This window comes from Streptomyces sp. CMB-StM0423 (assembly GCF_002847285.1).
In the GTDB taxonomy this organism is placed as follows: Bacteria; Actinomycetota; Actinomycetes; order Streptomycetales; family Streptomycetaceae; genus Streptomyces.
In genome coordinates this window covers 2839352-2897022 of record NZ_CP025407.1, presented here as the reverse complement: position 1 = coordinate 2897022, position 57671 = coordinate 2839352, and the positions used below count along the sequence as shown (strand labels likewise).

Sequence of the window (57671 nt, the reverse complement as noted above, 5' to 3'; positions counted from 1 at the left end):
GCAGGCGGTCCACCGCACCGCCCGCCCGGGAGGGCCCTTTGCACCACGTGCCGCATCACGAGGTCCGTGCGCAGCGCACCATCGCACGTACGGACGGAGCGGAGGGCCGGGGCCCGGTCCTGCGCGCCCGCGTGGCCGCACGGGTCCGGACGCCCGGCCCGATCCCCGCGACTCCGTCGCGTGCCGACCTCATCCGAGGGGGTTCGTCCATCCGTGGTGAACAGCAAGAAGCCTGACCGGCGCACCTACGTCCTCGACACGAGCGTCCTGCTGGCCGACCCCATGGCCATGGCGCGCTTCGACGAACACGAGGTGGTGCTGCCCGTCGTGGTGGTCACCGAGCTCGAGGCCAAGCGGCACCATCCGGAGCTGGGCTACTTCGCCCGCCAGGCGCTCCGCCAGCTCGACGAGTTCCGGGTCAAACACGGCCGGCTCGACGCCCCGATCCCGCTCGGCGACCTCGGCGGCACCCTCCGCGTGGAGCTGAACCATACCGACATCGGGGTGCTCCCCGCCGGTTTCCGCCTGGGGGACAACGACTCCCGCATCCTGGCCGTCGCGCGCAACCTCCAGGCCGAGGGGCAGGACGTCACCGTCGTCTCCAAGGACCTGCCGCTGCGCATCAAGGCGTCGTCCGTGGGGCTGGCCGCCGAGGAGTACCGCGCGGAGCTGGCCATCACGGACTCCGGCTGGACCGGGATGGCCGAGCTGATGCTCAGCGGCGAGCAGGTCGACGAACTCTTCGCCGCCGAGGTCGTCTCGGTGTCCGAGGCGGACGACCTGCCGGTGCACACCGGGCTCGTGCTCCAGTCCGAGCGCGGCCGGGCCCTCGGCCGGGTCACCCCCGACGGGCGGGTCCGGCTGGTGCGCGGCGACCGGGAGGTCTTCGGGATCCACGGGCGCAGCGCCGAGCAGCGGATCGCGCTGGACCTGCTGGTGGACGAGGCCGTCGGCATCGTCTCGATGGGCGGCCGGGCCGGCACGGGCAAGTCCGCGCTGGCGCTGTGCGCGGGCCTGGAGTCGGTGCTGGAGCGCCGGCAGCACCAGAAGGTGATGGTCTTCCGCCCGCTCTACGCGGTCGGCGGCCAGGAACTGGGCTATCTGCCGGGCACCGAGGCCGAGAAGATGAGCCCGTGGGCGCAGGCGGTCTTCGACACCCTGTCCGCGGTCACCTCGCGGGAGGTGATCGAGGAGGTCATCGCGCGCGGGATGCTCGAAGTGCTGCCGCTGACCCACATCCGGGGCCGCTCGCTGCACGACTCGTTCGTGATCGTGGACGAGGCGCAGTCGCTGGAGCGGAACGTTCTGCTCACGGTGCTCTCGCGGATCGGGACGAACTCCCGGGTCGTACTCACCCATGACGTGGCGCAGCGGGACAATCTGCGCGTCGGCCGGTACGACGGTGTGGTGGCCGTCGTCGAAAAGCTGAAGGGGCACCCGCTCTTCGCCCATGTGACGCTCAACCGCTCCGAACGGTCGCCGATCGCCGCGCTGGTGACCGAAATGCTGGAAGACGGCCGGGTATAACGGGATACTGCTCCCCGTGCTACTTCCCGAACGTGTGAACTGGGCGCAGCAGCTTAGCTGTTGCGCCCAGTGCTACGCACGGGTTTCCGTCAACAGCGAGGGGCAAACGCGGTGTGAGCTTTCCCACTGGACGGGGAATTGCGTCCGGGTGTCCGTCTCCGGCAGAGTCTGGGATTCGTCAGGCCCTGCGTACGGCCCCGCACCGACCCCGGTGCAGCACGACTCAACTGAACAGAGCCGCCGTACGCCGCCCGAGCGCAGTACCGGTCCCCGCGGACGCGGGGGCTGCCGGGCCCGCGCCTCCCGTGACCAGTCGGACCGCCACAGTCGGCGGCCCGGAACAAGGGGAGGCCAGTGTCAGGGGCAGGGACGCGTCCGCGAGGTCACCGAAGCGGGCAACGCTGGAAGGACTTTGTGTGAGCCGGATTTCGGTCCGGGGTTTCGCCGTGGCTTCCGCCACCGCGGTCACCTCTGTCGGCGCTGTCGTCGGCGTGGCCACGGGCGCGGAGAAGGGCGACGACTCGACGGCCAACGTCGAGGCGACCGCCGCCGACGCGACGCTCCTCGCCGACGTACCCGCTGGCGCCTCCGCCCAGGTGCAGACCGCCTCCCTCACGGAGCAGGCGGACGCGCAGGCGGACGCCGCACACACGGACGCCCGCAAGGCGGCCGAGGAGGCGGCGCGCAAGTCCGCCGCCCAGGCCGCGGAGGAGAAGAAGGAGGCCGCAGAGCGCAAGGCGGCCGAGGAAGCAGCCGAGAAGGAGCGGGAGGCCGCCGAGGCCGCCAGCCGCTCGGCCGCGGCCGAGTCCGAGTCGGCCTCCGCCGACGCGGGCGACTTCGCTCCGCAGTCGTCCTACTCCGTCGCCGATGTGCAGGCCATGGCCCGCCAGATGGTGCCGGCCGACCAGTACCAGTGCTTCAGCAACATCGTCGACCACGAGTCGGGCTGGGACTACACCGCCAGCAACCCGAGCTCCGGTGCGTACGGGCTGATGCAGGCGCTGCCGGGCGAGAAGATGGCCTCGGCGGGCGCCGACTGGCAGACCAACCCCGCCACCCAGATCGAGTGGGGCCTGAGCTACATGAACGACCGCTACGGCAGCCCCTGCGGCGGCTGGGAGTTCTGGCAGGCCAACGGCTGGTACTGAACCCCGGCGCGCATCCCGCGCCGCGCGTACGCGCAACGCCCCCGGCTCCGCCGCCGGGGGCGTTTCGCGTGCGTACGGAACCGCCGCTCCCGTCCGGCACGTCCTAGGGTCTGTCTTCAATCTCGCGTCGTTCGCCCGCAGGGCGGGCGGCGCGGCGTCTGGTGCGTGCGATCGCAAGGCGGAGGGTCGACCGCACAGTGGGCCTGTTAGGTCGATCCCGACAACGCCGCGAGCGTGCGTGCCAGGGGTCGCGCCGCAGACGGGAGATTGCGGACAGACCCCAGATGACCGGAGCAGACCCCTCCCGTACAGATGGGCCGTGTACGGTCGTGCGGGTGACGGACGGGACTGCGGCGGGACCGTAGGCGGCGTGAGGACTTTTATGTCGAAGATGACGGACTGGCTCGGCGGGGTGGGCGAGCGGGCCAGCCGGATGGCGGAGCGGCGCCGGGCCGCGGCCGCCGACGGGGCGGAGAAGTCCGCGTCCGGGCAACCCGCCGTCGAGGACGCCCCCCGGGACGTGGTCGCCGAGCCGGCCGCCGCCGCCCGGCCCCCCGGGCCGCCGCCGCGGCCCGCGCCGGCCAGCGTGGTGCCGTGGGGGGTGCGGGTCGCGGCCGAGGTGGGCTGGCGGCTGCTGGTCCTCGCCGGCCTGATCTACGTGCTGATGCAGGTCATCAGCGTCGTCAGCCTCGTCGTCATCGCCTTCGCGGTCGGCCTGCTGGTCACCGCGCTGCTCCAGCCGACGGTCGCGCGGCTGCGCCGCTGGGGCTTCAGCCAGGGGCTCGCCACCGCCACCACGTTCATCGGCGGCTTCGTCGCGATCGGCCTCATCGGCTGGTTCGTGGTCTGGCAGATCATGGAGAACATCAACGATCTGACCGACCGCATCCAGCAGGGCATCGACGACGCGCAGGAATGGCTCATCGACGGGCCGTTCCACGTGCAGGAAAAGCAGATCAACAACATCGGCAACGAGATAAGCGACTGGCTGGGCGAGAACTCCAGCGAGGTCACCTCCGCCGGTCTCGAAGGCGTCTCGTACGTGCTGGAGTTCTTCTCCGGCGCCGCCATCGCCGCGTTCGTCACTCTCTTCCTGCTCTACGACGGCGAGCGCATCTGGCGCTGGTGCCTGAACTTCGTGCCCACCGACGCCCGCGACGCCGTGGCCGGCGCCGGGCCGAAGGTGTGGGCCACGCTCACCGGTTACGTGCGCGGCACGGTGCTGGTGGCGCTCATCGACGCCGTGTTCATCGGCATCGGCATCTTCATCCTGGACGTGCCCATGGCCGTCCCGCTGGCCGTGCTGATCTTCCTCTTCGCGTTCGTGCCGCTCGTCGGTGCGCTGGTCTCCGGCGCGCTCGCGGTGGTGGTGGCGTTCGTGACGAACGGGCTCGTCACCGCGCTGCTGGTGCTCGGCGTGGTGCTGCTGGTGCAGCAGATCGAAGGGCACGTACTCCAGCCGTTCATCCTCGGCCGCATGGTGCGGGTGCATCCGCTCGCGGTGGTGCTCTCGGTGGCCATCGGCACGCTCGTCGCGGGCATCCCGGGCGCGGTGGTGGCGGTGCCGCTGATCGCGGTGCTCAACACGGCGGTCGGATACCTCAAGGCGTACCACCGGGAACACGCGGCGGATCCGGGACCGCCGCCGCACGGGTCGACGGTCCTCGAAATCTCACCGGCCACGCCGACCGACACCCCCGCGCCCGGCTCGGACGCGGAGACGGAGGAGGCCGCGGCGGCGACGCGGGAGGGCCCGGAGGCCAGGGGCGGCGACCCGAAGAGCTGACGGACGGGCGCGTACGGGGCGCTCGGCGCCGGCGGCCGAACCGCGGCCGGCGGTCAGCCGGCGCCGAGCGCCTCCTGCGCGTCGAGGACCGTGCCGGCGGCGTGCACGAGCGCGGCGACCTTCAGCGCCTCCTGCACCGTCTCCCGGTCCGCGCCGGTCCGCCGCAGCGCGGCCTCGTGCTCGTCCAGGCAGGCCCCGCAGCCGCCCACGGCGGACACGGCGACGCACCACAGCTCGTAGTCCGCCTTCGGTACGCCCCGGGCGCCCAGCACGTTCGTCCGCAGCCCGGTGCGCAGATGGCCGTAGCCGGGGTCGGAGAGCAGGTGCCGGGCGCGGAAGAAGACGTTGTTCGCCGCCATCGCCGCGGCGGCCGCGCCTGCGGCCTCGTACGCCTCGGGCGTCAGCCGCCGCCGCGCCTCCGGCGCCACCGCGCGCAGCACGGCGGCGGAGCGTACGGCGATGGCGCAGGCCAGCAGGGCGCCCCACAACTGCCGTTCCGGCAGCCGCCCGTCGTCGACGACCGAGGTGAGGTTGCGGCGCAGATCCCCGGCATAGCCGGGGAGGGCCGACTTGAGCGCATCGAGTGCCACGCGCCCGACCCTACAGAACGTACGGACCGCGCCCGGCGGTCCGTACGGGACCGGCCCGGCGCGCCCCCCTATGACGCGCGCCCCGGCCGGTCCCGGTCTCTATTCGGTGCGCAGCCCGTCCGGGCGCATCAGCCGGATCAGCAGCGGCATGCTCAGCCCCGTGACCGCGGCGACGACACCGGCGCCCGCGCCCGCCATCAGCAGCACCGACGCCCAGTCGACCGCGACGGGCGTGTCCGCCATGCGCAGCAGCACCGTGCCCAGCACGAGCCCGAAGCCCATCGACAGGGTCATGCCCAGCGCCACCGGGATCGCCGTCTGCCAGAGCACGGACAGGCTGAGCGTCGAGCGCCGGGTGCCGAAGGCGACCAGGGACGACAACAGCTTGCGCCGCTCCCGCAGTTGTTCGAGCTGGCCGACGAGCAGGCTGCTGCCGATCAGCACCAGCACGCACGCGGCGCCCACCGCCAGCCCGGTGCGGATGCCCGCGAACTCCTCCGCGACGAGGTAGTCGTCCAGCGTGTGGACGGAGAGCAGCGGGTCGGTGCCGTCGACCACGTTGCGTACGCGCTCGGCCGCGTCCGGCACGGCCGGGTCGAGCCGCACGTCGATCCAGCCGTTGAAGACGCCGGAGTCGTGGACGTCGGGGACGGCGCCGGGGGTGGCGACGATGCCGTCGTACAGGTTGCCGTCGTCGTCGCGGAGGGCCTTGGCGGTGCGGGTGCCGGCGGGCGGGGTCCAGGGGATCGCCTTGCCCGGCATGCCCTCGTACGACGGGTTCAGGTACAGCGGGCCGCCGGCGCCGATCATGCGCCCGGTGCCGGCGGCGCCGTACGTGTCGGTGAGGCGGAAGACGTCGCCGTCGCGGCAGTCGGGGAGCTTCGCCAGCGTGCGCAGCTTCGCGCAGGTACCGACGGTCAGCGTGGCGAAGTTCTCCGGATCGCGCGCGCGGTCGGCCACCTCGACGCTGATCCGGCTGACGGTCTCCTCGACCCCCTCGGCCGCCGCGACCTTCTCGCCCACGCGGAGGTCCTGCCCCGCGTCGACGTAGATGCCGAGCTGGAACCGGGCGGTGTCGTGCCCGGTCGCCTCGCTGTAGTCGTCCTCGACGCCGGTGAAGACCATCTGCAGCGCGATGGCCCCGGCGACGGCGACGGCGATGCCGTTGACCAGCCGGGCGGCGGTGCCGCTGCTGAGCTGGAGCCGGCGGACGGCCAGTTGCCAGGACGTCGGCCCGCGGCCGAGGCGGGCGACGACGGCCTCGACGAGCCAGGGCAGCAGCGCGGTGATGCCCGTCAGCAGCAGGACGGTGCCGCCGATGACCTGCCACTCGGGGAACGAGCCGGCGTCGTCGCCGCGGCCCATCATCGGCGCGAGCAGGGCGAGTCCGACGGCGGGCAGCAGCAGCCGCCACCAGATGCGGCGGCGGGCGGGCCGCGCCGACCGTACGACGCCCAGCGGTTCGATGACGACGCCGCGCAGCGCGAGCAGCGTGACCCCGACGGCCGCGGCGGGCACCGCCAGGGCGACCAGCAGGGCGAGCATCGGTGAGGGGTTCAGATCGGCGGCGAAGATACTCATGTCGTAGACCGTGACGCCGCCCGCGAGTTCCCGCCCGGCGAGGAACAGGAGCGTGCCGACCGCGAGTCCGAGCAGCGCGCCCGCCAGCGCCTCGCCGGCGGCGATCCGGCGCACCGCGCGGCCGTCGGCGCCGACGAGCCGGAGCGCGGCGAGCCGGCGGTCCCGGCGGTCGCCGCCGAAGCGTACGGCCGCGATGAGGAAGACCGCGACGGGCATCAGCAGCGCCACGAACACGATCATCGCGAGCAGCAGCAGCACCGGATCCATGGCCCGGTCCGCGGACTCCTCGCCGAAGTCCACGACGCGGCTGACGTTGACGTCGGCGGCTTCGATGTCGTCGCTGCCGGCGTAGTACGTCAGATCGCCCGGGTCGACCAGCCCCGCGTCGGAGACGGTGCCGGCGATGCCGTAGTCCAGGCGCTCGCGCAGCAGGCCCGCGCCGGGGTCGTCGAGCAGGTCGGCGAGCGCGGGGGAGACCACCATCTCGCCGGGCTTCGGGAACTCCGCGACGCCCGGGGGCAGCGGCGCGCCGGCTCCTTCGGGGCGCAGCAGCCGGCCGCGGATCGCGGTGTCGTGGTATTCGGTGTCGGCGGTGCCCACCAGGACGGTGTCGCCCGTGTACTCGGCGTCGGACGCGAGGACTTCGACGCGGTCGTTGTCGCGCTGGTCGCGGTCGGCCAGCGCGCCCGGGATGGCGGTGGTGAGCAGCAGCAGCGCCACCCCCAGCCCGACGCCGATCGCGGTGAGCACGGTGCGCATCCAGCCCTCGCGCCCGCCGCGCAGCGCGAACGCCAGGCCCATGCGCAGGTCGTCGGCCCAGACGCGCAGTGTGCCGCGCGGGTCGGGGGGCGGTCCCCCGGGCAGCGCGGGTCCGGTGCCGGTGGCCTTCTCGGCATACGTCACGTCGCTCATCGGCCGGCCGGCTCCAGACTGCGGGTGCGCCCGTCGCGTACGACGATCTCGCGGTCCGCGTACGCCGCGACGCGCGCCTCGTGGGTGACCAGGACGACGGCCGCGCCGCTGTCCTGCGCGGCATCGGTGAGCAGTTCCATGACGCGCTCGCCGTTGAGGGAGTCGAGCGCCCCGGTCGGCTCGTCGGCGAAGACCACCCGCGGCGTGGTCGCCAGCGCGCGGGCGACCGCGACGCGCTGGCCCTGGCCGCCGGAGACCTCGCCGGGCCGCTTGTGCGCGATGTCGTCGACCTCCAGCCGCTCCAGCCACGGCCGGGCCGCGCGTTCTGCGTCCCGGCGGCCGAGGCCCGTCAGGCGCAGCGGAAGGGCGACGTTCTCCACGCACGTCAGCTCGGGTACGAGCTGGCCGAACTGGAAGACGAAGCCGAACTCCCTGCGGCGCAGGGCGCTGCGCTCGGCGTCGGAGAGCGCGGCGAGGTCGCGGCCCGCGTACGTCACGGTGCCGTCGTCGGCCGGGACGATGCCGGCGAGACAGTGCAGCAGCGTCGACTTGCCGGAGCCGGAGGGGCCCATGACGGCGACGGTCTCGCCGGCCGCGATGGCGAAGTCGGCGCCGTCGAGCGCGGGGGTGCCGGCGTAGACCTTGCGCAGGGCGGTGGCGGTGAGGATCGGCGCCGGCCCGGCGAGCGGGCCGGGGGCGGGTGTGGTGCTCATGCGCGTACCTCCGCGGCGAGTTTGCCGAGGCGCGCGGCGGTGAGCTCCAGCCACCGCAGGTCGGCTTCGAGGTGGAACAGGGCGTGGTCGCAGATGAGCTGGTCGGCGAGGTCGCCGCCCTTCTTGCGACGGGTCAGCTCGCGCATCAGGCGCAGATGCTCCGCGCGCTGTACGTCGAGGAGTTCGGCCGCGTCGCGGCCGGTGAGCAGCGCGAGGACGACCTTGGTGTACAGGGTCGACTGCAAGTACGGCTCGGGCTTCTCCGGGGTGGTGAGCCAGCCGGCGACGTCGGTGATGCCGGCGTCGGTGATGGCGTAGCGCTTGCGCTCGGGACCGCCGCCGGGCTCTATGCCGTCGACCTCGACGAGGCCGTTCTTCAGCAGCCGGGACATCGTGGAGTAGACCTGCCCGTAGTGCAGCGGGCGGTCGTGGCCGAAGCGCTCGTCGAAGGCGCGTTTCAGGTCGTAACCGTGGCGGGGGCCGGACTCCAGGAGCCCGAGGAGGGTGTGGCCGATCGTCATGCGGAGGACTCTACACGGTGTGTATACGTCCTGTGTATAGACGGGGTGTTTAGTGCTTCACGGCTGGTGGGCGCGGTGCCGGTCGGCTGCCGCGGTGGTGCCGGGTTCGGGGCGGCTACTCCTCCGGCTCGCGGGGCGGGCGGCCGCGACGGGGGTGCGGGCAAGCGTTCTTGGGGAGCCGGCCGGCCTCCGCGAGGGCCCGGCGGAGCAGGTAGTCGATCTGCGCGTTGGTGCTGCGCAGTTCGTCCGCCGCCCACCGGGCCAGCGCGTCGTGCACGGCCGGGTCGAGCCGCAGCAGCACCTGCTTGCGCCGGGCCCGGGGGGCGCGGTCGGGGGCGTCGTCCGTCACTGGTAGAGGGACCCGGTGTTGAGGACGGGCTGCGGGGCGCGGTCGCCGCAGAGTACGACCATGAGGTTGCCGACCATCGCCGCCTTGCGCTCCTCGTCCAGCTCGACGATGTCCTGCCGGATGAGCCGGGCGAGCGCGTCCTCGACCATGCCCACCGCACCGTCCACGATCTCCCGCCGCGCGGCGACCACCGCGCCGGCCTGCTGGCGCTGGAGCATCGCGGAGGCGATCTCCGGGGCGTACGCGAGGTGGGTGAAGCGCGACTCGATGATCCGCACTCCGGCCGCCTGCACGCGGGCGGTCAGCTCCTCGGCCAGCTTCTCGGTGATTTCCTCGGCGTCGGCGCGCAGCGACAACTCGTCGTCCTCGTAGGCGTCGTACGGGTACTCGATGGCGATGTGCCGTACCGCGGTCTCGGTCTGGGTGGCGACGAACTCGGTGAAGTCGTCGACGGCGAAGACCGCCTGCGCGGTGTCCTCGACCTGCCAGACGACGACGGCGGCCAGCTCGATGGGGTTGCCGCGGGCGTCGTTGACCTTGAGGACGGCGGTCTCGTGGTTGCGCACCCGGGTGGAGATCTTGCGGCGGGTGGTGAGGGGGTTGACCCAGCGCAGGCCGTCGTCGCGGATGGTGCCGGTGTAGCGGCCGAAGAGCTGCACGACCCGGGCCTCGCCGGGCTCGACCATGTTCAGCCCGGCCATCGCGACGAGCGCGGCGAGGAAGAGCAGGGCGCCGAAGACGAGGACGGGGACGCCCGCGGCGGGGGTGCCGCTGCCCGCCAGGGCGATGCCCAGGGCGAGCAGGCCGGCGCCGGCGAGGGCGCCGGCGAGGCCGAGGACCAGGGCGAGGGCGCCGCCGATGCTGTTGGCCTGCCGCTCGGCGACGGGTGGGGCGGGCATGTCGGGCGGGGTGCCCGGGGCGTCCGGGGTTTCCGGGGCGGGGGTGTGCTGGCCGCGTGGCTGGTCGCTCATGTGAGATCCCCGTTCTCGATCCTGGATGGTGGCTCGGAGGTTAGCAAAGTGCTAGCACTTTTTGAAGGTGGATTGTCATGCCCCCTTCCGGTGGGTGGTCTACACCGGTCAGAATGGAGCCGCCTGCGGGAGCAGACGCCGGCATCACCGTCCCCGTGTCACCCCCACGAACGACAGGAGACAGCGATGTCCTCTATCCGAGCCGTGTCCGCAGCCGGAGCGGGCGGCGTTCTCGTCGCCGCCCTGGTGCTCACCGGCGGGCCCGCGCAGGCGGCCGAGCCGGGCCCCGCCGCGGGCGCCGGAGCCGCGGCTGCCGGCGCGTACAAGGAGCGCACCGACACCCTGCCCGCCGAGCGGCTGACGGCGGAGCAGCGGCGGCTGCTGGCCGAGAAGTCGGCGGCGGCGAAGGGCGCGGCGCAGCAGTCCGCCGCGCGCGGCGACGTCGGAGCGGCGGCGATCGTCTCCTCAGGCGCCGTACAGCAGTCCCAGATCAACTCCTACTACTGCGGCCCCGCCACCCTCGTGATCACGCAGTCCGCGCGCGACGAGGTCGGCAACCGGTCCCAGACGCAGGCCGGCAGCGAGCTGCGTACGAACTCCTCCGGCACGGCCTGGTACGGCATCAACGCGAACGTGCCCAACCCGACCGGCTATCCCATCCCCGACGTGCTCAACTACCGCCTGCCGGGTGCGGGATACGTGCCGAAGGCGCTGCCGTACACGCCGAGCGCGACGGACAAGGCCAACTTCCGCGACCACATCGTCCACAACACCTCGGGCGACTACGCGATCGCGGGCAACGCCTGGGAGGTCGTCGGCGGCCCGCACCTCGTCGGGCACCCGAACCGGGAGATATTCCACTGGGTGTCGATAGACGGCCACAGCGACGACGGGGCGCGCACCGTGCAGTACCGCGACCCGGTGGGCGGGGTGCCGACGAGCGTCATCTCGTGGGCCGGCAGCGTGCCGCGTACCGCGACCATCTCGTCGGACACCATCACGACCATCATGGGCGGTCGTGGGTACGTCTGGTGAGGCCCGGCCCGGCGCACTCCGCGCGCGCGGCCTAGCCGCCGCGGCGCTGGGCGCGGTCGTCCTCCTGGCGGGCACGCCCGCGTGCTCGCCGGGGGGCGGCGACGGGTCGCGTGAAAGGTCACGCGAGGGCTCGCCCACGGCGGCACCGCCGACCGGCGCGCCCGTACGGGACCGCGCCTGCGAGGTGGAACTGCCGGGCGGCTGGTCGGACGCACTGGCGGACGGGCGGGTCCCGGTGCCGGAGGGGGAGCGGGCGGTACTCACGGAGGTCGGGCCCGGGGCCGGGTGGTCGGTGCTGCAGTCGTCCGGAGCGGACCGGTCGATCGTGCTGCGGGAGGGGGACGAGGAGCGGCGGGTGATGCGGCTCGCGGACCCGGTCGAGCATCAGGTGGGCAGCGCGGACTTCGACGGGCGATGGCTTGTTTTCGACGTTGTAAAGGGGCGGCAGTTGGAGAGCCCCTGGACCCTCTACGCCTGGGACGCGACGAGCGGGCGCCGGAAGGCGGTCGCGGAGGCGGAGTCGGCGGCGGACGGGCAGAGCGCGGTGCCGGGGCCGTTCGTGCAGGCGGTGGTGCGGTCGGGGCGGCTGTTCTGGGCGCAGGGGACGGGCGGCGGCCGTTCTGCGGTGTACGCGCGGGACCTGGGCGGCGGCGAGCGGCGGACGGTGTACGAGGGCGTCGTCGACACGCCGTTCGCGGCGGGCGGCCTGCTGGTGTGGCTGCGCCAGTCCGAGTCGCCGTCGGGCGACCCGGAGACCCGTCTCTCCGCGGTCTCGACGGACACGCTGCGGCGGGCGGAACTCCCGGCCCCGATCGCGGCCCTGCGCAACGTCCGGTACCTGGCGTCGGACGGCCGCACGTGGGCGTGGGCGGGCGGCGAGCCGGACCGTCCGCGGCTGTACGTATGGCGGGAGGGCTGGCCGAAGCCGCTGCCGCTGGTGCGTGGCGGGTCGGCGGGGGCGGTGGCGGAGCCGGAGCTGGGGGGCATCGACCAGGTGCAGGTGAGCGGCGAGGTGGTGACGTGGCGCACGACGGAGGCGGCCTGGGCCCTGGACCTGCGGTCGCGCGCGTACACGCGGATCACCCCGGGATACGGGTACGCGCTGGCGCGGGACGGGGGACTGGGGGTGGCGTACCCGGAGGGCGAGGCGAAGGCGGCGAACGCAAAGGACGCCATCCAACTCACCGAAACCGCGACGCTACCCCCGCTACCGGCCTGCGGCTGAGGGGGTCGGGGAACAATCCTCCGGCCGGAACCGAGGGCGCACTCCCCTCCCGAGGACCGCTCAGATCTCGAACCACACCACCTTGCCCACACTGAGCCGCTCCGCGCCCCAGTGCCGGGCCAGCTTGTTCACCAGGAACATCCCGCGCCCACCCTCATCCGCCGGTCCCGCCCGCCGCATCCGCGGCAACTGCGGGACGTCGTCCACCACCTCGCACCGCAGCCTGTCCGTGTGCACAAGGCGCAGCGTGACCGGGCGCTGCGCGTAGCGCACCGCGTTCGTCACCACCTCGCTCACCAGCAGCTCCACGATGTCCGTCAGCTCCTCCAGGCCCCACCCCGCCAGCGCCCCCCGCGCCAGCGACCGAGCCTCGCGCGGCGCCTGCGCGCGCGGGTCAAGGGACCACTGCGCCGCCGCACTGGGCGCTATGCCGTCCAGCCGCGCCGCCAGCAGGGCGATGTCGTCGTCCCGGTCGCCCGGGCCCAGGACGTCCAGCACCTCGTCGCACAGCGGCTCCAGCGGCGGCGGGTTGCCAGGACCCGTGAGGGCCGCCGTGCGGGTCAGCCGCGCGCAGAGCTGGTCGATGCCCGTGGAGACGTCCATCAGCCGGGACTCGACCAGGCCGTCCGTGTACAGCAGCAGCGTCGAGCCCTGCGGCGCCTGCAGCTCCACCGCCTCGAAGCCCACGCCGCCCACCCCGATCGGCGCTCCCGGCGGCACGTCCAGCACCTCGCTGAAGCCGTCGCGGCGGAGCAGGACCGGTGGCGGGTGGCCGGCGTTGGAGGCGGTGAGGGTGTGGGCGATGGGGTCGTAGACCGCGTACAGGCACGTGGCCATGCGGTCGTCGCCGAGGCGCTGCGCCTGCTCGTCGAGGTGGTGCAGCACCTCCTGCGGCGGCAGGTCGAGCTGGGCCAGCGTCTGCGCCGCGGTACGCAACTGGCCCATGATCGCCGCGGAGGTCACCGAGTGGCCCATGACGTCGCCGACGACCAGCGCGACCCGGCTGCCGGGCAGCGGGATCGCGTCGTACCAGTCGCCGCCGACCCGCGCGGTCTCGGCCGCGGGGCGGTAGCGGCTGGCGAGGCGGACGCCGGTGGGCTCCGGCAGGTATTCGGGCAGCATCGTGCGCTGCAGTTGGTCGGCGATGTACGCCTCGCGGTCGTAGATGACCGCTTTGTCGACACCGAGGGCCGTGTGCGTGGCCAGTTGGGCGGCGATCAGCAGGTCGTCCTGCCCGTACGCGGGCCGCGCAGGACCCCGTACGAGCACCGCCACCCCGATCACCCGGCGGCGGCCGCGCAGCGGGGCGACGATCGTGCGCTTGTCGGCCGGTGCGTTGGCGAGCGGGCTTTCGCGGCCCAGCAGTTCGATGAGCGCCGCGCGGGCGGCCAGCGTCTCGCCGAACACCGGGCGGACGCCGCGCAGCACTTCGAGCAGCGCCCCGGCCCGTACGACGTCGACCTGCTCGGCCGCGCCGAGGCCCGGGGTGTCCGGCTCCGCCGCCGCGGGCAGCAGCCGGCTGCCGCCCATGCTGTCGACGTCCTCGACGCCGTCGGTGATCCGGTCCGTACGCCGCAGCCGCAGCCGGAACGGTTCCGTCGGCTGCTCGTCGCCGACCGGCAGCGGGTCGCGGAGGTAGACGAGGATCGCGTCCGCGAAGGACGGGACGACGGAGCGGCACAGGCCGAGCACGATCTCGTCCAGGTCGATGCCGCGGGCGATCCTGCGGGTGGCCGCGCCGAGGAACCGCAGCCGCGCGGACGCGGCTTCCTCCTCGGGCCGGCCCATCCCCCGGGCCGGGTCGGCGTCCCCGCCCGCGCCCGGCTGGGGGCGTGGCCGGCCGCCGCTGGGGGTGTCGTCGGCGCCCTGGTGCGCCGGTACGCCGCCGGTGGCGGCCCCCGGGGCCGTCGCGGGCTGCGCCGGTTTCGCACGGTGCAGGGCGTCACGCGGGTCGGGGATGGCCTCGCCCGCGTTCGCGGTGGGTGCGGTCGGCGACACCGCCTCGTCCGTGCCGGAGGCGGCAAGGGTGTTGCCGGACTCCGTCCGCTCGGCGGCTGCCCGCCGCCTGTCGCGCTCCGTCACGTGTCGGTACCGTCCATCCGGCCGTTCCACCCAAGTCTCCACAGGGCGGGTTGAGTTGTGGGTACTGCGTGCTGTGGACGTCGATCCTACGTTTGACCTACCGGGGCGCAGCAAGGGTCTCATGAAGACAAGCGCGCGGGTGTGCGGTCCCAATCCGCCGGAAGAAGCGGAACTGTCCACTTCGGGTCGGGGCGCCAGCGTTCCCAGCCTTCGGAGAACGGCGGCCCCCACGCCCCGATGGCGTCGACCGCCCGCCGTCCCGCGTCCCGTACGGCCGCGGCCCGGGCGGCGGACATCAGCCCCGCCCGCTGCGCGGCGGCGAACTCGTCCTCGTCCCGCCACTCCCAGGAGCGGTCGGGGTGGACGACGAGATCCAGGTAGTGGTCCTCGGAGTCGACGCCCCCGGCCCAGCGCACCCGGGGCGCTTCGAGGTTGACGTAGAAGGACTTGAAGGTCCAGTCGTTTTCCCAGAACAGCCAGACCGACCAGGGCTCGTCCGGCCGGGCGAGTTTGAGCACGCCGGCGCCGAACCAGCGGGTGCGGAACGGGCGGTGCGGCTTGGTGTAGCGGGTGGCCAGCGGCTCGCGGTGCAACTCGGTGCCGTCGGCGAGCACGGGGCGTACGCACTCGGTGTCCGGCGCCACCCAGACGGCGAGCGTCCCGGCGTCGTCGCGGACGACGGTGACCGGGCGGCAGACCGCGACGGTACGGCCCAGCCGCCCGGCGTCGCCGGCGCTGCCCGTGCCGTCGGCGGCGGCTGTGCCGGCCGCCCCGGGCGCGTCGGCGCGGTAGCGCCAGAGGATGTGGTCCCCGGGCGTCCACCGGCCGCCTGAGACGTTCCTGTCGCTGTCAAGCGTCGCGTCTGGCCCGTGCATCAGACGATGGTAACCAGGGGCGCGTCACGGCCGGGTCATCCTCAGCACGTCCAGCGCACCGTCCAACTGCTCCTCCGTGAGCAGCCCGCGCTCGACGTACCCGCCCTCCAGGACCACCTCGCGGATCGTCTTGCGCTCGGCCAGCGACTTCTTCGCCACCTTGGCCGCCTCCTCGTAGCCGAGGTACCGGTTGAGCGGCGTGACGACGGACGGCGACGACTCCGCGTACTCCCGGGCGCGCCCGGCGTGCGCCGTGATGCCGTCGACCGTGCGATCGGCGAGCAGGCGTGCGGCGTTGGCCAGCAGCCGGACGGACTCCAGCACGTTGCGGGCGAGGACGGGCAGCATCACGTTCAGCTCGAAGTTGCCCGAGGCGCCGGCGGTGGTGACCGTCACGTCGTTCCCGACGACCTGGGCGCAGACCATCAGCACGGCCTCGGGGATCACCGGGTTCACCTTGCCCGGCATGATCGACGAGCCGGGCTGGAGGTCGGGCAGCGCGATCTCGGCGAGGCCGGTGCGCGGGCCGGAGCCCATCCAGCGCAGGTCATTGCAGATCTTTGTCAGTCCGACCGCGATCGTGCGCAACTGGCCCGAGGTCTCCACCAGGCCGTCGCGCGCGCCCTGGGCCTCGAAGTGGTCGCGGGCCTCGGTCAGCGGCAGCCCGGTGGCCCGCGCCACCTCGGCGATGACGGCGGCGGCGAAGCCGGGCGGGGTGTTGATGCCCGTACCGACCGCGGTGCCGCCGAGGGGCAGCTCGGCCAGCCGCGGCAGTGAGGCGTGCAGCCGCTCGACGCCGAAGGCGACCTGCGCGGCGTAGCCCGCGAACTCCTGGCCGAGGGTGACGGGCGTGGCGTCCATCAGGTGCGTCCGCCCCGACTTCACCACCTCCGCGAACTCCTCCGCCTTGCCCGCGAGCGCCGCCTGCAGATGCGTCAGCGCGGGGATCAGGTCCTGCACGACCGCGCCCGTCGCGGCGATGTGGATGGAGGAGGGGAACGTGTCGTTCGACGACTGGCTGGCGTTGACGTGGTCGTTGGGGTGGACCACCGGCCCGCCGGCGCCCAGCTTCTCCTGCGCGAGGGTCGCCAGCACCTCGTTCATGTTCATGTTCGACGACGTGCCGGAGCCGGTCTGGAAGACGTCGACCGGGAACTGATCGTCCCAGCGGCCGGCCGCGACCTCCTCCGCCGCCGCCTGCACGGCCGCGGCGATGTCCGCGTCGAGCACGCCCAGCTCGGCGTTGACCTTCGCCGCGGCGGCCTTGATCCGGGCCAGCGCGGCGATGTGGGCCGACTCCAGGCGCAGCCCGGAGACGGGGAAGTTCTCCACGGCGCGCTGCGTCTGGGCGCGCCACTTGGCGGCGGCGGGGACGCGGACCTCGCCCATCGAGTCGTGCTCGATGCGGAAGCCGTCGGATGCGGGGCGTTCTGCGGGGGACCGGTCAGCGGGCTGGCTCATGCTGCCGAGGATACGACCGCCCGCCGACACCCGCGCCGCCGTCCGTGCCGGTGCGCCGAACGGTGGATTCGGCGGGTACGGCCGCGGACTTGCCGCGGCGGCTGCCGGGGGCGCGGGCAGGTGCGCGGTGGAATCGACGGACCGAGGAAATCAGAAGAATCCGAAGAAACCTGAAGAAACCTGAAGAGAACAGAAGAGAACAGAAGAGATCGGTAGACAACCGCCAGGTTCGGCCCGAGGAGTGACGTGACGACCAGCCTTCGCACCCGCCGTTTCCGCAGCGGAGCACGCGCCGCCGCGCTCGCCTGCGCCCTGCTCGCCGCCGCCGCGCAGCCGGCGGGCGCCGCCCCGTACGACGACGGGGACGACAAGGGGAAGGACGTCCGGGGGGTGACGGGACCGGCGATGAAGATCGCCATCGACAACGCGCGCAAGACCTCGGGCCCGGGGCAGGAGGCCACCTACACGATCCGCGTCTCCAGCCTCCAGGACGGGCCGATCGAGGGCCTCGTGGTCCGGCAGACGCTGCCGGACGGCATGGACCTGGTCGAGCCGGGCCCGGGCGGCAAGGTGCGGGGCGGTCGCGAGGTGACCTGGACGGCGGACCTGAAGGGGCACAAGTACGCGGAGTTCACCGCGCGCACGCGGATCGCCGAGGGCGCGCCGACGGCGGGGGACCTGGCGGCGACGGCGTGCGCGTACGAGACGGGCGCGGAGGCCGCGGTGGTGTGCGCGCCGGACATCGACAAGCTGACCGACGCGCCGGCGCCCACCGGCGACGACGGCCGCGGCGGCGACCGCGACGCCGAGCCGCAGGCCGCCGCCGAGTCCGACAGCGCCGTGGCGTACGGGCTGGGCGCCGGCGCGCTGCTGCTGGCCGGCGGGGGTGTGGTGTTCGCGCTACGGCGCCGGGCGGCGGCCGCGCGGCGCGGCTGACGGCGCCGGCGTACCGCCCGGCTCGTACGCCCGCGAGGGGCGCCCGGCGCGCCCCGGCCACCCCTCCGGCCCGTACGCGCCCGCTACGGCTGCGCCGCGCCCCGCACCGGGATGCTCGTCACGAACGGCTTGACCGGGCCCGGGTCGGTGAAGAAGTCGTTCCCCTTGTCGTCCACCACGATGAACGCCGGGAAGTCCTCCACCTCGATCTTCCAGACCGCCTCCATGCCCAGCTCCTCGTACTCCAGGACCTCGACCTTCTTGATGCAGTCCTGCGCCAGCCGCGCCGCGGGACCGCCGATCGAGCCCAGGTAGAAGCCGCCGTGCGCTGAGCAGGCGTCGGTGACCTGCTGGGAGCGGTTGCCCTTGGCCAGCATCACCATCGACCCGCCCGCCGCCTGGAACTGCTCGACGTACGCGTCCATCCGCCCCGCCGTCGTCGGCCCGAAGGACCCGGAGGCGTAGCCCTCGGGGGTCTTGGCCGGGCCGGCGTAGTACACGGGGTGGTCCTTCAGGTACTGCGGCATCTCCTCGCCCGCGTCCAGCAGCTCCTTGATCTTCGCGTGCGCGATGTCGCGCGCCACGACCAGCGGGCCGGTCAGCGACAGCCGCGTCTTCACCGGGTACTTCGTCAGTTCCGCCCGCACCTCGGCCATCGGCCGGGCGAGGTCGATCCGTACCGCCTCGTCCATGGCTCCCGCGGACCCCGCGGTCAGCTCCGCCGCCGTGGTGTCCGGCAGGAAGCGCGCCGGGTCGTGCTCCAACTGCTCCAGGAAGACGCCCTCCGCCGTGATCTTCGCCAGCGCCTGCCGGTCGGCGGAGCAGGAGACCGCGATGGCCACCGGGCAGGACGCGCCGTGCCGCGGCAGCCGGACGACGCGCACGTCGTGGCAGAAGTACTTGCCGCCGAACTGGGCGCCGATGCCGAGGGTCTGGGTCAGCTCGAAGACCTTGGCCTCCAGCTCGGTGTCCCGGAAGCCGTGGCCCGCGGGGGAGCCCTCGGTGGGCAGCGAGTCGAGATAGTGCGCGGAGGCGTACTTCGCGGTCTTCAGCGCGTACTCGGCGGAGGTGCCGCCGACGACGATCGCGAGGTGGTACGGCGGGCAGGCGGCCGTGCCCAGCGAGCGGATCTTCTCCTCCAGGAAGCGCAGCATCGACGCCTCGTTGAGTACCGCCTTCGTCTCCTGGTAGAGGAACGACTTGTTGGCGCTGCCGCCGCCCTTGGCCATGAAGAGGAACTTGTACGCGTCCCCGTCGGCGGCGTAGAGCTCCACCTGCGCCGGCAGGTTGTTGCCGGTGTTCTTCTCGTCCCACATGGTCAGCGGCGCCATCTGGGAGTACCGCAGGTTGAGCTTGGTGTACGCGTCGTACACCCCGAGCGACAGCGCCTCCTCGTCCCGGCCCGCGGTCAGCACCTGCTGCCCGCGCTTGCCCATGACGATCGCCGTGCCCGTGTCCTGGCACATGGGGAGCACGCCCGCCGCCGAGATGTTGGCGTTCTTCAGCAGGTCGAGCGCGACGAACTTGTCGTTGGCCGACGCCTCCGGGTCGTCGCAGATGGCGCGCAGTTGGGCGAGGTGGGCGGGGCGCAGGTAGTGTGAGATGTCGTGCATCGCCTCCGCGGCGAGCAGCCGCAGCGCCTCCGGCTCGACCTCCAGGAACGTACGCCCGCCGGCCTCGACCGTGCGTACGCCCTCCTTGGTCAGCAGGCGGTACGTCGTGGTGTCCGCGCCCAGCGGGAGGAGGTCCGTGTACTGGAACGCGGGGCTGGCGGGGCGGGCGGTGGCTGTCATCGCGTTCCTTGTCGTCGGCGGGCGGCGGCTGTGCGTCCCCCAGGTTAGGACGGCCGCGCGGGCGCGGCGTGGCGAGGTGCCCCTCCGCCCGCCGCCGGGGCCCTAGTCACGATGTATCGCGTTTGGTTACGCTGGTCCCGTGGACGAGACCCCGCGCGACAACGCCCCCGTGCCCGCCGCCCAGCCGTCGCTGTCGAAGAAGCCGGTCGCGGAGGGAGAGCTGCGCGCCTCCGACGCGGACCGCGACCGGGTGGCCGACATCCTCCGCGAGGCGCTCGCCGAAGGGCGGCTGGACCCGGAGGAGCACGCCGAGCGGATCGACGGCGTCTACAACGCCAAGACCGTGGGTGAACTGGAGCCGCTCGTCCGCGACCTGCCGGTCGGCCGGCGCGCGCCCGGCCCCGCGGCGCCGCTGCCCCCGTCCGCGTACCCGCAGCCCCAGCCGCAGACCCTCGTCGCGATCTTCAGCGGCTCCACGCGCAAGGGGCGCTGGAGCGTGGGGCGCAGGACCTCGGCGTTCGCGCTCTTCGGGGGCGTCGACATCGACCTGACCGAGGCCGTCTTCCACCAGCAGGAGATTGTCATCAACGCGACCGCCATCTTCGGCGGCGTCGACATCAAGGTCCCGGCCAACGTGTCGCTGCGCGGCTCCGGCACGGCCATCTTCGGCGGCTTCGACGTGCACGCGCAGGAGGCGGACGACCCGCGCGCGCCGGTGGTGGTCGTCACCGGTTTCGCGCTCTTCGGCGGGGTGGACGCAAAGGGCAAAAAGGGCAAGTTCCTGAGGAATCTGACGGACCGGATGCGCAAGCACGGCCTCGGTCACTGACCCCGTTCCACCGCGTTCCCGCCGCCCTCAACTCCCCCCGCAGACACGCGGGGAGCACCGCCATCCCGGGTGGCCACTCGGCGCATAAGCGCGCGCACAGCGGGTAGAGCACGTGCATCGTCTCCTCCGTACGGCTGCAGGTGCGAACGGTCGTACGCCCTTCGAGACAGCTTTGTCCCTGATCCGTCAACGCCGTCGTCAGGAGTGGACCGTGCTGCAGTCCCACCAGCAGTCCCTGCAGGAAGCCCGGGTGCCGATCCAGCGCTCCGGACGGCGGGAAGAGGGGGATCCCTGGCACACGGAGGCGGTGTGCCGGCGGGACGAGGCCGCGCTGTTCTTTGCTCCGTCGAAGGAGCCGACCGCCGACCGGCTGTCGCGCGAGGCCGCCGCGAAGCGGGTCTGCGCGCGCTGTCCCGTGATGGTCGAGTGCCGGGAGCACGCGCTGCTGCTGCCCGAGCCGTACGGCGTGTGGGGCGGCCTCACGGCGGCGGAGCGGCGGGTCGTACAGGCGCGGCGCAGGCGGCGGGAGACGACCGAGAAGCTGACCGCACCGCGAGGGATAGCCCAGGCGGGCTGAGGCGGCCCCCGGGTCTGGACAAACGGTTCTGCCGGGGGTGTCGCCCGTACGCGCCCGCCGCCCCGCCCGCGCCTGTTACTGGGCCCGGTCGAAGTCGACCGAGCTGTACGCGCGCAGCTTCGACAGCCGGTGCTCCGACTCGATCTGCCGGATCGTGCCGCTCTTCGACCGCATCACCAGCGACTGCGTGAACGCCCGGTCCGCGCGGTAGCGCACGCCGCGCAGCAGCTCCCCGTCCGTGATCCCGGTGGCCACGAAGAACACGTTCTCGCCCCTGACCAGGTCGTCGATCAGCAGCGTACGGTCCAGGTCGTGCCCGGCGTCGAGCGCCCGCTGCCGCTCCGCGTCGTCCCGCGGCCACAGCCGGCCCTGGAACGTACCGCCGAGGCACTTCATCGCGCAGGCTGCGATGACGGCCTCCGGGGTGCCGCCGACGCCCAGCAGCAGGTCGACGCCGGTGCCGTCGCGGGCGGTCATGATGGCGCCGGCGACATCGCCGTCGGAGATGAACTTGATCCGCGCCCCGGCCTCGCGGACCTCCTGGACCAGCCCGTCGTGGCGGGGCCGGTCCAGCACGCAGACGGTGACGTCCCCGGTGTTGCCGCCCTTGGCCTTGGCTACGCGGCGGATGTTGACGGCGACGGGGGCGTTGATGTCGACGTACTCGGCGGCCTCCGGTCCGGTGGCGAGCTTGTCCATGTAGAAGACCGCGGACGGGTCGAACATGCAGCCCCGCTCGGCGACGGCCAGCACGGAGACGGCGTTGCCCATGCCCTTGGCGGTGAGCGTGGTGCCGTCGACCGGGTCGACGGCCACGTCGCACTCGGGTCCGGTGCCGTCGCCGACGCGCTCTCCGTTGAAGAGCATCGGGGCGTGGTCCTTCTCACCCTCGCCGATCACGACGACGCCGTTCATCGAGACGGTGCTGACGAGGGTGCGCATGGCGCGTACGGCCGCGCCGTCGGCGCCGTTCTTGTCGCCGCGGCCGACCCAGCGGCCGGAGGCCATCGCGCCGGCCTCGGTGACCCGGACGAGCTCCAGGGCGAGGTTGCGGTCGGGGGCCTCGGGGGCCACCTCCAGTTGCTCGGGGAGGTGGTGGGGCGTCTCATGGGACTGCGACATCCGTGAGGACCTTTCGGCTCGGTCGACGGCCGGAGGGGCGCGAGGGGGTGCTCTGACCCTATCCGTTTATCGCCATTATGAGCACACCGCCCCTCGGATGAGCGGTTCGGCTTCTCCGTTGTCCGCCGCCCGCCCGCACCCCGGGGAAGGGGGTGCTCCGCAGATGAGGGACGATGGAGGGGTGGCAGACAGGAACAGCATGCGGACGGTGCGCAATCTGGTGGGCGCGCTGACGGTCACCTGCGGGGTGTCGTTGGTCGTCTACTGGGGCGTCCTCCCGCGCGAGGGCGACGGCAACGAGATGGAGGCCGTCTCCTACAGCCAGGAGCTGGGCCAGGCCCGCCGCGCCGCGCCGTTCCCGGTCGTCGCGCCGGTGGGGCTGCCGGACGACTGGCGGGCCAACTCCGTGACGTACCGCGGGACCGGCGACCACGGCACGACGTGGCACATCGGCTTCGTCACGCCCGACGACGAGTACGTGGCGGTGGAGCAGGGGAGCAAGAATGCCGACCGCTTCATCCGCAAGGTCACCCACGACGCGCGGCCGACGGGCGAGAGCCGGCAGGTGGCGGGCGCGGAGTGGGCGCACTACCAGGGCAGGACGTACGACGCGCTGGTGCACAAGGGCGACGGGGTGACGACCGTGGTCACGGGCACGGGGAGCGTGAAGCAGATGGAGCGGATGGCGGCGGCGCTGCAGGAGAAGTGAGCGCGCTGCGGGCCCGCGGAGAGCCCTGACGCGGTCCGTACGACGGGCGTACGGAGGGCCGCGCGCGGGACGGTTCGAAACCCGGCCCGGCCGCATCCGGATCGAAGCCGCCGGCGGGCACCTCAGCCCGTACGGTCGGCGGCGGCCTCCTCCTCGTCCTCTTCTTCGTCCCCCTCGTCCTCCGACTCCGCCAGCGCCGCGTCGAGCCGCTCGCGGGCGCCGTCCAGCCACTGCCCGCAGATCCGCGCCAGCTCCTCCCCGCGCTCCCACAGCGCCAGGGACTCCTCCAGGGTCGAACCGCCTGACTCCAGCCGGCGCACGACCTCCATCAGCTCGTCCCGCGCCTGCTCGTAGCCGAGAGTCCCCCGGTCCTTCGTCTCTGCCATGGCCCCCACCTTAGGACCCGCCTACGACACCGGGCCGACCGTGACACCGAACTCCCCGTCGGCGACCCGGGCGCGCAACTCCTCGCCCTCGCTCACCTCGTCCGCCGCGCGCACCGCCGCGCCGTCCTGCCGCTGGAGCACCGCATAGCCGCGCTTCAGCGTGGAGGCGGGGGAGAGGGCGACGACCCGGGCGCGGGTGTGCGCCAGCTCGGAGTCGGCGCGGTCCAGCAGATGCGCCAGCGTGCGCCGCCCGCGCGCGAGCACCGCGTCCACGACCTCCGCGCGCTCGTCCACGATCGCGTACGGCTCGGCCATCGCGGGCCGGCTCAGCCACGCCGCCAGCCCGCGTTCCTCGCGGTCCAGCACCCCCGTCAGCACGCGCAGCGCGCGCAGCCGGAGCTGCTCTATCCGCACGCGCTCCTCGCCGACGTCCGGCACGGCGTCCTTGGCGGCGTGCGTGGGCGTACGGGAGCGGAGATCCGCCACGAAGTCCAGCAGGGGGTTGTCCGGCTCGTGGCCGATGGCGGAGACCACCGGCGTACGGCACGCGGCCACGGCCCGTACGAGCTGCTCGTCCGAGAACGGCAGCAGGTCCTCCACGCTGCCGCCGCCCCGCGCGACGATGATGACGTCCACCTCCGGCAGGCCGTCCAACTCCTGCACCGCCTTGACGATCTGCGGCACCGCGTGCACCCCCTGCACCGCCACCGGCCGCACCTCGAACCGCACCGCCGGCCACCGGTGCCGCGCCGTCTCCAGCACGTCCCGCTCCGCCGCCGACGCCCGGCCCGTCACCAGCCCGATGCGGCGCGGCAGGAACGGCAGCGGCTTCTTGCGTTCGGGCGCGAACAGCCCCTCGGCGGCGAGCGCCTTCTTCAACCGCTCCAGCCGCACGAGCAGTTCGCCGACGCCCACCGGGCGGATCTCGGCGGCGCGCAGCGAGAGCTGGCCGCTCGGCGCGTACCAGACCGGCTTGGCGAAGACGACGACCCGCGCGCCTTCCTGTATGACATCCGCCACTTTGTCGAACACGTCGCGGAAGCACGTCACCGTCAGGGAGACCTCCTGCGCCGGGTCGCGCAGCGTCATGAAGACCACGCCCGCGCCCGGCCGCCGCGACAACTGGGTGATCTGCCCCTCCACCCACAGCGCGCCGAGCCGGTCGATCCAGCCGCCGATCTTCCGCGAGACGACCCCGACGGGCATGGGTGTCTCGGCCGTGTTCACCGCCATGGGCCCGAGCCTAACGGCGGGGTACGACACCCGGGCGCCTCCGGCGGACGGGATCGCAGGTGGCGCACCCTCGAATCGGGGAGGTGGTGTTCCGTACGATGGCGGCATGACTGCTTCGAGCACGCCGCAGCCCGACCGCCGCGTCCTTCTCGCCGCTCCCCGGGGCTACTGCGCCGGTGTGGACCGGGCGGTGATCGCCGTGGAGCAGGCCCTTGAGCAGTACGGCGCACCGGTGTACGTGCGGCACGAGATCGTGCACAACAAATACGTCGTCAAGACGCTGGAGCGCAAGGGTGCGATCTTCGTCGAGGAGACGGCCGAGGTGCCGCCCGGCAACATCGTGATCTTCTCCGCGCACGGCGTCGCCCCCACCGTCCACGACGAGGCGAAGGAGGGCCGGCTCGCCACGATCGACGCGACCTGCCCGCTGGTCACCAAGGTGCACAAGGAGGCCGTCCGGTTCGCCAAGGACGACTTCGACATCCTGCTCATCGGCCACGAGGGCCACGAGGAGGTCGTCGGCACCTCGGGCGAGGCGCCGGAGCACATCCAGCTCGTCGACGGTCCCGAGGGCGCCGACCAGATCGAGGTGCGCGACCCAGACAAGGTCGTCTGGCTGTCGCAGACCACGCTGTCGGTGGACGAGACGATGGAGACGGTCGACCGGCTCAAGGGCCACTTCCCGAACCTGCTGGACCCGCCGAGCGACGACATCTGCTACGCCACGCAGAACCGGCAGGTCGCGGTGAAGCAGGTGGGCGCGGAGTCGGACCTCGTGATCGTCGTCGGCTCGCAGAACTCCTCGAACTCGCTGCGGCTCGTCGAGGTCGCCGTCGACGCGGGCGCCGACGCGTCGTATCTGGTCGACGGGGCCGAGGAGATCGACGAGGCGTGGCTCGACGGCGTGACGACGGTGGGCGTGACGTCGGGGGCGTCGGTGCCGGAGGTCCTGGTCGACGGCGTGCTGGAGTGGCTCGCGGAGCGGGGCTACGTGGACGTGGACCTCGTACAGCCCGTGGACGAGCGGATCACCTTCTCCCTGCCGAAGGAGCTCCGCCGCGACCTGCGCGCCGAGGCGGCTGCGCTGGGCGGCGGCGCGGCGGACTGACCGCCGCGGCCTGATCCGGGGCCCGCCGCGGCTTCGCCCGCCGGCGCGCCCCGGAGGACGGCCCGCCCTGGGGCTCCCCGCCCCCGCCGGGGCTGCGCCGTACGGCGAGCATGGCGAAGTGCCGCAGCAGCGCGACGGCGGCGGCGAGCAGCGTGCCCCCGTAGAGCCACGGCGCCTCCAGGGCCAGGGTGGTACCCGCGGCCATCAGGTGCGCGGAGATCCCGCCCGAGCCCTCGCCGACGGCGAGCGTCCCGGCGGCGAAGGCGATCGGCATGGCGATCGGCGCGGCGATGACGTCCGCGGGCCGGATCCACAGCGCGCAGCACACGGACAGCACCAGGAACACCACCCCGAAGAACACCGGCGCCGTCCCCATCACCACCTGCACGAACGCCCCCGTACCCAGCATCACCGCCGCCGCCAGCAGCCCTCCGCCGGCCGCGGTCAGCCGCGGCCCGGCGGGCCGCAGCAGCGTCCGCAGCACCGGCGGCACGGGCCGCCGCGCCGCGGCCCGGTACACCACGGCGCTCTCGTCCGGCCCGGGAACCCCGGGAGCACCGGCAGCCACGGCGGGGTCGGGCTCGCGGGCCGGTCGCGGGACGTGAGCCTGCCGTCGCTCTCCGTCAGGATCCGTATTCGTACGGTGATGCTGCATCGCTCCACGTTAGGCCCCGAAGCAGGTGAAACCCCGGGAGGGGCACAGAATGCGCTCATTCGGAGTGCCGGAGTCCCACAGGACGCACACACGGGGCGCGCGGGACCACCCGTAGAATCACACCGGGCCCTGCCGCGCCCCCGTCCCCGTACCTCGTAGGAAGTCGTTCACGTGTCGCTCACGATCGGAATCGTCGGACTGCCGAACGTCGGCAAGTCGACCCTCTTCAACGCCCTGACCAAGAACGAGGTGCTGGCGGCCAACTACCCGTTCGCCACCATCGAGCCCAACGTCGGCGTTGTCGGCGTCCCCGACCCCCGCCTCACCACCCTGGCGGGCATCTTCAACTCCCAGCGCATCCTCCCGGCGACGGTCGACTTCGTCGACATCGCCGGCATCGTGCGCGGCGCGAGCGAGGGCGAGGGCCTGGGCAACAAGTTCCTGGCCAACATCCGCGAGTCCGACGCGATCTGCCAGGTCATCCGCGCCTTCCGGGACGAGAACGTGGTCCACGTCGACGGCAAGGTCTCGCCGAAGAACGACATCGAGACCATCAACACCGAGCTGATCCTCGCCGACCTCCAGACCATCGAGAAGGTCCTCCCGCGGCTCCAGAAGGAATCCCGCATCAAGAAGGACCTGGCCCCCAAGCTCACCGCCATCGAGGAGGCCAAGGCCATCCTCGACACGGGCCAGACCCTCTTCGCCGCGGGCATCGCGCAGGGCACGGAGCGCGCCGAACTCCTGCACGACCTGCACCTGCTGACGGCGAAGCCGTTCCTCTACGTCTTCAACGTCGACGAGGACGAACTGGCCGACGAACCCTTCAAGGACGAACGGCGCGCCCTGGTCGCCCCGGCAGAGGCCATCTTCCTCAACGCCAAACTCGAATCCGAACTCGCCGAACTCGACGAGGCCGACGCCCTGGAACTCCTCCAGTCCGTAGGCCAGGAAGAACCGGGCCTGGTCACCCTGGCCCGCGTCGGCTTCGCCACCCTCGGCCTCCAGACCTACCTGACCGCAGGCCCGAAGGAGGCCCGCGCCTGGACCATCAAGAAGGGCGCCACGGCCCCGGAGGCGGCGGGCGTGATCCACACGGACTTCCAGAAGGGCTTCATCAAGGCGGAGGTCATCTCCTTCGACGACCTGGTCACCACAGGCTCGGTCCCGGAAGCCCGCGCGGCAGGCAAGGCCCGCATGGAGGGCAAGGACTACGTGATGCGGGACGGCGACGTGGTGGAATTCCGCTTCAATGTATGAATGATTCCGTCCCTAGCCCCGCGCGATGAATCCGCAGGTCAGGGGGTGTTTTGTGGGTTGTGCGGATGGTGTGTTGTCGCGGTCCCGCGGAATGTTTGAGTAGCTGGGTGGTAGCTGCGGGTTTCACGTGTTCGCAGGTCGGAGGCGTGGGAGGGCTGCCGGGAGCGGTGTGTGACGGTGCGGTCACCGTCACGGTGGCTGGATTGTGGCTGGATGATCTGACGTGCCGTCATGTGCATCGTGTTGAGTGCGCGTACGGGAGGGGGCGTCCCAGTCGTGGTGTAGCGGATCCGGCATCACGACTCGGCAGGCCATGGCCCCGAATGAGGCCCTCGCTCTCCCGCAGCCGTGTGCGAGGTACTTCTGGGCACGGGTGACGGCAACGTAGAGGGGGCGTCGCTCGTCTGCCTCGGCGCCGAGGTAGTGGGCCGCGCCCGGGATGGGGTCTTCTTCGACACGTGGATGACGCCGAGTCCGTCCCCGGCCGGAGGCGGGGAAGGTGTTCTTGCACAAGGCGGGCAGGAAGAGCGCGGGCCACAACATGCCCTTGACCTGGTGGACGGTGGCGATGACGACGGCGTTAGGCTAGGCGTAGCCGTTGTCCCGTTGGGCTCCTCGTAGCAGTCGGGTGCCTGGGGCTCGACCCATCGGGCGAACCCGTCGAACGCTGCTCGGGTTCGCTGGTGAGGCGGAGGCGCTCGAAGTCTCCGGTCGCGGTGGAGAAGCGGCCGAAGTTGTAGTAGACGAGTTCGCCCCGCTCGTTCGGAACGCGCTCCTCGCGCAGCTCCACGGCTTCGAGGAAGACGCCTTGGAGCGTGGTCGAGTCTTCAGGGCTTTGAGGCATCCCACTGCATGGCGGCGGTGAGTATGGGAAGCCAGGCGCGGACGTCGCCCTCCGCAAGCCCGTGTGAAGGTGCAGGCGGAGGGCGGACCCGCGGAAGTTCGTGGCGACGATCCAGCCGAAGGAGGTTGCCCACAGCCCCCAGGCAAGCAGGAACGGTCCACCATCCGCCGTGTGCTTCCCCTTCCTATTGCGCGGCGGGTTGGCGGTTGTGGCGGGGGAGGTTTGCGCTGCAGGTGGCGCGGCCGTGGGGGCCGGTGGCGGTGGCGCGTTGGGCGAGGTTGCCGCGGATGGCCAGGGTGCAGGTGGCCTGGCCGCCGTCGTCGGGGAGGATGAGGGAGATCGTGGGGGTTTGACCGAGGGGAACGCGTACGGATTTCCGCCAGGGCAGGGCTGCTTCCTGGATCATGGTGCCGGCACCGGTGGTGCTTCGTGCGATGTAGGTGATCTGGGCGGTTCCTTGGCCGTCGACGGTGTACGTGACCGGGGCGGTGGGCACGGGGCGTTGTTCGGGTGGGGCGTCGTTGTCGCGAGTGAGGGTGTAGCCGAGGAGGGCAGCTGCCGCCAGCGCGGTGGCGGTAAGGGCGGCGGTGAGGGTTCGGCGGTGCCGCGAGAGGAATCCGGGTGGCGGGTGCGGATTATCCTTTTCGGCTTCCGCGGTCGTCGCGGTAGGCATGGGTGAGGATCCCTTCGCCTTCGGGCGCTGAATTCCTGGCAGGCCGAGAGTGTCACATGCCCGCTCGCCGGGGAAGAGTGGCTATCCCTTCTCTCGTTCTGGCGAGAATTCACCGTGCACGGGTGAGTCCCAGTTTCCGGCGGCAACGCGGTTGCGGAGCGCCCCCGCTGTGGTGCGTTGACCAGGGAAGCTGCGGGACTCACTGTGTGTAAGCGGCGCCACGCTGCGTCGCTCATTGAGGCGAGTTTATCCAGATTTCCTTGCATATCACCGATCGCTTGACAGGTACACCACCGTCCGTTGAAGATCGGGCGACTACCCCCCATGCACTGCGTGCTTTGTGCTGGCCGGGCACCTGCCCGTCCGGTTATTCGGCGTGCCGTTTTCCCGTGTGTATTCACGCGCGGGGAAATGGCGTGAAGGGGTGCTGGATGAGGGCTCGGCTGGGGCGGTTCGTTTCGTCGGCGGTGGCGGCGGCTTTTTTGGTGACGCTGTTGCCGCAGCCGGCTTTTGCGGCGGGTTCCACGCCCGGGGCCGGCGGGGTCGTCGACACGGTCAGGGACTGGTTCAGCGACGACGATCCGGATGATGACGAGCCGCCGTCGAGCGACAGCATGAACCCTGCGAGCCGGGAGAAGCTGCCTGCGGGCAAGGCGGAGCCGGCGGCGAAGCGGGTGAGGGAGCTGACCGGGCGTCGTACGCCGGAGGCGCGGTTCTGGCGGATGTCGGACGGCGGGGTCGAGGCGGAGCTGGCCGCCGCACCCACGTCGTACGAGACCCGTGGCGGCGCCTGGAAGGCGATCGACACCGCGGTGACGGAGTCCGACGCCAAGGGTTACGCGTACGCCAATACCACCAACCTGGCCCGTAGTTACTTCGGTGACTCGGCCGAGCGGCTGCTGAAGGTCGAGGCCCAGCTGGGTCAGTCCGTGACGTTCGGGCTGAAGGGCGCGAGCGGTGGGCTGAAGCCGCGGGCCGAGGGCGGCACGGTCACCTACCCCGACGCGGTGAACGGTGCGGACATCTCGTACCGGGTGGGTGCGGGGGAGGTAAAGGAGGACATCGTCCTGGGCGAACGGCCCGGTGGGCCGGTGTCGTTCACCTTCACCATGGACGTCACCGAGGGTCTGACGCCCGAGTCCCGCAAAGACGGTTCGGTTGCCTTCTTCCACGAGACCAGCCCGGATCCGGTGCTGGTGATCCCGGCGCCGTTCATGACGGATGCGGCCAAGGACGCCTCCTCCCCGTATGGGAAGGCGTGGAGTCCTAAGGTCACGCAGAAGCTGAGCCGGGACGGGAAGCGGTGGCTGCTGACGCTGACGCCGGATGCGGGGTGGCTGGCTGCGAAGGAGCGGCAGTACCCGGTGAAGGTCGACCCGACGATCACGATCGCGCCGTCGTCGGCCCAGTCGCAGGACGTGATGGTGCTCTCCGATGAGCCCGGGGTGAACTTCGCCCCGGCGTGGAATCTGTCGGTGGGTACCACGCCGACCGGTGTGGCGCGCTCGCTGATCAAGTTCCCGTTGAACGAGATTCCGGCGGGTGTGACGGTGGATTCGGCCCGGCTGAGTCTGTATTACGACCAGACGCACACCACCGGCGGCAAGAGCGTGAAGATCGAGGCGCACGAGGCCACCGGACCGTGGGACGAGACGACGGCCACCTGGGACAGCACCAAGGACCTGCTGGGCGATCTGTCGGGTACGAAGGTGCAACTCGACGACGGCCGCGCCGGCACCGCCGCGGTCGGCGACTGGATCCGGGTCGCGGGGGCGGGGATCGAGTCGGACTACCGCTACAACCAGAACTCGGCGACGGGCGAGTCGTACACCTGGCAGCCCGAGGTGCCCGAGACCGCCAGCTACCTCGCGGACGTGTACATCCCCGGGGTCGCCGATGCGGCGTCGGCAGCGCCGTACGAGATCAAGCACCGCGGCGGCACAGCGAACTTCACCGTGGACCAGCGCGGGACGTCCGGCCGGTGGGTGGACCTGGGCACGGAGGAACTGAGCTACGCCAAGGGCACCGCGAACACGATCAAGCTGGGTGACACCGGGGACGCGTCGGGCAAGAACGTCGCGGACGCGGTGCGGCTGGTCAACCGGGCGGAGCTGTGGAAGGACGCCGGGGAGTACAACGCGTGGCACAACTTCCCGGTGAAGAACTCGGTGCAGGAGTGGGTGAACGGCACCCTGCCCAACAACGGCTTCGTACTCAAAGCGTACGACGAGGCCCCCAGGGATGAGGACGCGCGGGGCGGGCCGCGGTACGAGGCCGGCGACGGCTCCTACGGCGGGGAGACGTCCACCATCCCCAGGCTCACGGTCTCCTACGGCCGCATCGGCACCGCACTGGATTCACCGACTGTGGTGCACGGCACTGGCCCCGAGCTGCACTGGAAGCCCTACACCAACACCACCGCCGATGCCGGGGCGGACTTCGTCGAGTACCAGATCCACCGCTCCACCCAGCAGGCATTCACCCCCTCCGCGGCCACACTCATCGCCCCGATCGACGATCAGCAGAGCGACGATTTCACCGATACGACCGCGGTCCCGACTCCGGACTCGTCGGTGGACGAGATCGGGAAGTCGTACTACTACCAGATCGCGGTCAAGACAGCGGACGGTGACCTGCTGGGCTCACCCACGCGGATCGTGGGCATCCCCAAAGCAGGCCGGACCATGAAACTCATCCAGGGCTCCGCCAACGCGGCGGTGACCGACACGACGCTGTCCTCGGCTCAGCCGAACACCAACCAAGACACCATCGAATCCTGGGGTGTGGGCCAGAACTGGCTGTCGGTAGGCAACAACTCCGACACCCACGGGACCACCCGCGCCGCACTGGACTTCGACACCTCCACCATCCCCACCACCGCGACCGTCCTCGAAGCCCAACTGCAGATGTGGGGCACCGAAACCACCCGGGACACAGGGTCGACCGGCGCGGGCTACGAACTGCGCGCCCTCGACCGCGGTTTCGATGAGACCACCGCGACGTGGAACAACGCCACCGCCACCACCGCCTGGACCAAGCCCGGCGGGGACCACAGCGCCACCGTCTCGTGGACCGTGCCGCAGTGGAGCAGGGAGGTGGGCCGCCAGACGTGGAATGCCACGTCCATGGTCCAGGGCTGGACCCGTACGCCCGAGTCCAACAAGGGCGCGATGGTCAAGCTGGCCGACGAGTCCGCGAGCGGGCCGCGGGAGCGGTCACTGTGGTTGTCGAGCGAGGGCCAGGATCAGCAGCTCGGTCCGCTGATGCGCGTCATCTACGTCGACGCGACCGCCGAGTCGACGTACTACGCACCCGGCACGCCGCAGCGGATGACGCCGAACAGCACGTACAACGTCGAGGTCACGTTCACCAACACCACCAGCTTCACCATGAACGAGGCCAATCCTGATGGCTGGGGGCTGTCGTACCGGTGGACACTGCCCGACGGCAGCACCCCGCCCGGCCTCGGGCAGCCCGTCGTCACCGGGTTGCCGGAGAAGATCCGACCGGGTGAAGAACGCACGGTGATCGCGCAGGTCAAGACCCCCATCAACTCCGATTCGGGCAACAAACGCACCGAGTACAACCTGACCTGGGACGCCTACGCCCCCTCGCTGGACGCCTGGCTGTCCGACCGCCACCGCATCCCCGCCCTCACCCAGCGCGTCGCGGTCGAGGACCCTACGTCCGACGAGCTCGGTCTGGAGAAGTTCTACTCCTACACCGGCACGTCCACCGGCGCCGGGTCGGCGGTGATGAACAACACCGCGGCCGGTAACGCGGTGTGGTCCTACGACGCCTTCACCAACCCCGGCCGCGGCCTGAACACCTTCTTCCGCGTCGCCTATAACTCCCTCGACACGTCCGACACCATCACCGGCCACGGCTGGTCCGCCCAGGCCGCCGGCCCACTGCGCCTGGGCGCCCCGCTGGACTTCCACCCCAACCCGCGCCCCACAGAGGTCCGCTGGCCGGACGGCGACGGCACCACCCACATCTTCCGCAAGCAGGAAGACGGCACCTTCAAAGCCCCCGCGGGCGTCCACTACAAGCTCGCACCCAAACAGGACGTGGACTGTACCCCGGCGAAGGACCCGATACCGGACGCCTGGACGGGGACCCGCCCGGACGGCACCCGGTTCCTCTTCGGCTGCGACGGCTACCTGACCTCGGTTGTCGACCCCAACGGGAACACGCAGACGTACACGTACACCGAGCGCAAGTCCAACAACAAGCCGGTGAAGTTCCTCGACTACATCACCGACCCCGCCGGCCGGAAGTCCCTCGAGATCGACTACTACCAAAAGGGCGACACCTCGTGGGACTTCATCGACGACACGGGTAAGCAGGTCGCTGGCACGGGGAAGCTGACGGAATCCAAGATCTACGACCACATCAAGTCGGTCACCGACATCTCCGGCCGAAAGCTCGCCTTCTTCTACACCACCAAGGGCCTGCTGGGCCGCATGACCGACGGGGCGGGCAGCGCACAGCCCAAGGAATTCGACTTCACCTACGACGCCGGCCAGGGCAACAAGAACGTCAAACTCACCGGCATCCAGGACCCGCGCCAGAACACCACCGCACTGGACTACAACACTCCCAGCGCCGGGGACGACCCCAAGTACCACTGGTGGACCAAGACCATCACCGACCGCCTGCAGAACCCCACAGGCTTCGTCTACGCACCGAACACCGGCAACGCCAAGTTCACCGACACCACGGTCACCGACGCCCAAAACAAGGCGACCACCTATGTGACGGACGACTTCGGCCGACCGGTCAAGACCACCAACGCCAAGAACGAAACCACCGAACTGTCGTGGGACGCGGACAACAACGTCACCCTCCTCCGCGAGGCCAACGGCGCCGAAACCGCCTACTGCTACGACCCCGCCACCGGCTACCCCCGCTGGCAACGCGACGCCGAACAGAACAAGGCCGCCGGCGGCGTCCCCGACCCGGCCGTCTGCACCGACGGCGCCACCCCCGACAACGCCACCGTGTACGAGTACTCCCCTCGCGTCGGGGACGCGTACGTGAAGGACCTGTGGCACAAGACCTCGCCTGAAGGCCGCACCTGGACCTTCACCTACGACGCGTACGGCAACCTGCTCACCGTCACCGACCCCAAGGGCACCGCCACCGAGGAAGCGGGCGACTACACCACCCGGTACACCTACGACGCCCACGGCCAGCTCCAGACGGCCACCGACCCACGCAACAACACCACCATCAACGCCGCCTTCACCCCCACCGGCTACCCCCAGCTGATCACCGACGCCAAACAGCACCAGACCGGCTTTGTCTACGACGAACGCGGCCAGGTCCTCAAAGTCACCGATGCCCTGGACAAGACCACCACCCAGACCTACGACACCTACGGCCGCCCCGGCGAGAACGTCGTCCCCAAAACCGCGAGTGAGTTCATCACCACCCCCGCCCCGGTCTACGACGCCAACGACAACATCACCCGCGCCACGGCGCCCAACGGCGCAGTGTCCACGGCGGTGTACGACGAGGCCGACCAGGTCACCTCGGCGACCGCTCCGGACAACAACACCACCGGCCGGGAGACCCGCTACACCTACGACCGCGTCGGCAACCTCCTCACCACCACCGAACCCAAGGGCGTCGCCACAACAGACAACCCGGACGACTTCGTCACCACCAACACCTACGACGCGATCTACCAGCTCACCGACGTCGTCAACGCCGACGGCGACAAGCTCTCCTACCGCTACGACGACGTCGGCAACGTCACCCACGTCATCGACCCCAAGAAGAACACCACCCCCGACACCACCGACTTCACCACCCACACCACCTACGACCTCAACCACCGCCCGGAAACGGTCACCGACGCCGCAGGCGAAAACACCAAGACCACCTACGACAAGGACTCCCTGGTCGTCGCCACGACCGACCAGGCAGATAAGACCACCGAGGTCGACTACGACGAACGCGGCCTGCCCATCGCCCAACGCGTCCCCTACGACACCGACGCAGGCACGGTACGCACCACGAAGTTCACCTACGACCAGGCCGGCAACCCCACCGAGGTCGAAACCCCCCGCGGCGTCAACACCGCAACCGCCGGCGACTTCACCCACCGCACCACCTACGACGAACTGAACCGCCCGGAGCGGCAGTACCAGCCCTACGAACCGGCCGACGCCCGCTACAACAACCCGGACGTCTACACCGAGACGCTGTACGACGAGGTCGGACGGGTCAAGACGGTCTCGGCACCCCCCTCGGAGGGCCAGACGGTCCGAAACGAGACCACCTACGAGTACTTCGACAACGGCTGGATCAAGACCGCCACCGACCCGTGGGACATCGTCACCCGCTACGACTACAACGACCTCGGCCAGCAGAAGAGCCGAGTGATCTCCGCAGGCGGCTCCTCCGAACGCCCGATGGACTGGGCCTACTACCCCGACGGGTCCCTGCAGACCAAGAAGGACTCCGGCGTCCCCGACGGCTCCGCCGTGGTCCTGGTCGACAACTCCGACACCCAGCACACCTCCACCTCCGGGTCCTGGAAGGCATCGAAGTCCATCGCACTCTCGGGCGATCCGACGGACACCGGGTTCAACCACCGCAGCCAGGCATCAGGAACCGGGACGTTCACCTGGCAGACGGTCATCCCCCGCGACGGCGAGTACACCGCCTACGCCAAGTACCCGGCCAAGTCGGACGCCGGCACCGCCACCTACCGCATCGACCACGCGGGCGGCCCGGCGACCAAGAAGATCGACCAGGCCGAGAACGCCAACCGCTGGGTGAAGCTCGGCACCTACCGCTACAAGCAGGGCACCAAGTCGATCACGGTCTCCGGAACCGGCCAGGGCACCGTCAGCGCAGACGCCGTCAAGCTCGTCCGCTCGTACGATGCGGCAGCTGACGCTGAGGAGAAGGTCTTCGGCTACCGCTACGACCTCAACGGCAACCTGACCGACGTCGACGACACCTCGTCCGGCACGCGGATCGACGCCTACACGATGGCCTACACCGGGCTGAACCAGCTTGCGAAGGTCACCGAGAACCTGGCCGGCGAGGAGAAGAAGTCCACCGCCTTCACCTACGACGCCAACGGCCAACCGGAGACCTCCACCCACCCCGACCAATGGGCCGGCTACACCTACAACGCACGCAACCTGATCGAGACCGTCAAGATCGCCGACACCACCTCGGAGACCGACCCGACCCGCAAGACCACCAGCTACACCTACACCCCCCGCGGCATGGTCGATGTAGAGACCAAAGCCAACGGCAACCTGCTCGACCACGACTACTACGCCAACGGCGCGCTCAAGAGCAGCCGGGAAACCAACGACGGAGCCCCGGTTGCCTCCCACGCCTACGACTGGGACCCCAACGGCAACAAGGCCAAAGACGTCTTCAGCCGCATGAACGCCGACACCGGCGCACTGGCGGACACCACCAGCACCTACACCTACGACCCGGCGGACCGCATCGCCAAGCTCGACAAGGCCGGCCTGGGCGCCGGGATCGAGACCTACGTTCACGATGCGAACGCCAACGTCGTCGAGCAGACCGTCGACGGTGTGAACACCCGCTTCGACTACAACCTCAACCGGCTACAGCAGGCCACCGCCACCGGCGACGGCTCCGGCGGAGTCACCTCGGCATACACCTACGACCCCTACGGCCGCCTGGAGGCGGTCACGGCCGACGGCAAGATCCTGGAGCAGAACACCTACGACGGCTTCGACCACGTCGCCGAACACACCAAGCTCCAGGAAAACGGCACCACGGCGACTACGAAGTACACCTACGACCCCCTGGACCGAACTACCTCCAAGACCACTGGCGCCGGCACCTCAAGCCCGAAGACGACGGACTTCACCTACCTCGGCGTGTCGAAGGAAGTCCTCGACGAACGAGTCGGATCCGAGATCACCAAGTCTTACCAGTACGGGCCGTGGGGACAACGCCTTTCGCAGATCACCCACAAACCTGACGGCACCCAGCAACTCGGCGTCTACGGCTACAACAGCCACTCCGACGTCGAGACCGTCACCGGCGAGGACGGCGACACCGACGCCACCTACGGCTACACCGCCTACGGCTCCAACAACGACGCCGAGTTCACCGGCATCGACAAGCCGGACCCCGCGAATCCCGACGAGGACGCCTACAACCCCTACCGGTTCAACGCCAAACGCTGGGACGCCGCCACCAGCACCTACGACATGGGCTTCCGCAACTACAGCCCCGGCCTCAACCGCTTCCTCACCCGCGACACCTACAACGGCGCCCTCGCGGACATGCAACTCGGCACCGACCCCACCACCGGCAACCGCTACGCCTTCACCGGCGGCAACCCCACCACCAACATCGAACTCGACGGCCACCGCCTCGCCTGCGGCGGAGGCGAAGGATCAGGCGCGCTGGACGTCAGCTGCGGCACCGGCAACGAGACCCGCGCCGACGGAACCCTCTCCTTCGACGGGGAACCCACAGGCGGGGTCCGTGCCGCCTTCACCTTCGAGGGGGAACTCTACGAGGGGATCGCGAACGCCGACACGGGAGAACTCGACCTCTTCGGCAAGATCAAATACCTGAAGAACCCGGACAAGGCCGTCGGTTACATGTGGCTGGGCGACCAGACCCCTCCCGCCGACGAGTACTCATGGTTCGACAAGGCGGGGATCTTTGCCACATCGTTCCTGCTCCCAGACCCCGCCACTTGGAAAGAATGCTTGACCGACCCGAGCCTGGGGTGCCTGGCAGAAGCCCCCGAACTGATCCCAGGCATAGGAAAGGCCGGGAGTCTTCTCCTCAAGGGTGGGGCAAAGCTCCTGAAGAAGACCTTCGGGAAGTGCCACAGCTTCACCCCCGGCACCCGCGTCCTCCTCGCCGACGGCAGAACCAAACGGATCGAAGACATCGAGATCGGTGACCGCGTAGTCGTCACCGACCCCGACACCGGCGAAACCACCACCCGCACCGTCAAACGACCCATCACCACCCACAGCGACAAGAAATTCGTCCGCCTCACCCTCACCACAGAAGACGGGCAAACGGGTCAGCTCACCGCCACCACCACCCACCCCTTCTGGGCCGAGTATGCAGGCGAATGGATCGACGCCGGCGACCTCCTCCCAGGCACAACCATCCGCACCACCACCGGCGACACCGCCACCGTCCAGGCCGCCGACCACTACACCAAGCGCCAGACCACCCACGACCTGACCATCCGCGACATCCACACGTACTATGTGCTGGCGGGGGTCGCACCGATCTTGGTGCACAATGCCGACTGTGATGACCTGGTGTCCAAGCCGAACGCACTCGCGCGTTCGACCGGGTATTCTGCCAAGCAAATCAAGGAAGCCATCCACAAGGTAAAGGGCCAAGGCGGTTGGCGTGGGATAGGCGGCAATAAGAACCCTGATATGCTAATCGATCCTACGACTGGTGAAGTGTACCCCCAGATGCCAGACGGAAGTCCTGGTGACAGCATTGGGAATATTTTCGACTATCTCCCGGAGGAGCCGTGACGGAGGAGTTGGGTGATCGCTGGATCCTTGGGCTGCGAGGTTCCCCAGTTGTATCCGTGTCGGTATCTCAGGCTTCGGATTATCAAGAGTTGGCACTGATGCTGGACTGCGGAGCCGGGCTAACAATCAGAGGTCCGGTGTCCCTGACCCATGGTGCAGTCTCGGCCCCAGGTGCGGTTCCGCTTCTCGGTGAAGAGTGGCAGAAACTGGTCGGTGCGACCATTGTATCGGCGGTCGCATTCAAGTCTGGGGCTCTGCGAGTCGTGTTCAGTACGGGGCATCATTTGAATGTTCGAGCGGGGAGACCTGAGACGATGGTTCGTATTCAGAGGCCAGATAAATTCGATTGGTCGTATCACGGGGGATCGGGTGTCATGAGGACTTTCGGCGACGCTGCTTTGTAGCGGGGAACCGGTAGGGCGCCCAGGAGCAGCGACCCACACGTTGGGATGAGAAACGTAGATGGGCAGCTGATCGACTCGTTCGGGAATACGGCCACTCGGAAGAGTCCCGGTAATCACACGCCCATTGAATGGGACTTGCGATGAAAGACTATAGGGAAGTCGACCAGCTCGCCGTGTACCACCTGGAAGAGAGCTATGTGCTCGACATGGCTTCCCGATTCGGTAATCTGACGTACGAGATAGATCTTGCCCTGCGCTCCGAACACCCCGAGCATGCCTCACCCGCACCTGGAGAAAGGCACTGCTACAGGTGTGGGTGGTTGAGGTTTTCTCAGGTGTCTGAATCGCATTGGATTGATCAGGGGTTGCGGGGCGGGTGGGAAGGATGTCGCCGGGTGAGTGCGCCCCCAGGGATGTCCGTAATGGCTGCCCACGACCCATACGTGCGTTCGTTCGAATTCCGCGGTCCACCGTGTTACGTTGCCGCCCCTCGAGGGCTGTGCCGCGTCGTTCCTTGTGGATTCTCGCCGGACAGCCGCCTTTCCGACGCCTTTTGGAGGTGCTGCGTGGCCGCACGCCGCAAGCCGAACCGAAGACGATCGATCGTGCGAGCCGGACTCGCCACCGCGGTGGCCCTGGCGGCCACCAGTGGAGCTCTGCCGTCGCTCATGACCACCGCCCACGCCGGACCCATTCCGGTGACGATCCCCGCGCCCGACCGCTTCAAGCCGGTCGCCAATCCGCTGTACGGGGCCGGGCCCGGCGGCGTCGTGGAGCGCACGGAGGTCGCGGACGCGAGCGCGCTCAGCTACTACCGGTGGTTCCCGGACGACGGTACGCCGGTCAACCTGCCCGCCTCACGCCCGAGCGATGACTCCAACCCGATCAACGGAAGAGACCACGTCTCCGTCACCAGCGGGGACACCGTCGCGATCTACATCTCCCCGAGCAAGGTGCTGGTGAAGGACATGGAGTCCGGCCCCACCACGACGTACACGCTGCCGGCAGGCCACTTCTACCGGGGCGTCTTCGGCTCCACCGTGCTCACCGCCACCAAGGACGCGAACGGCAAGCGCAACGTCCTGCACGTCCTGCGGATGGCGGACGGGCAGCTCATCGACACCCTGGTCACTGGCCTCAACGGCTGGGTCGCGGAAGACGGCATGACGCTCGGCGGCGACGACCGCTCGGTCGCGATCTGGTATGCCCACCCCGACGGCACCCGCGGCGTCGGCCTGCTGGACCTGGCGACCGCCGAGGTCACCCCGGTGCTGCCGGGCGCGACCGGCGCGAACGCCGAGGTCGTGTTCTCGGACACGCACATAGCCTGGTACTCGCCCGAAGGCGGCAACACCACGGCCCGCGTACTTCCCCGCGCCACCCCGCAAGCGGCCGCCACCGAGATCGAACTCGGCTCGGACGACGAGGGCACCCCGCACCTCGGGCTCGTCGGCGACTGGCTGCTGACCACGCGTGAGTTCAAGCAGGACACGGACGACCTCCGCGGCCGCGAGGGCGCACCCCTCACGGCCCGGCCGATCGGCGGCGGCGAGCCGGAGACCCTGCTGGAGCACGCCCGCTGGCGGATGGCGCAGGTCCCGGGCGGCGGCGTGGCCGTCACAGGCGGCACCTCGTCCCGGGACTGGGCCGTACACCGCGTCCACATCGGCGACGACAGGGCGCCCGCGCTGCGGAAGGTGCGCGCGGTGGCGCCCAAGCAGGCCGATCTAACCAACCTGTCGCTCACGGCCGGACAGCTCGTCACAGCCGAGAACGACGCCACGTACCTGCCTGCTCTCTACCAGCGGGACATCGGCGCGATCCCGTCGGTGGGCGAGCGATCGCTGCTCGCGCGCCCGGACGCGCAGGCCACCGGCTACACGGAGCAGCGCGTCTACCAGAACCGGCGTCCAGTCGGCACCGGAGACGGCCGCACCGTCGTCGCCACCCTCGACGCGAATGGCGACCAGGTACTGGTCGTACTGGCGCCGGACGGTACACGGACGGTTGTACCGGCCGTGGACCCGGAGACCGGCGAGAAGATGCCGACGGGCCCCGATCACAACTCGTTCGTCCGCTCGGCCTCCGGCCGCTACGTGGTGTTCGGCGGGAGCGGGAGCGGGACGGACGACCGGCAGTACGTCGTCGACCTGGACGCCTTCGGCGGACCTAAGGTGATCCGCGTTCACCGGGGCCTGGGCGGGCTCGCGGTGTGGGGAACCAAGCTGTGGATGCCCGGGGTCACGGAGGGCACGCTCCAGGCGGTCGACCTGAAGACCGGCGAGGTGGCGGAGACGGAGCCGTTCACCTTCAACGGCTGTGCGCCCAAGGAGATGCAGGCCGTGGGGCACTGGGTGTACTGGGACTGCGATCCCCGGGGGATCACCGACTCCGGCCACGGCGTCTACAACACGCAGACCCGGCGGACGTCGTACACCCCGCGCGGTGTTCTCGGCGACGGCTACGTGCTTGCGTACCAACGCGAACGCCTCCGGCTCCTCCTCACCCCGATCGGGGGTAACCCGTACGTCGTCGAGAGCTTCGCGTCCCGGTACCAAGGCCCCCTCGTGGAGACCGATCGCTTCGGCGGCACCCTCGCCTACTCCAAGGAGGACGACGCCCAGATCACCGTCGTCGACTCGGGCGTCGCTACCGCCCCGGTGGCGGAAATCGAGGCACGCGTCGAGCAGTCGGTTAACCTGGCATCGCCAGCCGACCCCAGGTGGGACGCCGACTGGCAACTCTCCAAGCCGGCCACCGGCACCCAGGTGATGATCCGGGATAAAACCGGCCGCACGGTACTCACCGCCCCGGCCGACGAACACGCCGCCGCCGTCGCCTTCTCCTGGGATGGCCGAACCGACAACGGCCTCTACGCCAACGAGGGCACCTACACCTGGGAACTCACCGCCGCCCCGGCGGACGGCAGCGGTGCACTGCTGAAGACCACGGGCACGATAGAACTCACCAACGCCCAACCCACGAATAAGAAAACTCGGTAACCGCCCCAACACCCCCAATAAACAAAAGCCCCCAAGCAGACACCGCCACGTAGCCCCTCCGGCCTCCGGAGGGGCTACGCACCCCCGGCAAAAATAATCCTCGGGGTGCTTACCTGGGGAAGTTATTCTTGCCTCAGGTCGTGCTTGTCGTGTCTGTCAGGCTAAAGGGGATCCGAATCCAATCAATCATATGCTTATGCGAAACGTTAGGTATTCTGGGTCGTCAGTCTGGACACCAAGAAGATGGAGCTGATCGGCGACTATGAGAACGCCGGGCCAGGTCCTCCCCTGCCAGGCCAGGAAGGCGATCCCGTGCGACGCCGGCCCGTAGATTCAGGGTAGACATGGGTCATAGCGCCTCGTTTCGGGTGGCTGGATTCTGGCTGGATCCGTCCCGGCCCTCCGGTGTTTCCGCAGGTTAAAACTGTGCATCCGGTGTTCCGCTTCAACGTCTAGGCTCCGCGGTAGCGCGAACTTGGCGAATCAGCAAACCGCCAGGTCAGCCGGGTGCGACCCGAATTCGGGTCACACCCGCACACGTACGGTGGCTGGATCTTGGCTGGATGACCTGACGGCTCGTCACCTGTCGTCATCTGTCGTTCTCCGCACGCTGGCTGGATTTTGGCTGGAGAGCACCGAACGGCGGGTCAGCGCAGGGGGCATGCGCCGACGGCGTGTACGCCGGCATCGGCCGAGCGTTTCGGTGAGCGCACCCGGGGATCCGGTGTGCACGAACGGCCGTGCCGCAGCCCGCGTGGCCGCCGGGCGGGGCCGCCCGGCCGTCCCGTGCGCTCGTTTGGTCGCAGGTTCGAGCCCCGGGCGGGGGTCCCAGAACATGGGAACAGGCAGGGAACCCGGAGATCGGGGGTCAACTAGTGATCACTACCACCATCCGGGTCAAGCGATAGACCTCCGGTCGCTGGTTTGTGTCCAGGGCAGGGCACCACACAGATGGGAACGGTCATAGGCCATGGTCACCGGGCGCACGGATCACCATCGAGTCCACTTTGCCCCTCTGAGGCCCCAGCGCTTGCCGAGGGGTCGAGTCCTGGGTGGGGCGGTAGCGGGCACAGAACATGAGCTGACTCACCTGCCCACCGGCCAGCCACGACATGGACTGGCCCCACTGGATCAGCGACGCTGCGCTCCCTGAGCGGCTACCGGCCGTTCATATATATGACCATGGCAAGGAAAATCCCTCCGATAGTTACTGCGAGCAGCCGCAGCCTCCAGGTTACGGGATGGGTGATCACTCGCTGAGCCACAGCCGAATGTCGGTGGAGGAGGCAGCCGGCTAGATCGAGGCAGGCCGCTGCAACCCCCGCCATCACGATGAAAGGCGTGATGGTGTGGACGAGTTCCCTAAGCCCGGGCAGAAGCTTCCCACCAGATACGGACTGCGTCCCCCATGCCACCCCCGGGCAGAGTGTCCACGTCAGCGTGACAGCCGTCCAGACTTGCGAGGGAATCGATGGCTTTACGGAGCACGGCTCGGCAGTGGCCATGGCAAGATTCTGAGTGCCCCCAATTACGGTAGGACCGCTGAAGACGTTGTGGTGAATCTCTGGGCCATGGTCAGAGTTCCGGCTCATGGTCCGCCTCCGGCATGTGGACGATTTGAACGCCGCCGATCTGCGTCGGACCGCGGAACTGATTGTCATGGATGTTCAGTTGGATGTCGGGCTCTGACGTGCTCAGGGTGTCCCGTAGCTGCCGCAGAAGCTGATCGTCGACAGACGCAAGTCGACGGATGGATTCGTGCACAGCACTTCGCAGCGTCGCAGGATCCGCTCCACGTATACGATCAAGGTCCTCGATCTGAGGGCCTTCCGCGCTTCGTGAACGCCTCAAGATCGCGCTCAGTCTTGGACGCACCGCCGTGTAGGCGTCGCTGACCAGCAGCCCTGCTAGCGCTGTTGTGACACTCTCAGTAATGGATCCAAGATCCGACATGGCATCACCAGTCATCTCGAAATCACCAAGCGATTGGATGAACGGTCTGTGTGCTGCCGAACAGCACCTGATCGCCTCAATTACGCAGTTCTTCGCCGTATGGAACCCGGTGTCCAATCTCGGGATCAACCTCAAAGCGCCAGCAACTTGATGGAGGCGTCCCCCCGGGTCCGGAGGATTTCAGGGTGCGCTCCTGTATTGCGAGGAGGGCGTTCTGGCGCGCCCCCGCTCCGAAACGCGCGGTAGTCAGTGGCTGGGGGTCGTCAACTGCTTTCTTGTACCTTGGCGAGCACTCCGTGCTCGTTTGGCTCGTAGGTGCGCGCCTGGTTCTTGGAGATCTTTTTCTCTACCTCTGTCTGCAGGTCAATGCTGTTCATCTCGGCCAAGGCGGTGAGGTGTCTCGAACTCGAGGTCATCAAGCTCGTGGAGAGGTACAAGTAGTGAGGCGTTTCTGGGACTGGTTTGGCGAGCGAATCGACAGCTACCTGCAGTTCCCGGTGCCGCTTAGGTGGGTTGTTGCAGTAGTTGCCTTCGTTTCCATGTTTATCGCTCTCTCGGGAACCTCCCCTCGTCTGCAATGGCCTGTTTCGGTTGTGGTTGGCGGAATACTCTTCGTGTTGGCATTTGGTAGGCCTCCTGATGCGCAGGACTGACGCAAAGTCCGGGTCTGTGCAGGAGTTGGTGGAATTCCCGGGAGCTTCCTCGGTGCCCTTGTTCCCTTGTCGTGATTGGAGTCTCTTTACTTGCATCAAGGGGCTCGACCCAGCCCGCTCGATGGGTCGGGGTCGGGCGAGGGGGTGCGGACGGATCATGCAGAACATCCGGCGGCCAGATAACCCCGCGGCCGAGCACAGGGGTGCACGCGTGGAGCCTCGAGCGGCCCGTGGATCCATCGAAAACGGGGGGCATGGACCGGCCGTTTCCGGTGGCTGGATCGTGGCTGGATCCCGCTCGGCTCTCCGGTGTTTCTGCAGGTCGAAACGGGGGTTCGCGCTGGTCGACGCGGTCGATGGCCGAAGCAACCGGCATGTCGCAGTCGGCGGTCTCCCGGATCTGGCGGGCCTTCGGTCTCAAGCCCCACGCCGTGGAGACCTGGAAGCTGTCGACGGATCCGGAGTTCGTGACCAAGGTCCGCGACGTCGTGGGGATCTACATGGCTCCGCCAAAGAACGCCCTGGTCCTCGCGGTGGACGAGAAGTCGCAGATCCAGGCCCTGGACCGCACCCAACCAGTGCTGCCCATGGCGCCGGCGACGCCGGCGAAGATGACCCACGACTACGTCCGGCACGGCACGACCAGCCTGTTCGCCGCCCTGGACATCGCCTCCGGGTCGGTCCTAGCACAGCACTACCGCCGCCACCGCCACCAGGAATTCCTCCGCTTCGGAAAGGCCGGGACGGGCATTCCGGCAGGACCGTTCGGGTGCCGGGAGGCACGGAGCATGGGCCGCCGACCGGGCCGGTGCCGGCAAGCGGGTGGTCGGCGCAGCGGACACCGTCCTCCAGCTCCGGGAAACCCCTGGAAGATATGTGACCGCCGTCACTGCTCCGACACACTTCCGTCCGGTCGTCCCCGCTGGTGCAATGCCTGGAATGCCGGAGACGGGATCCCGGCTACGACGGGGGGAGTCGGCTGCTCGGCCCGCGGCGGCGCGAACCGCGCCGGGGCCCGAGGCGCCACGGCCATCTCAGCCCGCCGCCCCCACGCTCCCGCCTGCACACGCCCCACCGCGCGCGACACCGCGGGCCGGTGCTGCGCGCGTACGTCCGAGGCCACGTACGGAGAGGAAGCGAGAGGCGCATGAGATCACGCATCAGACCAGGTTTACGGCGGCTGGCCGCCGTTGTGGCGGCAGCCGTCGCCGTACCGGTCGTCCTGGCCGTCGGCGCGAGCGGGACCGGCGGATCCGCCGACGCGCCGCCGGCCGCCCCCGCCGCCTTGGGGGAACCGGCGTACGCCGTCGAGGACTTCGCCTATCCGGGGGCGGACGAGATCCTCGCGGAGCGGGGAATCCTGCTCAAGCGGGGCAACGGGCACATCACGCTCACCGACTGCGGCCCCGCCGGGCTGCTGGAGGTCTGGGCGCGCAGCAGCGAGAAGATCTGCTTCCAGGTCACCGGGGTCGAGGGGTACCTGAGCCTGGAACTGCCGTCGGTGTACGCGATCAAGGGCAACGACTACGCGGCAACGGCCAACATGACCGTCGACGGTGAGGAGACCTCCTTCGACATCGCCGAGAACTCCTGGACGCCGGTGGGGGAGAGCGCGGACCCCGAGGGGCGTGAGCACATGCTCGTCGAGCTGATCACCGCCCGCTGAGGACCCGCCGCTACCACCCGAGGAGTTGACCATGCACCCGTCCGGAAGAAGACGGCCGCTCAGACCGGCCGCGGCCGCCGCGGTGGCCGCGGTGTCGGCCGTCGCCCTGGTCACCACCGCGACACCCGCGCAGGCGGTCGCCGGCACCCCCGAGACCTCGTACGCATTCACCGCGCGCATCACCGTCGGCGACGTCCACCGCGGCTGCTCCGGCGCCCTCGTGGACCGCGAGTGGCTGCTGACCGCGGCCAGTTGCTTCGCCGAGAACCCGGCGGCGGACCTGACCGTGCCGGCCGGCAGACCGGCCCGCGGCGCGGTCGCCAGGATCGGCGGCACCGACCTGCCCGACCAGCGGGGCGAGGTGCGCACGATCGTCGAACTCGTGCCGCGCAACGACCGCGACGTGGTGCTCGCCCGGCTGTCCCGGCCGGTCACGGGCATCGCGACGGTGGACATCGGCACCACGGCGCCCGCGGTGGGGGAGGAACTGCGGATTGCCGGGCACGGCCGTACCGCGCAGGAGTGGTCGCCGGAGACGCTCCATGCCGGCACCTTCGGCGTCGACGCGGTCACAGGCTACGACGTCGGCGTCTCCGGCCGCGACGGGGCGGCGGTGTGCGCGGGCGACGCCGGTGGCCCGGCGCTCCGGCAGTCCGCCGCGGGCCCCGAACTCGTCGCCCTGAGCAGCCGTTCGTACCAGGTCGGCTGCTACGGCGTGGAAACACCGGCCGACACCCCGGACACCGCCGTCGGCACCCGCGTCGACGACCTGCGCGCCTGGATCGACGGCCAGGTTGGCGCCCCCCGCATCACCGACTTCGACTGCGACGGCACAGAGGACGTCGCCATCGCCGACCCCGAGGCGGCGGTGGGCGGCGACGCCAAGGCCGGCCTCGTCCGCGTCGCCTACGGCGGCGGGAGGGCGGCCGCCGAGATCACCCAGGACATGGCGGCCGTGCCGGACAGCTCCGAGCCGAACGACCGGTTCGGCCACGCGCTCGCCACCTACGACCAGAACGAGGACGGCTGCACCGATCTGGTCGTCGGCACTCCGTACGAGGACGTCGGCACCGTCGCGGACGCCGGGACGGTCAGCGTCCTGTACGGCGCCCCGGGCGGCCTGACGACGGGGAAGGCGTCGTTCGACTACGTGCAGGGCGCCGGCTCCGGCGACTTCGCCGTGACCGTGTCGGAGGCCGGCGACCGGATGGGGTCCGCGCTGGCGGCCGGGCACACCACGGCCGGCGAGCCGTACCTGGTGATCGGCGTCCCCGGCGAGGACATCGAGTCCGGCGGCACCACGGCCGTCGACGCCGGCGCCGCGTACTACGTGCGGGGCGCCGTCAGCAAGGCGGTCAACCAGAACCAGCCCGGCGTCGCCGGCGGCGCGGAGGCGGGCGACGACTTCGGCGCCTCGCTCGCGGCGACCCCCCAGCACATCGCCATCGGGGTGCCCGGCGAGGGCATCGGCAGCTACGCCGACGCCGGCGGGCTGCAGTTGCTGGAGCACACGGTGAACGCGGACGGCATGCCGAACCCGCTGCCCCCGGTCAACCAGGACCTCGACTACGTCAGCGGCGGCGCGGAGCCCGGCGACCGGTTCGCCGAGGCCGTCGCGGGAGTGGCCTACCGGCCGGCCGGCTCCGCCGCGGCCACCGACTCGATGTTCTCCGTCGGCTCCCCTGGCGAGGACACGACCGTCAACGGCGCGCGCGTCGCGGACGCCGGCTGGGTCGCCAGCCTCCGGGTCACCGCGGCGGGCGTCACCAGCCAGCACACCGCGATCGTGCAGGGCTACGAAGACGTCGCCGGCGGGCCCGAGAACGGCGACCGCTTCGGGGCGGAGCTGGCCGCGGCCAACCTCGCGCCGAGGGCGGTGAGCGACGCCTTCACCCTGGAATTGGCCGTCGGCAGCCCGGGCGAGGACCTCTCCGGGATCGTGGACGCCGGCGCGGTCCAGACCTTCGCCCTCACCGAGACGGCACCGGGCGCGTCAGACGGGTGGATCCAGCCGGGCAACACCTCCGGGCTGCCCGGCAGCCTGGGCGCCGGCCAGCAGGTGGGCAGCAGCCTCCACGCCACCGGGCGGCACCTGTACGTCGGCATGCCCTACGGGCCCTCGCCGCACGGCGCGGCGCACGCGCTGCCGTGGGCGAACGCCCGCGCCTGGCCCGGCAAGTCCCCGGTGACGTCCTACGAGCCGGGCAAGGGCGGACTGCCCGCGGCCGGCCTGCGGTTCGGCTGGGCGATGCAGTAGCCGGCCCCGAGCCGTGCCGTACCGGCGGGGGCCGGCACACCACCCGGCCCCCGGACCGGGGAGCCGGGGGCGTTCCCGCCCACCCCACCCCCCGCATCGTCCGACCCCAGGACAGCTCGCAACCGGGGCCGGCGCGTTCGCGCCGGCCCATCTCGGCCAGAGGAGAGCATCCCGATGCAGACGATGTACTGGAGCAGACGGCGCGTGCTCGGCGCACTCGCCACCACCGCCGCCGCTGGCTCCCTGACCCTCGGGTTAGCCCGTCCCGTCCGTGCGGCCGCGGCCGCGGACGACGAGGCGCCCGGCGCCTTCTCCTTCCCCGACACCGACCGGGGCAGGGTGATCAAAGCCTGGCTCACCGGCGGCAAGGCCACGAAGGCCGCCGCCGCACACGTCCTTGCCGGCACGGAAGCCGACATCGCCCGCTTCCTCGCCGACGAACTGCCCACCGTGACCGCCGAGGACAACCGCGTCGCGGTCTTCAGCAGGCTGGCCACGGCCGGCAAGGGGCTGCAGCGGGCGGCGACCGCGGCGCTGGACGGCGGCGACCCCGCCGTCCAGGCGTTCCTCGACGACGGCTTCGTCCCCGCCGTCACCGAGGATCTGCGGGTGGCCGCCACCACGGCGGCCTACAACGGCGGCCCGGCGCTCCAGCGGGCCGGCACCGCCGCGCTCGACGACGGCACCGACCAGGTCATGATGGACTTCCTCCTGGAGGGCCAGTACGCCGCCCGCGAGGAGGACATGCGGGTGGAGGCCACCGGCATGCTCATCTCCGCCGGGCCGCAGGTGCAGCTCTACGCCGGCCGGGCCCTGGACGGCACGGCCGAGGACCTGGAGTGGTTCCTCGACACCGGCCAGCACATCGCCCGCGCCCGCGACCAGGAGGCGGCCACGATCGCCGAGCTGGTCGCCGTCGTCGAACGCGAGGGCAAGCGCGCCGAGGCGGAGACCGACTCCGCGGTCGCGGCCTCCGAACGCGCCCAGGCCGCGGCCGAGAAGGCCAAGCAGGCCGCGGAGCGCGCCGCCGAGGAGGCGCAGGAGGCGCAGGAGGACGTGATCAAGGCCGGTGCCGCGGCCCGCAAGGCGGCCGGTGCGGCCAAGGGAGCCGCCGACGCGGCCCGCAGCGCCATCAACGCCTCACGTTCCGCGGTGTCCGCGTCCCGGCGCGCCGCCCAGGCCGCCACCGCCGCCGCCCAGGCCGCCGCGCGGGCCGGGCAGGCGGCGGCCCGCGCCTACAACGCCGCCATCGCGGCGTCCCGCGACGCCTCGCACGCCTCCGCGGCCCGGAACGCCGCGGTCACCGCCCGCAACGCCGCCGCCAAGGCCCGGTCCGCCGCCGCGGCGGCCGGCCACGCCGCCGACGCCTCGGCCGCGGCGGCCGGCGCCGGCTCGGCGGCGGCCTCGGCCGCCCGCAACGCGGCGTCTGCCGCCAACGCCAGCGCCGTCGCCGCCTCGGCCGCCGGTGCGGCGCAGAGCGAAGCCGCCGAAGCCCGCAGGCAGGCGGCCATCGCCAGCAGCGCCGCCGCCCGGGCCACCAGTGCGGCCTCCCGGGCGCAGACGCTGGCCGGCAACGCGGCGGCCGCCGCCCGTACCGCCCGTACCGCCGCCAACGCCGCGGCTGATCACGCCGAGAACTCCGCGGCCGCCGCCGAGGAGGCGGTGAAGTACGCCGGCGAGGCCCGCGACTACGCCAACAAGTCCACCGCGCACGCCAACGCGGCCACCGTCGCCGCCGACAACGCCGCGCAGGCCGTCCAGGACGCCCTCACGGTGGCGCAGGACGCGCGGGACGCGGAACTGGCAGGGCTGGACGAGGACCGGCTCCAAGGGCTGAACGACGCCGCCCAGTTGTACGAGGAGGAGGAGAAGCGGCGCCGCGCCACCGAGGGCAGGCGGACGCAGGAGGAGCAGACCACCCAGCAGGTGAAGGACCTGATCGCACGGGCGGAAGAAGCGCTGACCGGCGGGGACCTGCCGGCGGCCGCGGCGCTCGGGCGCCAGGCCGCCGTCGGCCTGCTGGACTCCGGCGGGAGCTGGACGCGGCAGGCGGCGCAGTTCGCCCTGGCCGGCACCGACGCCGACGTGCACGTCTGGCTCGAAGCCGACCGGACCCTCGCGCAGGGCCAGGACGACCGGGAGTCCGCCCTCTACCTGGCCCGGATCTCCCCGCCGGCCGTCGGCGAAGCCGCCGAGATCGCGCTCGCGAGCGACGACGTCCAGGCCACCCGCGACTTCCTCACCACCGGGGCGAACGTCGCCGCCGCGGAGGACTACCGCTTCCACATCGCGCGCATCCTCGCCGACAACCCCGGCAGGGCAGTGGAGGCGGCGGCGACCGCCGCCCTCGACGAGGGCACGCCCGCCGCGCTGCTGCACTTCTACGAGGACACCTACCCCGACGCCCTGGTCGAGGACGACGGCGTCGCCACCACGGCCCTGCTGAACAGCGGCGGCCCCTACACCCGCGCGTACGCCGAGGTCGCCCTCGCCGGCACCCCGTGGATGCGCCGCAACTTCGTCCTCAAGACCCACCACTGGACCGCCCGGCTCGACGAGGACTTCGCCGCCCACCGGGCGGCCATCGCGGGCGCCATCGCGGCGGCGGCCAAGATCGCCGAGAAGGCGCAGGAGGACGCGGCGCGGGCGCAGGAGGCGGCGGCGGAGGCGCGCAAGGCCGCGGCCGAAGCCGCTGAATGGGCCCAGAAGGCCCTCGCCGCCGCATCCCGTGCCGCCGGCTACGCCGCCGAGGCGCGCGAGCACGCCGACGCCGCCGACCGCTCGGCGGCCGCCGCCCGGGAGTCCGCCGAGCGGGCCACGGCTGCCGCCCGGGTCGCCCAGCGCGCGGCCCGCAAGGCGAACTACTCGGCCAACCAGGCGACGGCCTCCGCCCGCACCGCCGTGCAGTACGCCTACAGCGCCCAGGCGTCCGCGAGCAGTGCCCGCCAGTCCGCCCTGGCTGCGGGCCAGGCGGCCCGCGAGGCGGCGGTAGCCGCCAGCGACGCCCGCCGTATCGCCACCCGGATGCGGCAGGCGGAACTGGAGGCCCTGGCCCGGCAGGCGAAGCAGGAAGCGCTGCGCAACCGCGACGAGAACACGGATCCCTCCGACCGGCCGGACAACGACGACATCAACGTCGACGGCGACGGCGGCTGGGGCGACGCCGAGTGGTGGGCCGAGACCACCAGTCTCATCAGCAACGTGTTCGGGGGCATCGCCATCGGCTGCACCCTCGGCGCGCTGGCCCTCTCCCCCACGGGCGTCGGCGCGGCGGTCCTGGGCACCGCGGCGCTGATCGCCGGTGCGATATCCGCCGTGGCGGGCGTCGCCAACGCCTTCTTCGTCGGGAGGTCGGAAGGGTTCGGGAGCTACGCCTTCGCGAAGAGCGCCGCGTGGGCCGCGATCGGGGTGGTCACCTTCGGCCAGGGCACCGCCCTCGCGCAACTGACCCGCAACGCGAGAGGGCTCGGCAGATGGGCCTCGTCGATCACCCAGGGCGGCCTGGGCGGCATCCCCATCGTGGGCGGGCTGTTCTGACACGGCGGCGGACCCGGGCCACGGGACCGGGCACGGCGGGGGTGCGCACGCGCCCCCGCCGGTGGGCCGGTGTCCGGTCACCCGCGGGCAGCCGGACGTCCGGCCGCCCGCGGCACCGCCGGGCGGGTGCCGTCAGGTCGGCAGACCCAGTCCGCCGGCCAGCCGGTCCCAGTGGTGGTCGGCGTCGCCGAAGGCCAGCGCCCACGCCGCCATCTGGCGGGAGTGGAAGTGCAGGTCGTGCTCGTAGGTGAAGCCGATCGCGCCGTGCACCTGGTGGCCCGTGTCGCAGACCCGCCGGCACGCCTCGCTCACCCACGTGTGCTCGACCTGTCTTTGCCTGAGGCGAAGACCGCGATCTACGCAAGCACCGCCTGGCGTGATCAGCAGAAGGATTGGGAGCGGCTTCAGTCTGGCCTTGAGGAGTGAAGATACTCGCCAGCCTGAAATCGCGGTAGCAACTTGAAGTCCCGCCAAGTTTGGGTCTGCGTAAGAGTTGGTGGAATTCCCGGGAGTTTCCTCGGTGCTCTTTCACTCTTATTGTGCTTGGAGTCTCTTTCCTTACATCAAGGAGCCCGGACTGGCCCGCCCGGTGGGTCGGAGACGGGCGAGGGGGTGCGGACGGATTATGCAGAGTATTCTGCGGCCGGATAACCTCGCGGCCGAGCGCAGGGGTTGCAAGCGTGGAGCCTCGCGTGGCCCGTGGATCCAGCGAAAACGGGGGTCATGGATCGGCCGTTTTCGGCGGCTGGATCCTGGCTGGATCCCGCTCGGTTCTCCGGAGTTTCCGCAGGCCAAAACTGTGTACCTGGTGTTCCGCTTCAATGTATAGGCCACGCAACACCGTGGCTCCGGCGAATTAGCAAACCACCAGATCAGCCTGGGGCGGCCCGAATTCGGGCCGCCCCCGTTCGTGTACCGTGGCTGGATTTTGGCTGGAGAACGCTGAACGGTGGGCCAGTAAAGGGGGTACGCGCGGACGGCGTTAACGGCCGCGTCGGCCGCGGGCTTCGGGAGATCGCGTCCCGTCCCGGGGGTGCAATGCCGATCGCACCCCGCAAGCTGGCCCGCCTGGCGATACTGGCCCGGATATCGCCGAACCGGGGAGTTGCGCATGTACCGCCTGCTGACCCGCCGCCTGGACACGATCGGCGCCGAACTGGCCGAGCACACCGGGGCGCTGCCCGGCGACACGTCGGCTCTTCGCCCGTCAGGTGCCGATTCGACCGCGGTTGCCGGGGATTTCCCGAGAGCTGACCTCGGTCCCGGCCGTTGGGGCGTCTGAGGCCGGCCCCCACGCGACTCCGAAGCAACTCTGGGGTTGGCTTCGGGGAGTTCGCTACTCGGAGCCGCGTGCCTCCTGGAGTAGCTCCCATCCGGCCTCGGCGGCTTCCCCAGCCACGGCACGCGGGTCGCCCTCGCCGGCCAGCACCTTGTACTCGGTGTGTCCGAGGAGCTGCCACGCTGCACGCATCTCCGGCCACGACGGCATCACCTGGCCGTTGTCACATTGACCGATGTACGGACGCAGGACCGCGTCCCGGGCGGCGACGGTGCCCATCGCCTCCTCCTGTACGGGTACTAGCTGCTGAAGCTTGTTGAGGTCTTCGCCCGCGTCCGGCTGGGACAGATAGGAGGTCACCAGGTCGCGTGCCGCGGGAACGTTCGGTGCGCCCCGGTAGATGTAGAAGCCGTACACCGAGACCATCGACACGGCTTGCCTGTCACCCAGCGGAGGTACCGCGGCGACGCTCACGTCCATGCGCTGGTCCTTGATCGAGGCGAGGGCACGTGACGAGCAGACCAGAAACGGGGCGCGGCCCTCCAAGAAGAGCGGTAATGCTTCCGCGCGGCCGATGTCCGGGTTCAGCGCGCCGCTCCCGCCCGGGCCGGTGCCGAGCTCGCTCAGCCGGACGAACGCGTTCACGAAGTTCTCGCGCCACGCTGAGATGTCCTCGAACCTGTCGGTGCCGGCCGCTTCGGAGGGAGTCCTGCGCAGGCCGAAGAACGTCCCGCCGCAGCTCGAGAACAGTGGCCACATGTGGTACGGGTCGCCGGCATTCCCCGCTGGATCAGGGGAGCCGACCTGGAGCGCGACTCCGGCGCCGTTCTCGATCCCTTTGGCTTCGACGGCTGCGTCACCGGCGCGGATGGTCTCGTCGAACGTCGTCGGCATCGGACCGCTGCCCGCAAGCGCGTTGTTGCGGATCAGAGCCACGCTGTCGAAGACGTACGGTATCGCGTAGAGCTGTTCTTGGCTGGTGAGCGCTTCCACAGCGACAGGGGAGATCCGAGCCAGCCCTGCAGGGCTGAACGGCGGTTCGAGTACCGAGCCTTCCCGTACGACGCGCCCGATCCAGTCATGCGGCCCGGCCACCACATCCGGAACGTGGTAGCCGCGTGGTGGGCGGCCAGTCGCGACGAGTCTTGTGAGGGCTTCTTCCAGCGCCTCGGTGCGGTCGAACGACTCCACCCTGACAGAGACCGCGTACCTTTTGCGGAAAGGACTGGAACACCCGAAATATCTCGCCAGCGTGTGAGCCCGGGTCCGCTCCGCCCAGACCACCAGCGACCGCACCCGGTCGAGCCGCTCTTCGTTTCGGGACCAGTAGCCCTTGCCGTCCCGGAAGGTGAGCTGTACATCGTGCGGTGTGCCGTGATGCCTGGTCGAGGCATCCGCGGGGGACGGCCTGGCCCTCGCCGACCGGTGGACGTCGTCGCTCGGCCACAGATGCTCGTCGCCCGCCTTGAGGACGGCGATGTCCTTGCGGGCCGTACGCAGGTGCGAGCCACAGGTGACAGTGACGACCAACTGCTGAAAAGTGGCGGTGGATTCGTTGAGGACGAGGGCACCTGTCGAGTCGGGGCCTGAATCGACCTGCCAGCCAATCTTGAGGCTTTTCGCCCGCACCGTCCGTTGGTTGGAACGGATGGCGCGTGTGAGAGCGGCGACTCCTGTGATAGCGGTACAGACGGCGACGATGGTGGAGGCAACGACTTCGACGTTACTCACGAACGGCAACACCGCCGCGTAGTCAAGTGACCGCATTGCCGCACCATACCCAGGCACCTGGGTCTTCGCGAGAAGTTCGAGGCCGGAAGCTGGATCCGGGTCTGGCCTGGCAACTGCGGAGGCGGGCTGGGGGACCTGATCGCGAGGCTGTACCGGGTACGCCTGACCGAGCAGGGCGTGGGCACGTACCTGCGCTGGTGGGGCCCGTCGTTCCAGCGCCCGGACAAGCGGGCTGTCGGGGAGGACGCGGAAGCGGTCCGCGTCTGGCGGGGGGAGAACTGGCCGGCGATCCGTGCGAAGGCGAAGGCCGAGGGCGGCGAGGAGCTCTTCGCCCATCAGGTCGGCATCCGCTCCGACCAGGTCACCGGCCGCACCTGGGGCGCCAAGGGGCGCACCCCCGTCGTGCGCCGCACGGGCAACCGCTTCTCCGTGAACGCGATCTCCGCGATCAGCACGAAGGGCAGCATGAACCTCATGGTCTTCACCGGGACCTTCGACGCCGACCTCATGTGCCGTTTCCCGGACCGCCTCGCGGGCGTACCGTGGCTGGATCCTGGCTGGCTGGATCCATCCCGGCCCTCTGGCGTTTCCGCAGGCCCAATCTGTACACCTATGTACCGCTTCAACGTGTAGGCCACGCAGCACCGTGGACCGGCGCATGCGTCGTTCTCCGCGCGCCGGCTGGGCTGAAGTTGTGCGCGTCGTTGTCGCGGGGTGGAGGGTAGCCGAGGGGGCCGGCTGCGGCCGGCGCGGTGGCGGTGACCGGCGCGGCCGCTTCCGCCCGCGCCAGGACGGTCAACTCCTCGGTCACCTAAGCTCCCCCACTGAGTCGGCCGCGGTGCCGTGCCCTCGGTCTGGACCCCACGGAGCGTGCCAGGTGTTCTGTGGCTTCTACTGCTCGCGGAAGTTCTTGTATTCATCGTTCATGAGATCCCAGAAGGAGGGATAGCGGACCGCGCCGGGCAGCCAGTACGCGAGGTACCAGGCTTCCCATTCCCCGTCGGAAGTGACCACACAGCGGTTGAGCAGGTAGACGTCGGTGGCTTCCCCAGACGGTGACAAGTTCGGGATCGATGTCACGGGCCCACCCGACTTCCTGCGTCGGCAGGAGCCGGTCGATGGCCAGGGTGGTGTTGAGCCAGCCGTTGCTGGTCTGCAGGAACTGTCTATAGCTCGGCGGCAGACCGGTGTCCAGGCGGGCTTCGAGCGCTTTGAGTTCCTTGCCGGTTGCGCCGGCGGTGCCAAGCCGGCGTGAGGTGCGAACGTCGTCGGGAAACGGCTGGGGCCGTTCCTGCTCGTGCAGGACGGGGTCGAGCCACTCGTCGCTCCAGCGCTGCAGGAAATCACTCCAGGGGTGGGAAGGTTCCTCTACCTCGTTCCTCGTACGGTCCATGGCGGAACGCTAGGGGGCACCACTGACAAGCATTCCCTCGGGACTTGCCGCAACGGCTCCGGGGGCGATCCGATGGGCGTTCAGGTTCGCTCTCGCGGTGTTCTTACGGGGCGTGCCACCTGCGGGGTTCCCGGGTGGGCCTCTGGTGTTGGGGGCGGGGGGTGGTGATACTGCCTGGGTTCCTTTTCCGTACCGCTGTGCTGCGTAGCCCCCCGGTGGCGCCGCGTTGATTCGAGGGCTGGTGACCGTCGGTGCCGCAGGAGCAGGCTGAGACCTCGGCCGAGGTGTCCGCGCTGGTGGGGCGGGACCGTGAGTTGCGGCAGCTCGTGGAGGCCGTGGGGCGGGCGCCCGGGGTGGTCGTGGTCGAGGGGGAGGCCGGGATCGGGAAGACGCGGCTCGTCAGTGAGATGGCCGGGCGGCGGGAGCTGGGCGGAGTGCGGGTGCTCGTCGGGGGGTGCCGGCAGATTCGGGAGCCGTTTCCGCTGGGGCCCGTGCTCGACGCGGTGCGCGGGGTCGGGGATGTGGCGGAGGGGCGGCGGCTGTCCGCGGTGACCGGGGCGTTGCGGCCGCTGCTGCCGGAACTCGCCGGGCTGCTGCCGGAGGCGCCCGCGCCGCTGCACGACCACGCGGCCGAGCGGCACCGGGTGTTCCGCGGCCTGGTCAGCCTGCTGGCCGAGGTCGGCCGTGCCGTGCTGATGGTCGAGGATGCGCACTGGGCGGACGAGCAGACGGTGGACTTCCTCGGCTACCTGCTCGACGATCCCCCGCCCGCGCTCACCGTCGTGCTGACCTACCGCGGCGAGGAAGCGGACGCCGCGCTGCGGCACGTCACCGCCCGGCTGGGGGTCGGCGTCGCCCACACCCACCTGCTGCTGCACCCCCTCGACGCGGCGCAGACCCGCCTGCTGGCGTCGGCGATCCTGCGGACCGACGCGTACGTCTCCGAGGAGTTCGCCGTGCACCTGTGCGAGCGGGCCTCCGGGATCCCGTTCGCCATCCAGGAGTTGCTGGCCCTGCTACGGGAACGGGGCAGCCTGGTGCTGCGCGACGGCAACTGGTCCCGGCGGGCCATCGACGACCTCGACATCCCCGCCGGGGTGCGCAACTCCGTGCTGAGCCGGGTGCTGCGGCTGTCCGCCGCCGGGCAGGCGGTGGTCGGGGCCGCGGCGGTGCTGGTCGAGCCGGTCCCGGTGGAAGTGCTCACCGCCACCTGCCAGGTGCCCGCGGCGGACGCCCTGGACGGGCTGACCGAGGGGCTGGCCGCCGGGCTGCTCCAGGAGCAGGACGGCACCGTCGGCTTCCGGCACGCCCTCGCCGCGCAGGCCGTCTACGCGTCGATGCTGCTGCCCCGCCGCCAGGATC

Annotated in this window: 41 protein-coding genes and 1 pseudogene (1 of these 42 cut by a window edge); 21 read left to right on the top strand and 21 right to left on the bottom strand. The window is 70.7% G+C overall.

Annotated features, from left to right (window positions below):
* Window positions 1-213: 213 nt before the first annotated feature.
* From CXR04_RS12190 to CXR04_RS12180, 3 genes are all read left to right on the top strand, one after another.
* Entirely contained in the window at window positions 214-1527 is a 1314-nt protein-coding gene (locus CXR04_RS12190) for a PhoH family protein (RefSeq protein ID WP_101421872.1), read from the top strand.
* 416 nt (window positions 1528-1943) lie between these two features.
* On the top strand, window positions 1944-2675 hold the full coding sequence (locus CXR04_RS12185) for a transglycosylase SLT domain-containing protein (protein ID WP_101421871.1): 732 nt from the start codon (window positions 1944-1946) through the stop codon (window positions 2673-2675).
* Between the two features lie 382 nt (window positions 2676-3057).
* Entirely contained in the window at window positions 3058-4461 is a 1404-nt protein-coding gene (locus CXR04_RS12180) for an AI-2E family transporter (RefSeq protein ID WP_234380193.1), read from the top strand.
* A 53-nt stretch (window positions 4462-4514) separates the two neighbouring features.
* Here the strand turns inward: CXR04_RS12180 and CXR04_RS12175 are convergent, their stop codons facing one another.
* The 6 genes from CXR04_RS12175 to CXR04_RS12150 form a co-directional block, all read right to left on the bottom strand.
* On the bottom strand, window positions 4515-5051 hold the full coding sequence (locus CXR04_RS12175) for a carboxymuconolactone decarboxylase family protein (RefSeq protein WP_101421870.1): 537 nt from the start codon (window positions 5049-5051) through the stop codon (window positions 4515-4517).
* A gap of 99 nt (window positions 5052-5150) precedes the next feature.
* Window positions 5151-7544, bottom strand: a complete 2394-nt coding sequence (locus CXR04_RS12170) for an ABC transporter permease (RefSeq protein WP_101421868.1) — start codon at window positions 7542-7544, stop codon at window positions 5151-5153.
* On the bottom strand, window positions 7541-8257 hold the full coding sequence (locus tag CXR04_RS12165) for an ABC transporter ATP-binding protein (protein WP_101421866.1): 717 nt from the start codon (window positions 8255-8257) through the stop codon (window positions 7541-7543). Before CXR04_RS12165 ends, CXR04_RS12170 begins: the two co-directional genes overlap by 4 nt.
* Entirely contained in the window at window positions 8254-8778 is a 525-nt protein-coding gene (locus CXR04_RS12160; protein WP_101421865.1) for a PadR family transcriptional regulator, read from the bottom strand. Before CXR04_RS12160 ends, CXR04_RS12165 begins: the two co-directional genes overlap by 4 nt.
* A 115-nt stretch (window positions 8779-8893) precedes the next feature.
* Complete coding sequence (locus CXR04_RS12155; RefSeq protein ID WP_101421863.1) at window positions 8894-9127, bottom strand: hypothetical protein; 234 nt, start codon at window positions 9125-9127, stop codon at window positions 8894-8896.
* Window positions 9124-10098 carry an SPFH domain-containing protein gene (locus CXR04_RS12150; protein ID WP_101421861.1) on the bottom strand — a complete coding sequence of 325 codons (975 nt, stop codon included), beginning with the start codon at window positions 10096-10098 and terminating at the stop codon, window positions 9124-9126. The genes CXR04_RS12155 and CXR04_RS12150 overlap by 4 nt, the downstream gene beginning before the upstream one ends.
* 186 nt (window positions 10099-10284) lie before the next feature.
* Here CXR04_RS12150 and CXR04_RS12145 point away from each other — a divergent pair, with 186 nt between their 5' ends.
* The gene (locus CXR04_RS12145; RefSeq protein WP_234380192.1) at window positions 10285-11133 is read left to right on the top strand and encodes a C39 family peptidase; all 849 of its coding nucleotides are present in this window, start codon (window positions 10285-10287) and stop codon (window positions 11131-11133) included.
* A complete protein-coding gene (locus CXR04_RS12140) occupies window positions 11117-12358 on the top strand; it encodes a hypothetical protein (protein ID WP_101421857.1) in 1242 nt (413 codons plus the stop codon). The genes CXR04_RS12145 and CXR04_RS12140 overlap by 17 nt, the downstream gene beginning before the upstream one ends.
* A gap of 60 nt (window positions 12359-12418) precedes the next feature.
* On the opposite strand, the gene CXR04_RS12135 is transcribed toward CXR04_RS12140, so the two are convergent.
* The 3 genes from CXR04_RS12135 to CXR04_RS12125 all read right to left on the bottom strand — a co-directional run bounded on the left by CXR04_RS12135 (window position 12419) and on the right by CXR04_RS12125 (window position 16776).
* The gene (locus CXR04_RS12135; protein ID WP_101421855.1) at window positions 12419-14440 is read right to left on the bottom strand and encodes an ATP-binding SpoIIE family protein phosphatase; all 2022 of its coding nucleotides are present in this window, start codon (window positions 14438-14440) and stop codon (window positions 12419-12421) included.
* A gap of 119 nt (window positions 14441-14559) precedes the next feature.
* Window positions 14560-15315 (bottom strand): cytidylyl-2-hydroxypropylphosphonate hydrolase, encoded by a 756-nt coding sequence (gene fomD, locus CXR04_RS12130; protein WP_101421853.1) that lies wholly within the window; start codon window positions 15313-15315, stop codon window positions 14560-14562.
* Window positions 15316-15339: 24 nt separating this feature from the next.
* Window positions 15340-16776, bottom strand: a complete 1437-nt coding sequence (locus CXR04_RS12125) for a class II fumarate hydratase (protein ID WP_101426324.1) — start codon at window positions 16774-16776, stop codon at window positions 15340-15342.
* 246 nt (window positions 16777-17022) lie between these two features.
* Between CXR04_RS12125 and CXR04_RS12120 the strand changes: the two genes are divergently transcribed.
* Window positions 17023-17712: a hypothetical protein gene (locus tag CXR04_RS12120; protein ID WP_101421852.1), complete on the top strand. Its 690-nt coding sequence runs from the start codon at window positions 17023-17025 to the stop codon at window positions 17710-17712.
* Between the two features lie 83 nt (window positions 17713-17795).
* Here the strand turns inward: CXR04_RS12120 and CXR04_RS12115 are convergent, their stop codons facing one another.
* Complete coding sequence (locus tag CXR04_RS12115) at window positions 17796-19505, bottom strand: fumarate hydratase (RefSeq protein ID WP_101421851.1); 1710 nt, start codon at window positions 19503-19505, stop codon at window positions 17796-17798.
* 139 nt (window positions 19506-19644) lie between these two features.
* Between CXR04_RS12115 and CXR04_RS12110 the strand changes: the two genes are divergently transcribed.
* Window positions 19645-20334 carry a DUF1707 SHOCT-like domain-containing protein gene (locus tag CXR04_RS12110; protein ID WP_101421850.1) on the top strand — a complete coding sequence of 230 codons (690 nt, stop codon included), beginning with the start codon at window positions 19645-19647 and terminating at the stop codon, window positions 20332-20334.
* Between the two features lie 211 nt (window positions 20335-20545).
* The gene (locus CXR04_RS12105; protein WP_027743420.1) at window positions 20546-20911 is read left to right on the top strand and encodes a WhiB family transcriptional regulator; all 366 of its coding nucleotides are present in this window, start codon (window positions 20546-20548) and stop codon (window positions 20909-20911) included.
* Between the two features lie 75 nt (window positions 20912-20986).
* On the opposite strand, the gene glpX is transcribed toward CXR04_RS12105, so the two are convergent.
* Window positions 20987-22033 carry a class II fructose-bisphosphatase gene (glpX, locus tag CXR04_RS12100; protein ID WP_101421849.1) on the bottom strand — a complete coding sequence of 349 codons (1047 nt, stop codon included), beginning with the start codon at window positions 22031-22033 and terminating at the stop codon, window positions 20987-20989.
* Window positions 22034-22214: 181 nt separating this feature from the next.
* Between glpX and CXR04_RS12095 the strand changes: the two genes are divergently transcribed.
* Window positions 22215-22742 carry a DUF4245 domain-containing protein gene (locus tag CXR04_RS12095; RefSeq protein ID WP_234380191.1) on the top strand — a complete coding sequence of 176 codons (528 nt, stop codon included), beginning with the start codon at window positions 22215-22217 and terminating at the stop codon, window positions 22740-22742.
* Between the two features lie 122 nt (window positions 22743-22864).
* Here CXR04_RS12095 and CXR04_RS12090 read toward each other — a convergent pair whose 3' ends face one another.
* The gene (locus tag CXR04_RS12090) at window positions 22865-23128 is read right to left on the bottom strand and encodes an exodeoxyribonuclease VII small subunit (RefSeq protein ID WP_101421847.1); all 264 of its coding nucleotides are present in this window, start codon (window positions 23126-23128) and stop codon (window positions 22865-22867) included.
* 21 nt (window positions 23129-23149) lie between these two features.
* Window positions 23150-24361, bottom strand: coding sequence for an exodeoxyribonuclease VII large subunit (gene xseA / locus CXR04_RS12085; RefSeq protein ID WP_101421846.1), 1212 nt, complete (start codon window positions 24359-24361; stop codon window positions 23150-23152).
* A gap of 106 nt (window positions 24362-24467) precedes the next feature.
* Between xseA and CXR04_RS12080 the strand changes: the two genes are divergently transcribed.
* Window positions 24468-25469: a 4-hydroxy-3-methylbut-2-enyl diphosphate reductase gene (locus tag CXR04_RS12080; protein ID WP_101421845.1), complete on the top strand. Its 1002-nt coding sequence runs from the start codon at window positions 24468-24470 to the stop codon at window positions 25467-25469.
* Here the strand turns inward: CXR04_RS12080 and CXR04_RS35180 are convergent.
* Window positions 25390-25992, bottom strand: coding sequence for a DUF6542 domain-containing protein (locus CXR04_RS35180; RefSeq protein WP_199850444.1), 603 nt, complete (start codon window positions 25990-25992; stop codon window positions 25390-25392). The two genes, CXR04_RS12080 and CXR04_RS35180, sit on opposite strands and share 80 nt — an antisense overlap.
* A 303-nt stretch (window positions 25993-26295) precedes the next feature.
* On the opposite strand from CXR04_RS35180, the gene ychF reads away from it, so the two are divergent.
* Window positions 26296-27384: a redox-regulated ATPase YchF gene (ychF, locus tag CXR04_RS12070; protein WP_101421844.1), complete on the top strand. Its 1089-nt coding sequence runs from the start codon at window positions 26296-26298 to the stop codon at window positions 27382-27384.
* Between the two features lie 189 nt (window positions 27385-27573).
* Here ychF and CXR04_RS35785 read toward each other — a convergent pair whose 3' ends face one another.
* The 3 genes from CXR04_RS35785 to CXR04_RS35775 all read right to left on the bottom strand — a co-directional run bounded on the left by CXR04_RS35785 (window position 27574) and on the right by CXR04_RS35775 (window position 29517).
* A complete protein-coding gene (locus tag CXR04_RS35785) occupies window positions 27574-27927 on the bottom strand; it encodes a hypothetical protein (RefSeq protein WP_234380190.1) in 354 nt (117 codons plus the stop codon).
* Between the two features lie 485 nt (window positions 27928-28412).
* Window positions 28413-28901 carry a hypothetical protein gene (locus CXR04_RS35780; protein WP_234380189.1) on the bottom strand — a complete coding sequence of 163 codons (489 nt, stop codon included), beginning with the start codon at window positions 28899-28901 and terminating at the stop codon, window positions 28413-28415.
* Window positions 28902-29298: 397 nt separating this feature from the next.
* Window positions 29299-29517 (bottom strand): hypothetical protein, encoded by a 219-nt coding sequence (locus CXR04_RS35775; RefSeq protein ID WP_234380188.1) that lies wholly within the window; start codon window positions 29515-29517, stop codon window positions 29299-29301.
* Here CXR04_RS35775 and CXR04_RS36410 point away from each other — a divergent pair.
* The 3 genes from CXR04_RS36410 to CXR04_RS12050 all read left to right on the top strand — a co-directional run bounded on the left by CXR04_RS36410 (window position 29516) and on the right by CXR04_RS12050 (window position 41840).
* A complete protein-coding gene (locus CXR04_RS36410) occupies window positions 29516-38434 on the top strand; it encodes a DNRLRE domain-containing protein (RefSeq protein ID WP_267898187.1) in 8919 nt (2972 codons plus the stop codon). The two genes, CXR04_RS35775 and CXR04_RS36410, sit on opposite strands and share 2 nt — an antisense overlap.
* Window positions 38431-38838 (top strand): DUF6188 family protein, encoded by a 408-nt coding sequence (locus CXR04_RS36880; protein ID WP_442802370.1) that lies wholly within the window; start codon window positions 38431-38433, stop codon window positions 38836-38838. The genes CXR04_RS36410 and CXR04_RS36880 overlap by 4 nt, the downstream gene beginning before the upstream one ends.
* A gap of 605 nt (window positions 38839-39443) precedes the next feature.
* Window positions 39444-41840, top strand: a complete 2397-nt coding sequence (locus tag CXR04_RS12050) for a FlgD immunoglobulin-like domain containing protein (protein ID WP_159072308.1) — start codon at window positions 39444-39446, stop codon at window positions 41838-41840.
* A gap of 1575 nt (window positions 41841-43415) precedes the next feature.
* On the opposite strand, the gene CXR04_RS34810 is transcribed toward CXR04_RS12050, so the two are convergent.
* On the bottom strand, window positions 43416-43910 hold the full coding sequence (locus tag CXR04_RS34810; protein ID WP_159072307.1) for a hypothetical protein: 495 nt from the start codon (window positions 43908-43910) through the stop codon (window positions 43416-43418).
* Between the two features lie 871 nt (window positions 43911-44781).
* Between CXR04_RS34810 and CXR04_RS35755 the strand changes: the two are divergent.
* From CXR04_RS35755 to CXR04_RS12020, 4 genes and pseudogenes are all read left to right on the top strand, one after another.
* Window positions 44782-45183, top strand: a pseudogene (locus CXR04_RS35755) (IS630 family transposase); the annotation flags it as partial.
* 410 nt (window positions 45184-45593) lie between these two features.
* Window positions 45594-46112, top strand: coding sequence for a hypothetical protein (locus tag CXR04_RS12030; protein ID WP_101421838.1), 519 nt, complete (start codon window positions 45594-45596; stop codon window positions 46110-46112).
* A gap of 31 nt (window positions 46113-46143) precedes the next feature.
* On the top strand, window positions 46144-48369 hold the full coding sequence (locus tag CXR04_RS12025; protein ID WP_101421837.1) for a trypsin-like serine protease: 2226 nt from the start codon (window positions 46144-46146) through the stop codon (window positions 48367-48369).
* Between the two features lie 174 nt (window positions 48370-48543).
* On the top strand, window positions 48544-51906 hold the full coding sequence (locus tag CXR04_RS12020) for an ALF repeat-containing protein (protein WP_234380187.1): 3363 nt from the start codon (window positions 48544-48546) through the stop codon (window positions 51904-51906).
* Between the two features lie 132 nt (window positions 51907-52038).
* Here CXR04_RS12020 and CXR04_RS12015 read toward each other — a convergent pair whose 3' ends face one another.
* Window positions 52039-52218 carry a hypothetical protein gene (locus CXR04_RS12015; RefSeq protein ID WP_234380186.1) on the bottom strand — a complete coding sequence of 60 codons (180 nt, stop codon included), beginning with the start codon at window positions 52216-52218 and terminating at the stop codon, window positions 52039-52041.
* 799 nt (window positions 52219-53017) lie between these two features.
* Between CXR04_RS12015 and CXR04_RS34805 the strand changes: the two genes are divergently transcribed.
* Window positions 53018-53188 (top strand): hypothetical protein, encoded by a 171-nt coding sequence (locus tag CXR04_RS34805; RefSeq protein ID WP_159072306.1) that lies wholly within the window; start codon window positions 53018-53020, stop codon window positions 53186-53188.
* A 54-nt stretch (window positions 53189-53242) separates the two neighbouring features.
* On the opposite strand, the gene CXR04_RS12010 is transcribed toward CXR04_RS34805, so the two are convergent.
* A complete protein-coding gene (locus CXR04_RS12010) occupies window positions 53243-54952 on the bottom strand; it encodes a sugar ABC transporter substrate-binding protein (protein WP_101421836.1) in 1710 nt (569 codons plus the stop codon).
* Between the two features lie 9 nt (window positions 54953-54961).
* Here CXR04_RS12010 and CXR04_RS12005 point away from each other — a divergent pair, with 9 nt between their 5' ends.
* Complete coding sequence (locus CXR04_RS12005; RefSeq protein ID WP_442802453.1) at window positions 54962-55549, top strand: helix-turn-helix domain-containing protein; 588 nt, start codon at window positions 54962-54964, stop codon at window positions 55547-55549.
* Between the two features lie 283 nt (window positions 55550-55832).
* On the opposite strand, the gene CXR04_RS12000 is transcribed toward CXR04_RS12005, so the two are convergent.
* Entirely contained in the window at window positions 55833-56309 is a 477-nt protein-coding gene (locus CXR04_RS12000) for an SMI1/KNR4 family protein (protein ID WP_234380185.1), read from the bottom strand.
* 251 nt (window positions 56310-56560) lie between these two features.
* Between CXR04_RS12000 and CXR04_RS11995 the strand changes: the two genes are divergently transcribed.
* A protein-coding gene (locus tag CXR04_RS11995) for an ATP-binding protein (protein ID WP_101421835.1) crosses the window boundary here: on the top strand, window positions 56561-57671 show its 5' portion. 1781 nt of this gene lie beyond the right edge of the window; the window shows 1111 of its 2892 coding nt (coding positions 1-1111); its start codon is at window positions 56561-56563; its stop codon lies off the right edge, out of view.

Coding starts and splice junctions, on each gene's coding strand:
- CXR04_RS12180 (WP_234380193.1), top strand. CDS start 3,058: ATGTCGAAGATGACGGACTGGCTCGGCGGGGTGGGCGAGCGGGCCAGC.
- CXR04_RS12170 (WP_101421868.1), bottom strand. CDS start 7,544: ATGAGCGACGTGACGTATGCCGAGAAGGCCACCGGCACCGGACCCGCG.
- CXR04_RS12165 (WP_101421866.1), bottom strand. CDS start 8,257: ATGAGCACCACACCCGCCCCCGGCCCGCTCGCCGGGCCGGCGCCGATC.
- CXR04_RS12160 (WP_101421865.1), bottom strand. CDS start 8,778: ATGACGATCGGCCACACCCTCCTCGGGCTCCTGGAGTCCGGCCCCCGC.
- CXR04_RS12150 (WP_101421861.1), bottom strand. CDS start 10,098: ATGAGCGACCAGCCACGCGGCCAGCACACCCCCGCCCCGGAAACCCCG.
- CXR04_RS12145 (WP_234380192.1), top strand. CDS start 10,285: ATGTCCTCTATCCGAGCCGTGTCCGCAGCCGGAGCGGGCGGCGTTCTC.
- fomD (WP_101421853.1), bottom strand. CDS start 15,315: ATGCACGGGCCAGACGCGACGCTTGACAGCGACAGGAACGTCTCAGGC.
- CXR04_RS12125 (WP_101426324.1), bottom strand. CDS start 16,776: ATGAGCCAGCCCGCTGACCGGTCCCCCGCAGAACGCCCCGCATCCGAC.
- CXR04_RS12115 (WP_101421851.1), bottom strand. CDS start 19,505: ATGACAGCCACCGCCCGCCCCGCCAGCCCCGCGTTCCAGTACACGGAC.
- glpX (WP_101421849.1), bottom strand. CDS start 22,033: ATGTCGCAGTCCCATGAGACGCCCCACCACCTCCCCGAGCAACTGGAG.
- CXR04_RS12090 (WP_101421847.1), bottom strand. CDS start 23,128: ATGGCAGAGACGAAGGACCGGGGGACTCTCGGCTACGAGCAGGCGCGG.
- xseA (WP_101421846.1), bottom strand. CDS start 24,361: ATGGCGGTGAACACGGCCGAGACACCCATGCCCGTCGGGGTCGTCTCG.
- CXR04_RS12080 (WP_101421845.1), top strand. CDS start 24,468: ATGACTGCTTCGAGCACGCCGCAGCCCGACCGCCGCGTCCTTCTCGCC.
- CXR04_RS35785 (WP_234380190.1), bottom strand. CDS start 27,927: ATGTTGTGGCCCGCGCTCTTCCTGCCCGCCTTGTGCAAGAACACCTTC.
- CXR04_RS35780 (WP_234380189.1), bottom strand. CDS start 28,901: ATGCCTACCGCGACGACCGCGGAAGCCGAAAAGGATAATCCGCACCCG.
- CXR04_RS36410 (WP_267898187.1), top strand. CDS start 29,516: ATGAACCCTGCGAGCCGGGAGAAGCTGCCTGCGGGCAAGGCGGAGCCG.
- CXR04_RS35775 (WP_234380188.1), bottom strand. CDS start 29,517: ATGCTGTCGCTCGACGGCGGCTCGTCATCATCCGGATCGTCGTCGCTG.
- CXR04_RS12030 (WP_101421838.1), top strand. CDS start 45,594: ATGAGATCACGCATCAGACCAGGTTTACGGCGGCTGGCCGCCGTTGTG.
- CXR04_RS12025 (WP_101421837.1), top strand. CDS start 46,144: ATGCACCCGTCCGGAAGAAGACGGCCGCTCAGACCGGCCGCGGCCGCC.
- CXR04_RS12020 (WP_234380187.1), top strand. CDS start 48,544: ATGCAGACGATGTACTGGAGCAGACGGCGCGTGCTCGGCGCACTCGCC.
- CXR04_RS34805 (WP_159072306.1), top strand. CDS start 53,018: ATGTACCGCCTGCTGACCCGCCGCCTGGACACGATCGGCGCCGAACTG.
- CXR04_RS12010 (WP_101421836.1), bottom strand. CDS start 54,952: ATGCGGTCACTTGACTACGCGGCGGTGTTGCCGTTCGTGAGTAACGTC.
- CXR04_RS12000 (WP_234380185.1), bottom strand. CDS start 56,309: ATGGACCGTACGAGGAACGAGGTAGAGGAACCTTCCCACCCCTGGAGT.